Origin of the sequence: Enterobacter sp. 198, assembly GCF_009025585.1 — a bacterium.
Taxonomy (GTDB): Bacteria; Pseudomonadota; Gammaproteobacteria; order Enterobacterales; family Enterobacteriaceae; genus Enterobacter; species Enterobacter ludwigii.
This window is the reverse complement of record NZ_WCIM01000032.1, coordinates 315-49674: the sequence shown is the minus strand read 5'-3', so window position 1 is coordinate 49674 and position 49360 is coordinate 315. Positions and strand designations below refer to the sequence as shown.

Annotated in this window: 34 protein-coding genes; 9 read left to right on the top strand and 25 right to left on the bottom strand. The window is 53.3% G+C overall.

Going from position 1 to position 49360, the window contains the following annotated elements:
• Positions 1-225 precede the first annotated feature (225 nt).
• Positions 226-1464 (top strand): IS110 family transposase, encoded by a 1239-nt coding sequence (locus F8561_RS22475; RefSeq protein ID WP_012291449.1) that lies wholly within the window; start codon positions 226-228, stop codon positions 1462-1464.
• Between the two features lie 175 nt (positions 1465-1639).
• Here F8561_RS22475 and F8561_RS22470 read toward each other — a convergent pair whose 3' ends face one another.
• From F8561_RS22470 to F8561_RS22445, 6 genes are all read right to left on the bottom strand, one after another.
• Positions 1640-3238: a glycoside hydrolase family 43 protein gene (locus F8561_RS22470; RefSeq protein WP_151887974.1), complete on the bottom strand. Its 1599-nt coding sequence runs from the start codon at positions 3236-3238 to the stop codon at positions 1640-1642.
• Complete coding sequence (locus tag F8561_RS22465) at positions 3235-4596, bottom strand: glycoside-pentoside-hexuronide (GPH):cation symporter (RefSeq protein ID WP_020885083.1); 1362 nt, start codon at positions 4594-4596, stop codon at positions 3235-3237. Before F8561_RS22465 ends, F8561_RS22470 begins: the two co-directional genes overlap by 4 nt.
• Before the next feature lie 219 nt (positions 4597-4815).
• The gene (locus F8561_RS22460) at positions 4816-5715 is read right to left on the bottom strand and encodes a helix-turn-helix transcriptional regulator (RefSeq protein WP_151887973.1); all 900 of its coding nucleotides are present in this window, start codon (positions 5713-5715) and stop codon (positions 4816-4818) included.
• 447 nt (positions 5716-6162) lie between these two features.
• Entirely contained in the window at positions 6163-6921 is a 759-nt protein-coding gene (locus tag F8561_RS22455; RefSeq protein ID WP_047366338.1) for a pirin family protein, read from the bottom strand.
• Between the two features lie 84 nt (positions 6922-7005).
• The gene (locus F8561_RS22450) at positions 7006-7887 is read right to left on the bottom strand and encodes an SDR family oxidoreductase (protein WP_020885086.1); all 882 of its coding nucleotides are present in this window, start codon (positions 7885-7887) and stop codon (positions 7006-7008) included.
• A gap of 69 nt (positions 7888-7956) precedes the next feature.
• On the bottom strand, positions 7957-8529 hold the full coding sequence (locus F8561_RS22445) for an isochorismatase family protein (RefSeq protein ID WP_151887972.1): 573 nt from the start codon (positions 8527-8529) through the stop codon (positions 7957-7959).
• Between the two features lie 214 nt (positions 8530-8743).
• On the opposite strand from F8561_RS22445, the gene F8561_RS22440 reads away from it, so the two are divergent.
• The gene (locus F8561_RS22440; protein ID WP_151887971.1) at positions 8744-9622 is read left to right on the top strand and encodes a LysR family transcriptional regulator; all 879 of its coding nucleotides are present in this window, start codon (positions 8744-8746) and stop codon (positions 9620-9622) included.
• A 222-nt stretch (positions 9623-9844) separates the two neighbouring features.
• Here the strand turns inward: F8561_RS22440 and F8561_RS22435 are convergent, their stop codons facing one another.
• A complete protein-coding gene (locus F8561_RS22435; RefSeq protein ID WP_151887970.1) occupies positions 9845-10372 on the bottom strand; it encodes a DUF924 family protein in 528 nt (175 codons plus the stop codon).
• Positions 10373-10980: 608 nt separating this feature from the next.
• Here F8561_RS22435 and F8561_RS22430 point away from each other — a divergent pair.
• Complete coding sequence (locus F8561_RS22430; protein ID WP_025204747.1) at positions 10981-11292, top strand: hypothetical protein; 312 nt, start codon at positions 10981-10983, stop codon at positions 11290-11292.
• A gap of 150 nt (positions 11293-11442) precedes the next feature.
• On the opposite strand, the gene F8561_RS22425 is transcribed toward F8561_RS22430, so the two are convergent.
• The 4 genes from F8561_RS22425 to F8561_RS22410 form a co-directional block, all read right to left on the bottom strand.
• Complete coding sequence (locus F8561_RS22425) at positions 11443-12186, bottom strand: SDR family oxidoreductase (protein ID WP_151887969.1); 744 nt, start codon at positions 12184-12186, stop codon at positions 11443-11445.
• A 171-nt stretch (positions 12187-12357) separates the two neighbouring features.
• Complete coding sequence (locus F8561_RS22420) at positions 12358-12840, bottom strand: glutathione peroxidase (protein ID WP_151887968.1); 483 nt, start codon at positions 12838-12840, stop codon at positions 12358-12360.
• 117 nt (positions 12841-12957) lie between these two features.
• Complete coding sequence (locus tag F8561_RS22415; protein ID WP_014168994.1) at positions 12958-13257, bottom strand: AzlD family protein; 300 nt, start codon at positions 13255-13257, stop codon at positions 12958-12960.
• Positions 13250-14005 (bottom strand): AzlC family ABC transporter permease, encoded by a 756-nt coding sequence (locus tag F8561_RS22410; protein WP_032677597.1) that lies wholly within the window; start codon positions 14003-14005, stop codon positions 13250-13252. The genes F8561_RS22415 and F8561_RS22410 overlap by 8 nt, the downstream gene beginning before the upstream one ends.
• 102 nt (positions 14006-14107) lie before the next feature.
• On the opposite strand from F8561_RS22410, the gene F8561_RS22405 reads away from it, so the two are divergent.
• Both F8561_RS22405 and F8561_RS22400 read left to right on the top strand, forming a co-directional pair.
• The gene (locus F8561_RS22405; protein ID WP_025204751.1) at positions 14108-15487 is read left to right on the top strand and encodes a PLP-dependent aminotransferase family protein; all 1380 of its coding nucleotides are present in this window, start codon (positions 14108-14110) and stop codon (positions 15485-15487) included.
• A gap of 329 nt (positions 15488-15816) precedes the next feature.
• Entirely contained in the window at positions 15817-16293 is a 477-nt protein-coding gene (locus tag F8561_RS22400) for an RrF2 family transcriptional regulator (protein WP_020885097.1), read from the top strand.
• Positions 16294-16362: 69 nt separating this feature from the next.
• Here F8561_RS22400 and oqxB read toward each other — a convergent pair whose 3' ends face one another.
• Positions 16363-19515: a multidrug efflux RND transporter permease subunit OqxB gene (oqxB, locus tag F8561_RS22395; RefSeq protein WP_020885098.1), complete on the bottom strand. Its 3153-nt coding sequence runs from the start codon at positions 19513-19515 to the stop codon at positions 16363-16365.
• A 23-nt stretch (positions 19516-19538) separates the two neighbouring features.
• Positions 19539-20714, bottom strand: coding sequence for an efflux RND transporter periplasmic adaptor subunit (locus F8561_RS22390; RefSeq protein ID WP_014168988.1), 1176 nt, complete (start codon positions 20712-20714; stop codon positions 19539-19541).
• 332 nt (positions 20715-21046) lie between these two features.
• Between F8561_RS22390 and F8561_RS22385 the strand changes: the two genes are divergently transcribed.
• On the top strand, positions 21047-21397 hold the full coding sequence (locus F8561_RS22385; protein WP_032679651.1) for a helix-turn-helix domain-containing protein: 351 nt from the start codon (positions 21047-21049) through the stop codon (positions 21395-21397).
• 73 nt (positions 21398-21470) lie between these two features.
• Here F8561_RS22385 and F8561_RS22380 read toward each other — a convergent pair whose 3' ends face one another.
• Positions 21471-22304 carry an oxidoreductase gene (locus F8561_RS22380; protein ID WP_151887967.1) on the bottom strand — a complete coding sequence of 278 codons (834 nt, stop codon included), beginning with the start codon at positions 22302-22304 and terminating at the stop codon, positions 21471-21473.
• Positions 22305-22407: 103 nt separating this feature from the next.
• Between F8561_RS22380 and F8561_RS22375 the strand changes: the two genes are divergently transcribed.
• Complete coding sequence (locus tag F8561_RS22375) at positions 22408-23328, top strand: AraC family transcriptional regulator (protein ID WP_151887966.1); 921 nt, start codon at positions 22408-22410, stop codon at positions 23326-23328.
• Between the two features lie 70 nt (positions 23329-23398).
• Here F8561_RS22375 and F8561_RS22370 read toward each other — a convergent pair whose 3' ends face one another.
• The 3 genes from F8561_RS22370 to F8561_RS22360 form a co-directional block, all read right to left on the bottom strand.
• A complete protein-coding gene (locus tag F8561_RS22370) occupies positions 23399-23794 on the bottom strand; it encodes a YidB family protein (protein ID WP_020885102.1) in 396 nt (131 codons plus the stop codon).
• A 44-nt stretch (positions 23795-23838) separates the two neighbouring features.
• Positions 23839-24288: a peptidoglycan-binding protein LysM gene (gene lysM, locus F8561_RS22365; protein ID WP_020885103.1), complete on the bottom strand. Its 450-nt coding sequence runs from the start codon at positions 24286-24288 to the stop codon at positions 23839-23841.
• Positions 24289-24489: 201 nt separating this feature from the next.
• Positions 24490-28038 (bottom strand): response regulator, encoded by a 3549-nt coding sequence (locus F8561_RS22360; RefSeq protein WP_151887965.1) that lies wholly within the window; start codon positions 28036-28038, stop codon positions 24490-24492.
• Positions 28039-28264: 226 nt separating this feature from the next.
• Here F8561_RS22360 and F8561_RS22355 point away from each other — a divergent pair, with 226 nt between their 5' ends.
• The gene (locus F8561_RS22355) at positions 28265-28615 is read left to right on the top strand and encodes a Biofilm associated protein A (RefSeq protein WP_134178892.1); all 351 of its coding nucleotides are present in this window, start codon (positions 28265-28267) and stop codon (positions 28613-28615) included.
• 66 nt (positions 28616-28681) lie between these two features.
• On the opposite strand, the gene F8561_RS22350 is transcribed toward F8561_RS22355, so the two are convergent.
• Entirely contained in the window at positions 28682-29956 is a 1275-nt protein-coding gene (locus F8561_RS22350) for a tetratricopeptide repeat protein (protein WP_025204756.1), read from the bottom strand.
• Positions 29957-30437: 481 nt separating this feature from the next.
• On the opposite strand from F8561_RS22350, the gene F8561_RS22345 reads away from it, so the two are divergent.
• On the top strand, positions 30438-33392 hold the full coding sequence (locus F8561_RS22345) for a transporter substrate-binding domain-containing protein (RefSeq protein WP_151887964.1): 2955 nt from the start codon (positions 30438-30440) through the stop codon (positions 33390-33392).
• A 57-nt stretch (positions 33393-33449) separates the two neighbouring features.
• On the opposite strand, the gene F8561_RS22340 is transcribed toward F8561_RS22345, so the two are convergent.
• The 7 genes from F8561_RS22340 to F8561_RS22310 form a co-directional block, all read right to left on the bottom strand.
• Positions 33450-34148 carry a response regulator transcription factor gene (locus F8561_RS22340; protein ID WP_050737430.1) on the bottom strand — a complete coding sequence of 233 codons (699 nt, stop codon included), beginning with the start codon at positions 34146-34148 and terminating at the stop codon, positions 33450-33452.
• Between the two features lie 47 nt (positions 34149-34195).
• Positions 34196-35695, bottom strand: a complete 1500-nt coding sequence (locus F8561_RS22335; RefSeq protein WP_151887963.1) for a TolC family protein — start codon at positions 35693-35695, stop codon at positions 34196-34198.
• 6 nt (positions 35696-35701) lie between these two features.
• A complete protein-coding gene (locus F8561_RS22330) occupies positions 35702-36937 on the bottom strand; it encodes an HlyD family type I secretion periplasmic adaptor subunit (RefSeq protein WP_020885110.1) in 1236 nt (411 codons plus the stop codon).
• Positions 36934-39216, bottom strand: a complete 2283-nt coding sequence (locus tag F8561_RS22325) for a type I secretion system permease/ATPase (protein ID WP_044865901.1) — start codon at positions 39214-39216, stop codon at positions 36934-36936. Before F8561_RS22325 ends, F8561_RS22330 begins: the two co-directional genes overlap by 4 nt.
• Before the next feature lie 216 nt (positions 39217-39432).
• Positions 39433-40341 carry an OmpA family protein gene (locus tag F8561_RS22320; protein WP_047744052.1) on the bottom strand — a complete coding sequence of 303 codons (909 nt, stop codon included), beginning with the start codon at positions 40339-40341 and terminating at the stop codon, positions 39433-39435.
• A gap of 46 nt (positions 40342-40387) precedes the next feature.
• Positions 40388-45406 carry an Ig-like domain-containing protein gene (locus F8561_RS22315; RefSeq protein WP_151887962.1) on the bottom strand — a complete coding sequence of 1673 codons (5019 nt, stop codon included), beginning with the start codon at positions 45404-45406 and terminating at the stop codon, positions 40388-40390.
• Between the two features lie 116 nt (positions 45407-45522).
• Positions 45523-49360 (bottom strand): Ig-like domain-containing protein (locus F8561_RS22310; protein ID WP_226778116.1); only part of this gene is annotated, 3838 nt, incomplete at its 5' end.

Sequence of the window (49360 nt, the reverse complement as noted above, 5' to 3'; positions counted from 1 at the left end):
TATAGTCATTCGCACCCTGAGAATTACACTTTGAAGTGATTCAGGGTATGCGCTTACTGGTTACGAATATTGAGCGAGAATCATGCGATGATCGCCGCTTTTCTTTCGAGCCAGTAGGTGCTCCACGTTCGCTAACGAATACTCAGGGCATGCAGATAACTGCTGGCTATATTTCTTTCGAAGAGCGTGGAATGCATACCAATCCCCGATAAAAAGGAGTTGGTGATGACTGAGACTAATCAATTTGCTGCGCACGTTGGTCTGGACTGGGCAGATAAAAAGCACGATGTCTGTGTTCAGTTTAAAAACGGTGAACGCACATTCCATGTGATTGAACATACGCCGGAAGCGCTTGATGTCTGGCTTACCGAGTTACACCAGAAGGTAAAAGGCAGGATCGCTATCGCCGTTGAGCTGAAGAAAGGTCCCGTGGTGTATGCTCTTCAGAAATATCCATTTATCACCGTTTTCCCCGTCCACGCTTTGTCTCTGGCTCGTTACCGGCAAGCCTTCTCGCCCAGCGGTGCTAAAGATGACCCGCAGGATGCCGAGCTGGCATTAGAGTTAATGCTGCGTTATCCCCAAAAGATAAAAGCCATTGAACCCGACAATGCCGATATCCGGTTACTCCAGCAACTGGTTGAGCAGCGTCGTCAGTTGGTTGAAGATAAGCGCCGTTTTGTGAACCGGCTAATCAACACACTCAAACAGTATTATCCTCAGCCCCTGGAGTGGTTCTCACATCGGGGTAGCTTGCTATTGTGTGAACTGATTATGCGATGGCCCAGTCTGCAACAACTAAAACGAGCCAGGCGAGACACGATCCGCAACTTTCTCAATGCCAAAGGTGGCCGCGCAATGGCCCTTACCGAGCAGCGTGTTGTGAGTATTGATAACGCCATTCCGTTGACGACAGACCCGAGTGTTATAGAGGCTAATGCTTTGATGGCAACAGCACTGGCGACACAAATTAAAGTCGTGAGTGAAATCATCAAAACCTATGACGAACGAATCGAAACGCTGTTTGACACATTGCCAGATTCGGGGCTGTTCAAATCACTTCCGGGCATGGGGCCGTGTTTGGGACCACGAATGCTTGCTGCACTTGGTGATAACCGTGACCGGTTTAACAGCGCTGAAGAAATTCAAAACTACGCAGGTATTGCACCGGTGACAGAACGAAGTGGCCAGAAATCCTGGGTTCACTGGCGATGGCAGTGTGCCAAGTTCGTCCGGCAAACCTTTGTTGAATGGGCTGCCAAGACGGTTAACTCATCATACTGGGCCAGACTTTATTATCGGGGACTGCGAGAAAAAGGAAAATCTCACCAGTCTGCAATCCGGGCTCTGGCCTTCAAATGGATAAGGATCATTTACCGCTGCTGGAAGACCAAGACCCAGTACGATGAAGCGAAGTATTTGCTGGCACTGGAAGCGCGAAAGTCGCCCTTACTGAAGCCATAAAAAAGCTTGTCGAATGTCTCAGGGCGTGAAGCGGACTTCAATAGCCGCAAATTAAGGGCTTTATGTGGATGTCCGAAGCACTTTTGAAGTGCCCGCCTGTAAGCATCTGTTCAGAGCCGCTCAGGGCACTATCTTAATGAAGCTGTTCGCGGGCTTATAGAATGTAGCGGGAACATCAACTGAGAGGCTCATAGAGAAAATAATCGAAATCAGCATGTACATTTTCACCGGTAAAATCCTGACAGCAGAGTCCCACAAAGGTGCCGGTAAAACGTTCATATCCTCTCTCTTTATAGTATTCATCTGATAACTTGCTGTACTCGACATAATCTCCGACGCTATGCCAGTTCTGTTCATCGAGAGAATAATAGTAAAAGGCGGCGTCATACCTGACATCAACCCGAAGATAAACAGGTAGCTCACTTTCAATGTCGATGCCCGGACCGGCAGGGTGTGAAAAAGTATTGAGATCGTTAATCAGCAGATTAACGGTCCGCTTCCCGTTTTCGCCGACAGAGACATACAGATAAATATAACCGGCAGTATCATATATCGTTGTTAATCCAGCCATCTGCTGAAATGATCGCGGGTTGAAGTCAAGACAGGTCTGCGCCCTGTAAGCAAAATCAGTCTGGCGTCTTGCAATAAGGCTCTGTGTATGAAGAGAACTGAGTGATTCTTTTCCGTAAAGCCGCAGCCAGCCTTTTCTGGCCGTCAATGTACACACCGACTCCGGCAAAGGAACACGAAGAGTATGGTAATGAAGAGCAAGGTTCGGCGAATCGAAGTCGTCACGTGAAGCGGTTTCAGGCCAGGGTCGCTCCGTCAGCCGGGTATGAACAATCATTTCTGGCGTGTTCTTTTCGTTGCTTAGCCGCAGCCAGCCGTCTTCGCTCCAGTACACTTTCTGAATAGCTGTTTCACGGCCCATAGGGCTTCTTCCCCGTGAAGGAAGAGGCCTGCCGCATAGGTGCACCATAAACCATTCATCTGAAGCCGTTCTGATAAGGTCTGCATGGCCGGTACGCTGCAGTGGCAAACGGCAGTCATAGCGTGCAGTCAGCATCTGTCCGCCGGGATCCGTTTCGTAGGGGCCTTCAAGCCTGCGAGCTCGCGCCATCGTGACGCCATGATTGTAGAACGTCCCGCCTTCAGCGGTCATTAGATAATACCAGCCTCCATGCTCATAAATATGAGGTCCCTCGGTCGTCCCCAGGCGGCTGCCCGCATAAATCTTCAGCGTTTCGCCGGTGACTTTCTGCTCCTTTTCATCGTACTGCTGAAGAATAATGCCGTTCCATCTGGGGAAACCCGCTTTACCGCCATCCCGATAGCTCATCTCCATACTGACCAGCCATTTGGTTCCGTCCTTTTTATGGAACAGAGAGGGATCAATTCCCCTGCTGTTAACGTATACCGGTTCAGACCATTCCCCCTCAATATCATGCGTGGTGACGATATAATTATGAGTATCCCAGAAGCGACCGCTGAGGCTTTTAACGTCGGTATAGACCAGATAAAAAATACCCTTATCCTCGCTCAGACACGGTGCAAAAATCCCGCCTGAATCGGGGTTGCCTTTCATATCCAGCTGGCTCAGCCTGTTGAGTGGACAGGAAATAAGTTTCCAGTTTTTTAAATCAAATGACTTATAAATGCAGATCCCCGGAAACCACTGAAACGTGGAAGTAGCGATATAAAAGGCTCCGTTTGCCTCAATAATCGACGGGTCCGGATTAAACCCTGGCAGTAAAGGGTTATGTATTGTGCTCATCGACTCTCCCCTGTTGTCAGCGCTGACGGCTCCGATTTACTTTCACTGGTTACGGGATCGGTGTGCGGTTTATAACCGCGCAGAATATAAATCAGACTCAGTATGAGCAGTGCTGGGATCACGGTAAAAAGCAGCCGTATACTCAGCACGGCGGCGTCGCTCTGCACTCCTTCACCGCCGGTATAATCACCCAGCGTCAGAAGGAAACCTGTCAGTGCGCCGCCGAGGGCAATACCGACCTTGATAGCAAACAGATTGGTCGAGAAAACCAGCCCGCTGAATGATTTGCTTAATTTACTTTCGATACTGTCGATGATGTCACTCAGGAAGCTCCACTGAAGTGGTGTCGCCGTCGAGTTAATAAAATGAACAATACCGGTGATGGTGAAAATGACGAGTATATGTTTTGCGGGGATAAAGAAAAGCAGGATCATGATACCCGCCTGCATGGCCATCGCCATTTTATATGCGAACAGCCTGTCCAGCTTTCCAAAAAGTCTGGTCGTACACATAGAGCCGAGAAATTTTGCCCCAAGTATGATGGTGAGCATGATGCTGACCAGTTCAGGACGGTGCATGTAATAAGTGACGAAGTACATGGCACCGCCGGTCTTGAGGATGCCTGCCGTGAGGTTAACAACGTTGAGAATAAAGATGCTTCGCCAGTTGGCATCATTCGCGAGCTGACGCAATTCGCCGAATACGCTGCTAAATTTCTGCGAGCGATCAACTGGCCGGGTGTATCTCTCACGCGTCATGAAAAAGCACAGGTAGAACATGACCGTACTGATAATGCCCATCAGCATCATTGCGAAAAAATAGCCGTGTTGAAGGCTGCCATTTCCCAGAATGCGGGTCAGGGGAAGAGCAACGGCAGAGACAATCAGCCCACCCAGCGCGGCGAACGCAAACCGGAAAGACTGCATGGAGACCCTTTCAAGCGGATCGCGTGAAAGGTTGTTTATCATTGCGCAGTAAGGGACATTGACCAGCGTATATAGCAGCGACAAAGCCGTATATGAAACATAGGCGTAAATAATTTTACCGGTCTCACCCGTTTCCGGCGTAAAGAATGTCAGTGCACCCAGCACACCGAAAGGCAGGGAAAACCACAGCAGATAGGGCCTGAACTGGCCATGCCGGGTTGATGTATGATCCGCCAGAAAACCGATATAAACATCAAAAAAAGCATCCACTATCCTGACAACAAGAAACATCGTGCCCATGTGAAAGGCACTGAGTCCATAAACATCCGTGTAAAAATAGGCCATAAACAGCATGATGGTCTGCCAGATTATGTTTGACGCCCCGTCCCCAAGGCCGTAACCCAGCTTTTCTCTGAATGTGAGTGCAGACATGTTGATACCTTCTGATATTCAGGGGATGCGTACGGGCATACCCGTCTGTTGAGATATCAAAATTAAGCCTCTCAGCGCAGACCTGATAGAGAGAAACAGGTAGAAAATATAATTTTTATGCTGTTCAGGTGAACGCCCGATCACTTTTCTGGAAATTAACGTCAGAAGCGCAAGAACAGAAATATTTCTGCCAGAGCAGAGGCGGAAAATGCAGCCTATTTACATTTCCGGTTCATGAAACGGATCATGCCGGGTGGATAACTGTTTTGTAGATCGGCTGGCAGCACGAAAAGCCCCGGGCGTGACGCCCATCGTCTTTCTGAACCGGAAACAGAAATAGGCGCTGTCCGTAAATTCACACTGATGTGCAATTTCAGTGACGGAAAGGCGGGTGTTACGCAGCAGCTCCGCTGCGCGGGCCACCATCTTGCGGACAAGGTAGTCTTTAAAGCTGACATGCATTATTTTTTTAAACGTGCGCGAAAAATGCGCTGGAGAAAGCCGACAGCGTTCAGCTGCCTGTGTTAGTGACAGGGTGAAATCCCTGTCACGCTCAATCTGCACAACGAAATCAATGATATTACTGAAGGTATTATGTTGCTCACGGCGCACGGAGAGGGTTTCGGTGAATCGGGCCTGAGAAAGGACCGTGTTAAGGAGCAACAGCATGACTGGGTCGATCTCATTTTGCGTGCAAAGCTGCTGATGCTGCTCCGTCAGCCATTCGAATAAGAACTGAATCCGGGCAACGGCAGAAGCGTCAGGTTGCATGATAAACCCCGTATTCTGTTTGCATGTCGGTAGGGGGAATTTCAGGCGATAAATGGCGGCATCGTTATACTGCAAAAGATAACGTTCATGATCGGACGTGTAAGCCAGTTCCATATCATGAAGTGTCATTGAGGATACGAAAACCAGAGTTCCGTCTGTGACCGGGAACTTTTCACTGCCGATACAAAAGTAACCCGAAGCGCGTCTGAACCACATGATTTCGTGCTCAAGATGAACGTGCGGTCGGATATAAACGCCCTTTTCGGGTACACCCTCGCCGGCACGTAACAAATAATCCGTGCCAGCCATTGTTTCTATACGTTCAAAATAATGGTCTGAGTTTGACATTGTTCTCAGGCGTTCTCCGGATGCTAATCGTTATTGCCAGACACGCTGTTCAGATTACTTCAGATTTGTTGTTAACCAGTATATGTCCCGCATCTGGAACATTTATATAACAAAGGGGCGAAAAGGCCACACCATAAATGGCCTTCAGGGAGGAAACAGGAAGCCTGCTGTGTAGCGGATATGAAACGGTATCAGGCCGCTTTCCCGCGTACAGGGCTTGTTTTTGGTTAACAGACTGAACAGGCTGCGGTTGATCTTGACTGGCAGGCCCTCCGCTCATCGGGGTCAGTAAGAATCGGATTCATGAGGCTATGATCACCGTATTTATTGTCAAATAAATATGCTTAAACGATGCATTGCCTCTCCTGCCCCGATAATGCTCCAGGAAAAAGATCCCAGTCATATCGTATTCGCGATTACAGCTGCTGCCATTTATCGAAAAAAATTCTAAGAGTGAGACAGGATATTTCCGCTGAACATACCGCCCTTGAAGACGCTGGCGGCAATATCCGTTGTAAACAGAACAACGTCACTTTGTGCTGTCGCCATGAGGGTGAATTTTTCAGAACTGACGAGCAGACTCTCTCCCGGATGCAAAATGACATCCTCTATGTTCACCTGACCTGCAAAAACATATATCAGTCTGGAGATATTTTCTGCCGGAGTGACCGGAAGCGGCAGAGAGGTGTTCGCTTCCAGTCGTGCATCCTGAATCCATACGCTGCTGCGAATAACCAGGGGCGCATTGTCCGGGCCAGCAATATTACGCCATTGGTTCAGACTGAATGCGGTATCAAAATCGTGAAACTGTACACATGGTTTTAAATCAGGTGTAACTGGACGCAAAAATATCTGTAGTCCTTCAAGTTTCCCACCCTGGTTCAGGACCTGTTCTTCATGCTGAAATGTATGCCCTGCTCCCATCAGCATAAGACGTGTAGGGCTTATTTCCTCACTGTTTCCTTCAGTATCCAGATGCCTGACCAGTCCGCTGCGCAAATAAGTCAGGATCTCATCATCCTTATGCGAGTGCATCGGGATAACTGTTCCCGGAGAAACTGCCGCATGGTCTATTCTGCCAATCCCACCAATCCCGCTGTCACCTTTATTTAGTACAAGGCCTGGCCAGAGAATATCGATACCAAAGCCGCCTGCCTGGTGTCCCCGCTTACGGGTCTTGTCTATTTTTATAATCTCTTTCATCATTTTCTCAGCAACGGGCAGGTATGCCTGCCCTGATGTTTTTAATATGCAGCATCATCAGCCACAATCTATTTTTGGGACCAATGGTTATGCCTGTGCGTTCCAGCTCTGAACTGTTTCACGAACGAAATCGCGATAATTGCGCAACGGTCTGCCCAGCATACCGGTGAGGATGTCACGTGAAGACTCTCCCGGGATCATCCCGTATTTCTGAAAACCCCGGAACATCATCTTGATGTCGCGGGTTAAAACAGCCGGAGCAAACTGCTGCATCATTTCTTCAAACTTCTTCAGGTCGTCACCAGCATAAATAACGTCCTTGCCTGTTGCTTCGCTCCAGATAGTGGCGGCCTCCATCCCGGTGATCAGATCTGGACCCACAACATCGATAATGCATCGTGGTAACGGAACCTGAGACTGTTCCCGACGGAGCAGTTCAAGAGCGGCCACTTCAGCAATGTCGCGGGCATCAACCATTGCTGCCCCGCGGTTACCCAGAGGCTGAGAATAAGTCCCGTACTGCATAATGGCCTCTCTCAGGGTTAACTCATTCTGGAAGAAATAGGCCGGCCGCAGGATGGTTGCCGATAGACCCCGATCCTCAATGGCCTTTTCCACATTGTATTTAGCTGTGAAATGCGGAACGTCACTGAACAGTATGCCATTGAAAACAGAGAAATATACGATGCGCTGGATACCTGCATCAGCAGCCAGATCGAGGGTGGTCAACGCCTGAGTCAGTTCATCCGGCACCACGGCGTTAAGCAGAAATAGCGTTGTTACGCCTTTCAGTGCTTCCCGCATGCTCTCGAGATCGGTCATATCACCAGTAACTGTCTGCACACCTGCAGGAAAATCCGTTTTTTTACCTGCACGTATAAGCGCACGGACATCCGCACCTTTCGCGGTCAAAATTTCAATAATATGGGAACCGATTGTTCCGGTACTGCCTGTTACAAGAATGGTCATTTATGTCTCTCTGTCAGAGTTTGAAGTGATGAAACGGGGCGTATCTCGGGCCTGATGTTTAGCGGAAAATTAACTTATGAGCATAGGTGCCAGTTGCGCTCCCGCCTCCGTTGCCCAGCTTCCTGCCAGTTCAGCTATGAGCTGGTTCGTCGTGGTCAGAGTAACGCCAGACTTCTCCATGCGGCGAAGCGCAATATCATCAGCCATCTTCGTCGGAGAACCGCCAGCATCAGCCACAACCTGCACGTCAAAACCCTGGCTCACCAGCGTCAGGGCGGGGTAGACGGTACAGACGTCGTTAGTGACTCCTGCAATAATGATTTTCTTACGGCCAGTGGCCTTTACGGCGTTGGCGAAATTTTCATCGTCCATTGCATTAACGATCCCCAGGCGCTTGATACGGTTTTCAAATGCAGATGGCTGAATCTCTTTCAGTTCTGGCAGCAACGGTCCCTGGGCATGTTCTTCCATGCTTGATGTCAGAATGACCGGCAGGTTTAGAATTGCCGCGGCTTTTGCCAGAATCAGCGCGTTACGTTTCATTTCGTCAAAAGTGGTCGAGGTTACCCATCCCATGGTGCCTGTCTGATGGTCTATGAGCAGTAAGGCGGAATTGTCATTCGTAAATCTTTCAAATTTCATCGTATTACTCCTGCATGGTGATATTCGATTTAAACCGATCCCGCGAACTGGCCGTCTGGAGATATAACCGGGGCCAGTACAGCCTTTTCAATTCGGGAGATTCCGCTTGCTTAGGAAAACAATCCTTAAGCGCAGTCTTCAGAGCATGCATTAAACAAAGAAAAGGATAAATGGGGTAAAATAGAAAACATTATTCCATTGGTGGAGCAATTGAATGGTGATGCTGAATGACATTGCGCTTTTCGTTGAGGTCGTTAAATTTCGCAGTTTCAGAGGGGCGGCGGAATCACTCGGCATGCCTAATTCAACACTTTCCCGGCGTATCAGCCTGCTTGAGAAAGAGATCGGACTGCGTCTTTTACATCGCACCACGCGTAAGATGGAACTCACGGAGGCGGGGCTTATTTACTATGAACGTTGCCGAAGAATTGTGGATGAAGCACGACTGGCACACGAACAGCTGGGTGAGATGCTCGCACAGCCTAGCGGGGTATTACGTGCCTCATTACCCGTTGATTTCGCTAGGGTTTATCTTGCACCGATCATTGCTGAGTTTTCTGAGCATTATGCCGGAATCAGTTTTGAGTTTGATTTCACACCGCGTCAGGTGGATTTGATTTCAGAGCCTTATGATGTGGCCATCAGGCTGGGGGAGCCTGCAGATTCAACTCTTATCGCCAGAAGGATAGCCCAACTACCGCGCTTTCTTTACGCCTCCCGGGAGTACATCAGTAAAAACGGCGCTCCTCAAAATCCTGCAGAGCTTGTCCTGCACGAGTGCCTTCGCATGAGTACAGACAGTTCCCCTCAATGGGAGCTGTTACGTGAACAAGAAAGAGTAAAGGTGCCAGTGCAGGGACGATTCCTGATGAACAGCATGGGTATGATCAAAAAGTTTACCGTAATGAATATGGGGATAAGTCTTTTATCAGCGGGACTGGTTCAGGAAGAAGTCAGCAAAGGGATTCTGGTCAATATTTTACCAAAGTGGCAGGCCTCAGCAATTTCTGTTTATGCCGTAACTGAAACCCGGCTATTGCCGGCAAAAACGCAGCGTTTTATTGACTTCCTCCGTGAAAAACTGAGTGAATAAATTCTTTCGCTGTACTTATATTCCGGCCACACAGGAACCCGTGAGAAACATATTTTGATGAAAACATCACTCGGTTTTAAATATCCTGATCAGAGCGATTAAAAAACCCTATCCGGAATAAATTTCATTCCTGTGGAAGAGGTGCATGTAACTTCTTATCAGGACTCAACACTATGTCATTTCACACAAGCCTGATAACGACGGCGCACTGGCTAATCGGGTCTAATTCTCACTAAGGTAGGTCTTTTCAGCCGTCGTTGATGTCCTCCCAAGAAGACGATTACGGTGTGGATAACGACCAAACTGAAGGATGATGGACCGATGTTCCTGTTCATGCTGCATGAAGGAAGGGTCTCCGAGCTCATTAAAAAGAAGAGTGGCTTTATCGTGGATTGCAGCTGATTCTGAATGCATCCAGGGCATAAGCAAAAATGCCCGTTGCATAACGCTGAGCTGATGCCATTCTGGTTTGAGAATTGCTTCCTGAGACAGGATCAGCGCCATGCCATCCTGTGCCCATGCGTGCGCGTTTTCCCTGTTTAGATTTCTGGAAAACTGGTCCAGTACAATAATCTCTGCCAGACGCCCGAGTATGTTCTCTCTCCAATGGGAGAGCTCTCCCCGGCATGCCATTTGCCAGCAGGTCGTGAAGCGGTCACTGATTATGGCGTCAAAGTTATCGTCCCGTTCAAACCATTTTGTCTGACTCTGTTCACTGAACCAGAAGTCCAGTACCGTTCTGTAATTCATGTCGGCTCCATAGCTATGCATTCGAAGCGAGATAAGCGGATAAGCAGGTCAGTTAAAAAACGCGGAGAGGGGTACATCACTGATACACATGAGAACGCAGCGATAACTCCATCACAAACCACTTTGTGAACTTCGGTACCGGAGTCGGCTGCAAAGATCTTATCCCTCAGATACACGGACATGTCACGCCTGGACAGGCAAAGCGTCTGGTTATAGTAGGTTTCCATTTCGATAAAAATATCAGCCAAATCATCATATTCGTCTGGTCTGCAGATGGAGATGTTCATATATGGCCCTTGAGCAAAATATAATGATTTATCATAGCGTAAGGAAAACCGAATTGAGGGAGCTATCTCAACAAAGAGCGCTGCAGCGCTTCCCTCCTCAGAGCACTGATGTTTGCCGCTAGCGGTACACAGCGGCTGGATGCAACTGTGAGCGAAAAACGGAAGTGACCTAAATTTATCGTGGTCATGAGATTCAGTCTGAAGCAAGGTGAAGAATGTCCGATAAATCGATGTGTGAGATAACGCTCTTCGTTAATCACACCATGAGGTGCTTTCTGATGATATGGTTATACCCTCACCGTCCCTAAAGAGAGAACACTAATGATTGTAAGGACCTGGCATGGATGTGTTCCGCTTGAACATGCGGAAGGTTTTGCAAAACACCTTGAAAAAACAGGGGTAGAGCATTCCAGGAGCATATCGGGGAACAAAGGCGCGTTCGTTCGCAGAGAAACGCAGGGAAGTTGGGAGCATTTCTTTCTGGCAACTTACTGGCAGGATCTGCAGTCAGTGAAGGCATTTGCTGGAGAAAACTATCATGTGGCGGTCACTTACCCGGATGATGAAGAATTTAAGCTACTTTCTGACCCTTACGTTTTCCAGCATGTTGTTGAGGCAATTTCACCCCTTTAATGTCAACTTCCGGATATCCTGTCGGTATCCCTGAATTGTCATAACCCCCATATTGACTCAACGCATCCACTTAGGGCACAGAGCAGCCTGTTTCATCTGGTATCAACTTGCTGCTCTGTGCGAAAACCGTGCTATTTAACATCACCCGATTTAGACCCTATCACTCAGGTCTTCGCGGGTTGGACCTTGAAAGTAGAGGCAACTTATATGGCAACTACGCGGTTGAACCAACACAAAACGAATCGATTCCCAGACCGATCGCCCGTTCAAGAGCCGCTCTCCCATTCTGCATTGGCTATTAACACTCGAATCTAACCCTGTAAGTTCGAAATCAGGAGGGTACAGTCCGGTAACCCGAATATTTTCTTCGGACAATTGCTGAGCGAGTTTTGTTGTAAATCCGCTGAGCCCATGTTTGCTGGCGAAAAAAGCGGGGTGCGCAATTGAATCCGTGAAATTCGGGATCCCGCAGGAAGAGATAATTGAGACGATATCAGCACTGTCTGAACGTCTTAATCCAGGCAGCAGAGCCTGCGTCAGAAGAATCGACGCTGTCAGGCCGGAACTGACGGTATTAATAATGTCGGTATCAGGCTGGTCGTCTAACGTTCCTGACAACCACTGGGCAGCATTGAGAATTAAAATATCTATGGGCTTGTCTGAAGTTAATAGCTGTGAAGAAAACGCAGAAAGGGATTCAGGCCGGGTTAAATCACAGATATACCCTTTTGCCATACCGCCTTCAGCAGTGATAAGACTGCAGGTTTGTTGAATATCATCAGCCCGCCGCGCGCAAAATTCTACCTCAACGCCTTCCCGCGCCAGCCATACGCACAGCGCCTGACCAAATCCCCTGCCCCCACCCGTAATAACCGCTCTTTTGCCTCTCAGCATCTCCATACGTCCTTTCATTAATGGGTATGTTTATGGAGATATAGCATGAGGAGAGGGAGTGACATCTTTCCGTGAGTGCTATTTTAGATGCGGTCATGGCGTCTGCGATGCGCGATAAACGCCCCTGCAATGAATCCCCCCCCTGAGTTCAGGCCATCATGACCACAATACTTAGCTTGCAAGCGCAGCAAGGATTGCGGCTTCCATTTTCTCGGGGGTGGTGATCGGCGCAAAACGCTTGAGCGGTTTACCGTCGCGTCCGATCAGGAACTTGGTGAAGTTCCATTTGATTCGTCCCCCCAGCACGCCGGGCAATTCGTTTTTCAGATAGCGAAACACCGGATGCGCTGCGGCTCCGTTGACCTCGATCTTCTCGAATATCGGGAAGCTCACACCGTAATGAATGTGACAGGTCCTGGCAATGTCGTCGGCATCGCCGGGCTCCTGTTTACCGAACTGGTTGCAGGGGAACCCAAGCACCACCAGCCCCTGAGCGGCGTATTTCTTATAAAGCGCCTCAAGGTCGCCGTATTGTGGCGTGAAGCCACATTGGCTGGCGGTATTCACGACCAACACCACCTTGCCAGCGAAGTCGAGCATAGCGACAGGCTGTCCATCCAGACGGGTGGCTGTCAGTTGATAAAACGTGGTCATAGCGGGATCCTCAACGCAGAACCTGTTCGACGCCAACATTACCACGTCGCGCACAGCGGCGGGGAAAGGGACGTAAGAAGTCGGTTCTGTTTCTGGTTGCGCGGCAGGTCTGGAAACTTACCCTAAATAATAGCGAAGTATAAAGGCAAACATCACGCCGGAGATCACCGTCACCGGCATTGAAAAGCGCATTGCAACAACCAACGTTAACCCTAACGCGATCAGATCTGCAGGATTTCCGGAGGCAAAAAAAGGCGCAATGAAAGCCAGCATGACACAACCGGGAGACGATTTAAGTACCGTCATCGCCCTGGGCGTAAGCACCCGGTTTCGTAATATAAGATAAGCGGTCACACGCGTTGCATACGTGGTGAGTGCCATTAATACGATGGCGATGAAGGTCTGATAATCAGGCATCCTCTCCCCCTAAAAATGCGGCAACGGCTAATCCTGCTAAAGGGCCAGCAATGACGTACCACAGGCCGGCAATAAAGTGACATACCGCCACGGAGACGACCAGACTGATTATCCAGGGCACGGCTTTACGAATGCCATTCCACATGCCCCTGACCAGCACAAGAAAGACCGCCGGAAAGGCCATATCAAAACCATACTGGTGAACATCGCCCAGCACCGGGCCAATTAACGCGCCGAGTGCGGTACAGAAAACCCACATCGTATAGAAAGATAAAGAGACCGCCATATAATACGGCATGCTGAACAGCGGCGCCGTTTTGTTATTTCTGGAATGCGCGTCATTATAACTGAGTGCCCAACTCTCATCCGTCATAAAAAAAAGCGCAGGTAAAACCTTTCGTTTTGGAAAACGAGAAAGTAAGGGAACCAGCGTCGCCCCCATTAAAATATGACGACTGTTTACCAGTAATGTTACGGCCATAATAAGTAAAAAAGGTGGCGGCGACGTCCAGATTTGTATGGCGGCAAATTCAGACCCGCCGGCAAAATTTAATCCTGTCATCAAGGGAACGTCGAGAGGCGTGAGCCCCTTATGGCTTGCCTGCGCACCCAACACCAGCGCAAACGGGATCACGCCCAGTAATACGGGTAACCCATCTTTCAGGCCACGAAGGATTTCTTTTTTCTTCGTTTCACTCTTATCCAGTAACGGTCTGGCAGAACTGACATCCACACGTTGTTCACTCATGCGTTTCGCTCATTTCAACTATTTCAAATACTGGCGCCAGAATAAAAGATGTGACACTATCAGTAAATATAAATAGTGTCACATTACACTTATGGTAACCTCATGCGCGAACGTTCTCCGTGGCAACCCCGTCTTGCAGAAGGCAATTCCTCCCCTACCGATCGGCTGGTCCAGGCGTTGTCAGACGATATTCTTTCAGGCCTGCTGAGGCTCGGCGCGCGCCTTCCGGCACATCGTGAACTGGCAGATACGCTCGGTATCGCGGTGGGTACTGTAACGAAAGCCTATGGGATCCTGGAGAGACGGGGTCTGGTTCGAAGCGTTAAGGGCAGCGGAATGTTTGTCGCGCTGGCCAATTCCAGAAGCCGAACCTTTATCGACCTGTCGCAAAACACCCCGCCGGCAGCGCTGACCTCCCGGTCACTGAGTAAGACACTCACCACCCTCGCCCGGCGTCCTGACATGGATATGTTTAACACTTACGCCCCGGCAACGGGCCATGATGAACACCGGCGGCTTCTTGCGCAGTGGTTCAGTCGTCTGGGTGTCCCGGCAGATTACCAGCGTCTCATCTTAACGAACGGTGCTCAGCATGCGCTCTCTGTAGCGTTGTCTACGGTCTGTGAACCTTTTGGCCGACTGTACGTTGAGGCTCAAACCTATTCAGGGCTGATTCAGCTGTCGCATTTACTGAAGCTCACATTAGTGGGGATCCCGATGGATGACGAAGGCATGGATGTCTCTGTTCTGGAAAAGATCCTCGATGAAAATGCGGAAAAAGGCGGTGCTGTCTATGTCACGCCGCTCTTACAAAGTCCGTCCACACGCATTATGAGCCTGGCCCGCCGCCAGGAACTGGTTCGGGTTTGTCGGGAAAGGGGCATAAAGATTATTGAGGATGATGTTTATCGGCTGATGAGCACGACAGAATTGCCACAGATTGCCAAAATAGCCCCCGATATCACCTTATATGTGAATAGCTTATCTAAGATCCTTAATCCAGCATTGCGGATTGGCGGGCTGCTGGTACCAGAGGCGCTGTATTCACGAGCAGAATCCATGCTGAGGGCAACGGCGATGATGGTCTCTCCGCTAAGCAGTTCCATCATGGAGCAATGGCTGATTGATGGCACAGCAGAAACCGTCACCCTCGCAATTGAACACGAAACCCGGCGTCGCTACCAACTCGCTATCGACATTTTAGGGGAGCACGTTTATCGCTCGGGGCTGCCCAGCTTTCATCTCTGGTTACCGTTTTCACGCGATGACGCGCACTCTTTCTACAATGCAGCGCTGGCGACAGGCATCAAAGTGACAGCACCGGCCTCGACTGAAGTGGGTCAACAGTCGGATCAGTACGGCGTCAGGTTATGTATTGGCGGAACGGAGTTCAGCCAGTTAAAACAAGCACTCTTGAAACTCAACGAGATTGCCGGGCAACTCAAACAGAAACCAGACCCGTTCCCGCTTTTTAATGTATGAATGACAGGATAGGTCTGACTCCTTTTCTTCTGACGAGGGTAATGTCATTCCCTTTATGTGCTCAAAAAATCAGCGGCGATTCGATCAGCATTTTTTCATAATATTTTTATCAGTCGCCATGATGAAATAGACGATGCTTATACAATCGGTAAAGCGTATGGATGGGTCTTATGCTGCCATTCGACGCGAAGCGTAAACGCTTTTTTACGGGCCAGGTCAGGCGTTGTCTGCTTCAAAAAAATTGCCGTATTTGTTATATTGTTACTTATTGATTATTCACCTCTGCGGTGCCAAAAAGAACAAGATTCACCGCAACCCAGGACAATGAAATGTTAGATTACCGCTTCCCGACAGCTTTGCAGATGGTTCTCAGCGTAGCGATGGCGGAGCAATCGGGTGAACGTTCGACGAGTGCGATTCTGGCCTACGGACTGGAAGCAAATCCGAGCTTTATCCGCAAGTTAATGGTTCCGCTTACGCGTGACGGCATTATCGTCTCAACCCTTGGCCGTAACGGTTCTATTCATCTTGGTCGTCCGGCGGATAAGATCACCCTGCGTGATATCTATGTTTCTGTCATAGAAGATAAAAAGCTGTGGGCGTCGCGTCCTGACGTACCGGCTCGCTGCGTCGTCAGCGCCAACGCGTGCTGGTACTTCAAATCTATCGCCGATGAAGCGGAGCAGGCTTCGTTAGAGGTTCTGGCTCAACATACCGTGGCCAGCGCGCTGGAAAAGGTCAAAAAAGCCGATACCAGCGGGTGCGATCCGGTGCCTGAAATTGAAGGCCTGCATAAAAAAGCGTAGTCATGCTCTTCCTGATACGAAAAAAAACCGCCTTAACGAGAAGGCGGTTTTTTTGTGCCCTGTAAAAACCTAGGCAGGTAAAACGTCGTTGACCGGTTTGCCGCGCGTAACGAATTTACGCAGCGTCACGTAAAACACCGGCGTCAGGAATAGACCAAACAGCGTCACGCCCAGCATCCCGGAGAACACCGTGATCCCGGTGACACCGCGCACTTCTGCGCCTGCGCCGTGGCCGAGGATCAGCGGAATCGTCCCGGCAATAAAGGCGATGGAGGTCATCACAATCGGGCGTAAACGCAGGCGGCACGCTTCCAACGCCGCTTCCATAATCCCTTTCCCCTGAAGCTCCAGCTCGCGCGCAAACTCAACGATAAGAATCGCGTTTTTACATGCCAGCCCCATGAGTACCACCAGCCCCACCTGCACGAAGACGTTGTTATCGCCCCCGGTCAGCCAGACGCCAAACAGCGCGGACAACATCGTCATCGGAACGATCAGGATAACCGCCAGCGGCAGGGTCCAGCTTTCATACAGTGCGGCCAGCACCAGGAAAGCCAGCAGCACCGCGACCGGGAAGACAATCAGCGCCGTGTTGCCCTGAGTGGCCTGCTGGAAGCTCAGATCCGTCCATTCAATATTCATCCCGTTCGGCAGGATCTGCTTAGACATTCCGTCCAGTTGCGTCATCGCCTGTGCCGAAGAGAGAATGCGCGGATCGGCATCGCCAATCAGATCCGCCGCCGGATAACCGTTATAACGGATCACCGGATCCGGCCCGTAGGTGGTGCTGATATTCACCATACTGCCGATTGGCACCATTTCGCCCTGATTATTACGGGTGCGCAAATTCGCAATGTCTTCCACGCTGTCACGGAACGGCCCGTCGGCCTGCGCCATCACGCGCCAGGTACGCCCGAACTGGTTAAAATCGTTCACATAAGACGATCCCAGGTAGGTTTGCAGCGTACCGAACAGATCGGTCAGCGACACGCCCTGCGCTTTCGCCTTATCTCGATCAACCTGCACATCCAGCTGCGGAACGTTAGCCTGGTAGGTTGAGATCGGGAAATGCATCCCCGGCGTCTGCATAATCGCACCGGACATGGTGTTCACCGCGTTTTGCAGCGCACCATAGCCCAGACCGCCGCGATCCTGGATGTACAGCGAATAACCCGACCCCTGCCCCAGCCCTAAAATCGGCGGTGGCAAAATGGAGAAACCAAAGCCCTGCTGAATTTGAGCGATTTTGGCATTGATCTCAGCGTTAATTTCCGCCGCCGTGTGTTTACGCTGATCGAACGGTTTCAGACCAAAGAAGACCGTCCCGGTATTCGGCGTGTTGGTGAACTGCAGCGCATTAAGCCCAGGAAAAGCGACCGCATAATCCACGCCTTCGGTATTCATCCCGATTTCGCTCATTTTACGGATCACCGCATCGGTGCGGGCCAGTGAAGAACCTTCCGGCATTTTCACGCCGCCAATTAAATACAGCTTATCCTGGGTCGGTATAAACCCGCCGGGGACCGCTTTAAACATGACGCCAGCCGCACACAGCAGCAGCACATATACAACAAACACCGCGCCACGACGTCCGAGCGTTTTCCCCACCAGCCCCTGATAACCGTTTGAGCTACGGTGGAAAAAGCGGTTAAACGGACGGAACAGCCAGCCGAACAGACGATCGATAAGCCGGGTCGGGAAGTCTTTCGGGGCACCGTGCGGTTTTAACAGCAGCGCTGCCAGTGCCGGCGAGAGCGTCAGCGAGTTGATGGCGGAAATCACCGTCGAAATCGCGATAGTCACCGCAAACTGTTTGTAGAACTGGCCAGTTACTCCGGAGAGGAACGCCATCGGTACAAACACCGCGCACAGCACCAGCGCAATCGCGATAATCGGCCCCGAAACTTCACGCATCGCCTGATGCGCCGCCTGAAGCGGAGAAAGCCCCTCTTCGATATTTCGCTCGACGTTTTCCACCACCACGATGGCGTCATCCACGACGATACCGATAGCCAGCACCAGCCCGAACAAACTCAGGGTATTCAGTGAGAAGCCAAGCAGGTAGAGAATGCTGAACGTCCCCACAACCGATACCGGCACCGCGATCAGCGGAATAATCGACGCGCGCCAGGTCTGCAGGAACAGGATCACCACCAGTACTACCAGCACCACCGCTTCCAGCAAGGTCTGTACAACCGCGCGAATGGAATCGCGAACGAAAACCGTCGGGTCGTACGGTGCTGCCCATTTCATATCTTCCGGGAAACGCGTGGCCAGTTCGTTCATTTTCGCGCGCACGGCGTTAGACAAATCGATGGCGTTCGCACCCGGGGACTGGAAGATACCAATCCCGACCGCGTCTTTGTTGTTGAGCTGGGAACGCAGCGCATAGCTGCCAGAGCCCATTTCAATACGCGCCACGTCGCGCAGGCGTACCAGCGAGCCGTCTTGCGCCGTTTTCAGAATAATATTGCCAAACTCTTCTTCCGTGTGCAGACGCCCCTGGGCGTTAATGGAGATCAGGAAATCGCTCTCTTTCGGCAGCGGCTCGGCGCCAAGCTGTCCGGCAGAAACCTGAACGTTTTGCTCCTGCATCGCCGTCACGACATCCGAGGCCGTCAACCCGCGGGCTGCCACCTTGTCGGGATCCAGCCAGATGCGCATCGCGTATTCGCCAGAGCCAAAAATCTGAATCTGACCCACGCCCGGCAGACGCGCCAGTTCGTCCTTCACTTTAAGCGTGGCGTAGTTACGCATATACAGTGAATCGTACTTGCCGCCCGGCGAAAACAGATGCACCACCAGCGTCAGCGTCGGTGATTGTTTCTGGGTGGTAATACCCAGACGTCGTACATCTTCCGGCAGACGCGCCTCGGCCTGTGACACGCGGTTTTGCACCTGAACCTGCGCCTGATCCGGGTCGGTACCCGGGCGGAACGTCACGGTGGTTACCAGTACGCCGTCAGAGCCTGCAACGGATTTCATGTACATCATGTTTTCAACGCCGTTGATAGCTTCTTCCAGCGGCGTCGCCACGGTTTCTGCAATCACTTTCGGGTTGGCACCCGGATACTCCGCGCGCACCTGCACGCTTGGCGGTACGACGTCAGGATATTCGCTCACCGGCAACAGCGGGATAGCGATTAATCCTGTGATGAAAATCAGAATCGACAGTACTGCGGCAAAAATCGGCCTGTCGATAAAAAAGCGGGAAAAGTCCATATGTCGGATTCTCGGGTAAGGGATCAGTTAAGCGCGGCGCTGGCGGTCATCGGAACGGTTTTCGCGTTAACCGGCATACCCGGCATAAACACTTTTTGTAAACCGTCGACGATGACTTTATCGCCAGGGTTCAGCCCCTGCTGCACGATACGTAAACCGGCGGCCAGACGTCCCGGCGTGATATCGCGGCGCTGCGCTTTACCTTCTTTATCAACGATATAAACGTATTTGCGATCCTGATCGGTCAGCACCGCTTTATCGTCGACAAGCGTGGCTTTGAATTCAGCGCTGCCCGGCAGGCGTACGCGGGCAAACAGTCCTGGCGTGAACTGACGCTGCGCATTATCCAGCAGCGCGCGCATACGGATGGTGCCGGTGCTCGGCGTTAACTGATTATCAAGAAAATCCACCTTGCCCTGATGGGGATAACCCTCCTCCCCCACCAGACCAATCTCAACCGGGAGTGCCAGATGATTACTGGACGCGCCCTGCCCGCTGCGGGCAAGATTTTGATAGTGAAGGTAGGTTGCTTCATCCACGTCAAAGTAGACGTAAACCGTTTTCAGGGAGACCAGCGTGGTGAGGACGCTGGCACTGTCACCCGCTGTGACCAGATTACCGCTGGTGATCAGCGCGCGGCTGGCGCGGCCATCAATAGGCGCGGTCACTTTGGTGAAATCCAGGTTAAGTTGTGCCGCGTCAACAGCCGCCTGCGCGGCGCGAATGTCGGCCTGCGCCTGAGCGGCGGCCGAACGGCGCTGCTCCCACTCTTCACGGGAGACGACGTTGGTATTGACGAGTTTATCGGTACGGTTAGCCTCACTGCGCGCCAGGCTGGCCTGCGTTTTGGCTCTCGTTAAGGTGGCCTGCGCCTGTTCCAGCGCAGCGCGATAGGTTCTGTCATCGATAGTGAACAGCACCTCGCCCTTTTTCACTTCCTGGCCGTCGGTGTAATTCACTTTATCAATGTAGCCGGAGACACGGGGGCGCAGCTGAACGCTTTCCACCGCTTCAATCCGGCCGTTAAAGCTATCCCACTGACTGATGGATTTCACTACCACGTCAGCGGCGCTCACAGCGGGCGCTTGTGGGACGGCATTTTGTGCCACGCCGTCATCGCATCCGACAAGCAGCATGGAGAGGAACATCGCTCCCAGCGCCGTCAGATGAACGTTAACCCAGGGTTTTTGCAGGCTCATTATTTTTATTCCGGTAATGGTAGCCGCCGGGCAAGACGCTGCGGGAGACGCGGCGCCACTTCCTTTGTCCGGACTGGCTTGAGACTATTTGTGTCGTTCATCGCCACAAAACTGTAACAGTTGCGAATACACTATCGCGGCGATTGTAGGAAGGCGTCAGATTTAGTGCAAGAATAATTAATACACTTTATGTGCTATTTGGCTCAGGGGCAAAAGGCGCGTTTTCGGCAAGGATTTAAATGCAACAATAAAACTTGCATTTAATGTCAGAGCGAGTCATCTTTAAATGCAACAGACAAAAATGCTTTTTAAAACGCGGCGTGGGGGAAACCATGAACACTGACGCATTTATTCATGATCTACTCGACTGGATCGACAACAACCTTGAAAGCCGCCTGGACATTAACACCGTTTCCAGGCGCGCCGGCTACTCGAAATGGCATCTCCAGCGGATCTTCAAGGAACATACCGGGTATCCGCTGGCCGAGTATATTCGTGCACAAAAGCTGCAAAAATCGGTCGAGCGCTTAACCCACAGCGATGAACCGATCCTGAACGTGGCGATCGCGCTGGGCTTTGACTCCCAGCAGTCCTTCAACCGCAGCTTTAAGCGTCAGTATGGCCAGGCCCCCGGGGCATGGCGTCGCAATACCGTCTGCCCTGAACGCCAGCAATCAACCTAGTGTCGCGGCTTTCGCCGCGACCGGTACTGGCCGGTGGCAAACCGGCCTGTAATCATGTTCCCGTGTTCACCGCTCAGCCGTCCGTTGAACGTGTTAACGCTTCCCAGCGATCGATTTCCTCACCTAAACGCGCGAGCTTTTCCCGCACTAAACTCAAAGCATCACTGCCAAGCAATAAATGCGTCGGCGGGTTCTGGCTCTCAATGATAGCCAGCATGGCGCGCGCCGCTTTTACGGGGTCGCCGAGTTGCTGACCACTTTTTTCCTGACGAGCCTGGCGGACAGGTTCGAATAACGCGTCATAGTCCGGGATGCTGCGCGCGCTGCGTACCATCGAGCGTCCTGCCCAGTCGGTGCGAAACGAGCCCGGTGCCACCGCAGTGACATGTATGTTGAACGAAGCAAGCTCTTTGCTCAGCGTATCTGATATGCCTTCGAGCGCAAATTTACTGCCGCAGTAATAGCTGATGCCGGGCAGAGTGATGAAACCGCCCATCGAGGTGATATTAATAATATGGCCGTGACGACGCTGGCGCATGCCCGGCAGCACGGCTTTGATCATCGCAACGGCGCCAAACACATTCACCTCAAACTGGCGGCGCATGTCTGCGAGCGAGGACTCTTCCAGTATGCCTTCGTGACCGTAACCGGCATTGTTCACAAGGACATCAATCGGGCCGACGGCAGACACACTCTGCGTAACCACTTCATCAATGTGCGCATAGTCCGTGACATCAAGCAGGCAGCCGAATGCCCGCTGCGTATCGAGTGCCTCGAATGCCTGCTTTGCTTCGGGGGTGCGCACGGTCCCCACGACCCGATGGCCTGCGGCGAGGGCTTCCTCCGCCAGAGCACGACCAAAGCCGCTGCTAACGCCGGTGATTAAGATTGTTTTTGCAGATGCCATAAATAACTCCCATGAACAGTGAAGGTTGCATGGTATTCTCTGCTCTGCCGTATTTTTAGGCCGTATTTTCTCTTTTTATTGCCTGATTTTATGAGGTGCAGTGATGTCCGGGATGATTACCTTAGTAAAAGCACTGGCGGTGCAGGAGGGGTACAACCTGACGGCGTTGCCTGATGTGCGAATTTTGCGTGCCGACCGCCCGCTTGCGCGAACGCCCGTGCTTTACGATCCGGGGATTGTGATTGTCTGCCAGGGCAGCAAACGCGGCTTTTTCGGTCAGCAGACCTATCTGTATGATGAACAGCACTATCTGGCCGTGTCGGTTCCGGTGCCGTTTGTGATGGAAACCGACGCATCGGCAGAACACCCCTTGCTGGCGATATATCTGCATCTGGATTTTCAGCTTGCCGCTGAACTGATGTTGCAAATTGAGCAGCATCACGCCCCTCATCCTCCCACTGCGCCACAAAGCACGATGTCGAGCCCGATGGACGACGCGGTAAAAACGGCCGTGCTGCGCCTGCTTGAAGTACTGAACAATCCGCTTGAGGCGGCGATCCTCGGCCCGGCGCGGGTGCGAGAGCTCTATTTCCGCGTCCTGACGGGGGCCCAGGGCAAGGCCATGCGCGCCGCGCTGGCCTTACAGGGGCAGTTCGGCAAAATTGGCAAAGTGCTGCAGCACATCCATGCCGCCTACGCTGAGCCGTTAACGCTTAATCAACTGGCGATGGAGGCCGGAATGAGTGTGCCGACCTTTCACACCCATTTCAAAGCGATAACCCGTATGCCGCCGATGCAATATGTGAAATCGGTGCGCCTGCACCAGGCAAGGATGTTGATGGTGCGTCAGCATATTACCACCGCCGCCGCGAGCTACGCCGTCGGTTATGAAAGTCCGTCGCAGTTTAATCGTGAATTCAAACGGCTGTTTGGTTTGCCACCCGCAGAGGAAATAAAACGCATGCAGCGTAATTTCGCCGTTCCGCCTGTGCAGCAGGCATCGATATTTGTCTCTTCCCATTAAGCCTGATACTACATACCAGGCCTGAATACAGGCCTGGTATGTACACGGCGTCATGACGCTGCGGATTGTACTAACTCAGGAACTTACCTTTGAGCAGATTAAGTCCCGCAGACATCAGGTCGCCCTGGGCCGGGGCTTCGCCCTGCGGTGAAAGACCGTCGACGATTTTAGGCAGGTATTCAGCAATCAGCGTCGACGCGGTTTGAGAATCCACGCCCAGTTTTGCGCCGAGATCCTGCAGCGCAGGCGATCCAAACACCGATGTGATCTGTTCGCTGTTCACCGACTGATTACTCTGCTGGCTAAGCCACGACTCGACAACGCCGCCCAGGCCGCCATTGCGGAATTTTTCGAGGATCCCCTGAATGCCGCCCTGCTGCTCAATCCAGGTCATGATCGCCTGGAGTTGCTCCGTCTTACCGCCCTGCCCGCCGGCCAGGCTGCCGATTTGATCTAATAATCCCATCACAGACTCCCTACAAACATCGCTAACACGTCCTGATTGACGGCTTACTTAGCCGGGATAATCAGTACCTGACCCGGGTAGATTTTGTCGGGATGCGTCAGCATCGGTTTATTGGCTTCAAAAATACGCTGATACTCATTGGCAGAGCCATACATCGCTTTTGAGATGGCGCTCAGGGTATCGCCGGATTTCACCGTGTAATAGCGGCTTTCCACCCCGCTTTGGGTGACGGTCACGCTATCATTGACCTGACCAATCCCGGTGACGTTACCTACCGCCACCAGAATTTTTTCTTTATCTTCCTGGGAGCCCACGTCGCCGGTCACCGTCGCCGTACCGTCGTCCGCGACATTAATGTTGACCTTTTCGGCACCAGGCAGGTTAAGACTATCAATATGTTTTTTCAGCTTGTCGGCCTGATCTTCCTTGCTACCGCCGGATACGGCATCCCAGATTTTCTCGCCCGCTTCTTTCACAAAACTTAATAATCCCATCTTCCACACCTCCATAACTGTTTCATGGTGAACATTTTCATTGGAGCCCGTTGCAGGATGTACGATGCGGTGTCTCCGCTCTGGCTGAAAAATCCGGAAACAGCACAACCTGCCACATGAAGTATATCCAATCAGCGTCAGGGTGCAGGATATTTGCCCTGGTATCGCCGTTATGCCGCAACATTCCCTCTTGCTGACGTCTCACGCCTGGCGTTCCAGCCACGCGTTAAACCGTTCCATCTCTTCCAGCACACGACTGACCAACGGTTCAATGGATTCCCAGCCTTGTTCGTTGTTGCAGGCGAGTTCCAGCGCCTCACAGGCCTCTTTCAGCGAGGTAAAATTCATCAACCGCGCACCGCCGTTAATCCGGTGCGCCATGCGGCCAACCTTGTCGCGCTCTCGCTGTTCAAGTCGCTGTTTAAGGTGTTCGGCGTCGTCATGATTCACGGCGATCATTTCGAGCTGAAGCTGGCGTGTTTTATCGTCAACGGTGGCGTCCGTCTTTCCGGCACTGGCGAAATACCGCTCCAGCATCTCCTGCAATTTTTGCGGCGTTAGCGGTTTTTCCAGATATTCATCCATCCCGGCATTAATACAGCTTGCGGCCGCTTCTGTGCCGCTCATGGCCGTCAGGCCAAAAATGGGGATCGCCTTACGCCCTTCCCGTCGTTCATGCTCACGGATCTGCCGGGTCAGTTCGTAACCATCCATAACCGGCATAGTACAGTCAGTAATAATGGCGGCATAACGCGCTGGCTGCGCTTTCCACATTGCCAGCGCCTCTTCTCCTTGCGTGGCCAAAGAGACGCGGTGTCCCCATGATTCGAGTCGCTGCTGTAAGGTCTGACGCGCGGGAGGATAATCATCCACAACCAGGATGTGCAGACTGGCTACGCTGTCCGGTGCCGGATGATGCAGGGCTATTTTCGCTGAGGGTGTCGCATTAAAGAGGAAACTCACCACACATCCTTCGTGCGGCTCGCTCTCAATGCGCACCTCCGCCCCGGCAGCGCGCGCCATATGCAGACAGGCGGGCAAACTAAAGCCGGTATCGGTCCACTCAGATTTAAGCGTCACCTTGTTCGCGCGTTCGATGATTTGTGCCTGGGTTCCTTCAGAAATCCCCGGCCCCCCATCGCACACCTCAATCACCAGCCGGACGCTTTCAACCTGTGGGTCACGGGTTCCCTCATACACCTCGATATCAATGGCATCGCCGTCAGCATGCTTGATGGCATTGCGCAGGAGGCTCGACAGAATGCGGATAATTAACAGCGGATCGGTATCGTAGCGTTGCGCTGAAAGCTCGATCAGTACGTTCAGGCTCATGCCTTTCGCTTCTGCCTGCTGACGATAGAGGGCGACCGTGCTGTCAATCAGCTGCGGCAGGTTCGTGCTGCGCGTTAAGCCGAGCAGTTGCGGGTTATCGGCACGGAAAACATCGAACATGTCGCCAATTAACGAAAGCAGATTAAGGGAGGACTCCCAGATGAGGTTCAGATTCTCGTTGCGTTCATGGCGCTCGTCCAGCGCCTGAAGTTCCAGTTCCAGAAGACCCGTAATCACGTTAAGCGGTGTGCGAACCTCATGCCCCATGCTCAGCATAAAGGCATTTTTACTGGCAATCGCCTGCTCAAGATTACTTTTTGTTTCAGAGAGTTGAGCAATCAACAGCTCTTTTTCGGTGATATCCAGCCAGCCGCCAATTAACCCGCCAATCTCGCCCTGCCCGTCATGCCACGGCACGACCCACCCCTGCAAGTATCGTGGCTGCTCACCCACCTGAAACCTGGCGGACCATTTCTGCGGTTGACCATCCTGCAATGCCTGGCGATAGCGGGCTTCGATCGCCGCCAGCTCTGAAGGCTCAACCGTATTGATGGCGGTGATCGGCAGACCTTTCAGATCCTGCCCTGACAGGCCAATAGTATCGCTCCAGGCCTGGTTATAACGCAGTAAATTCCCCTGACGATCGCGGACATAGAGCGCAACAGGAGAGGCGTCTATCAGTGATTGGGTAAATTTCAGCTGCTCAGCCAGCTTCTGCTGCCAGACGTTGCCGCGGCGTAATGCACGGCGCAAATACTGGATCCACAGCCAGCAGCCCACCACGACCAGAAAGAGCAATATGCCCCACAGCAGGGAGTTCACGAACGTGCTTTTATTCCAGGTTTCACTGTTTTCTATCGCCGCCTGACGCCAGTCACCCGCCATTTGCATCAGTGCCCGTGGCTGCATATCGGCCAGCGCTTTGTTCAGGATATTGATCGGCTGGCTGCTGTCCGTTTGCGCCGACAACACCAGATCGACGGGCGTCACAGGAAGGGTCACCGCCAGATGAAAACGGGTTGGATGGTGGAGAGTCACGAGATAACTGGCAATAAACTGCGGTGCAATCACCCCACGGACTTCTCCACGTTTTAAGCGTTCAAGGGCGTCGTCCATATGCGGAACGTTCACCAGCTTAATGGTGGGATACCAGGTGTCCAGCCAGGGCAACAGCGGGTCATTCGCCTGAATGGCAATTTTCTCGCCTTTCAACTGTGAGAAATCACTGGGGCGCTTGATGCCCTGATCCATCACCACCACGGCGGGCGTGGTAAGCAGCGGAGGCGTTTTCGCTGCACCGCTTTTGGTCTGCTGCGGCGTATCGATAACCTGTTCAACAAACAGTGCGTCAGGGTGAGCGCGCTTCATTGCCAGAAGTTCAGCATCGCTTTCAATGCTGAGGAAGGAAAAGCGAATGCCGTACTGGTCGTTAAACTGGTTAAGCAGATCGACCACCAGCCCCTGAGGTTCACCTTCGCTGACAAACATGACAGGCCTTTGACGGCGGTCAATAATGACCTGAATTTGCCCGTGCTCGCGTAGCCAGCTTTCCTCCTCGGGATCTAACCCCAGTGGATTGGCGGTGATCACAAAGCTCCGGTTCAGGCCCCAGCTGGTCGCAATGCGTAAACGGCTGGCTAACGAGATATGTTTAAATACGGTATCGATGGATTCCGCCAGCAGCGGTAGCTGTCGGTCGATACCAAAACTCATGTTCAGATTAGGTATCGTCGGGCTGAACGTCCAGCTCAGGTCTCTGACCTGATGGTATTGCGTAAGATATTCCGCACTGGCCCGGTTAATCCACAGCGCATCGATTTGCTTAAAGGCCAGCGCGCTGACGGCGGTGTTATACCACGACTGGAAGCGCAGGGTGCTGTCCGGATACTGGCGGCGAAGCGCTTCACTGGCCTGGCTTCCTGAGACGACGCCAATCACTTTATTTCGCAGATCGACAGGCGTTTCACCCTGTGATTTTGGGGTCATCAAAACCGCTTTATCCAGCAGCCAGGGCGGTGAGGCTTGCAGGTCCGGGCTTGGCCACAGTTCCGGATTCCAGATAGCCACCATCTGTATTTCCTGGCGCTTCAGCGCGAGTAACGCTTCACTGCTGTTTTCGTAGTAATGCAGCTTAATTTTTACCTTCAGGCTGTCTTCCAGCATTGCCAGGTAATCAGCGGCAATGCCGCCAAAGACGCCATGGCCCATCCCTTCGCTTAACGGCGGTTGCTCCTGCCCCCAAACCCCCACATGCAGCGTGGAATGGCTGTCCAGCCAGCGTTGCGCCGCCTCACTGAACTGGACATGCGGCGCGTTAACCTGAACGCGACGCTGCAGTTCCAGTGGCTGGGCGTGCAGTTGCCCTACACAACACACGGTAAGAAGCAGGCTCAATAGCCGGGCTGATAAAAAACGCATCGTACGAGTCGTTCCCTGAATAAAACATGCTGGAAAATAAAATTATATCGATGACCCGGCTTACCCTGAGTAAGCTTTGTCTTGTTCTGCGCAGATACCTCAGTGGCAGACAAGATCCCGACAGTATAAGACCGGACTTATTGTCGCGCCTGTTCCGTCCCGGTAAAAATTTCTCCTCCACTTTACCAGGAAAGTACTTTTTTACGTTTGAACAGGTTAATCCGTGATGAACAACAATATTGATAATCGCGATATCGCGCCAGAGGCCCTCACGGATGGGGACCGCGATACGCCATTTCCGGTGGTGCTGGAAATAACGCTCGACGACGTTTTAATTCAGAATGAAGCGCGTCTTTTTGCCGACGATAACAGCCAGCAACTGATGATAAAAGGTGATGCAGGGGATGAAATTAACCTCTCGGACCTTCTTCCCGAAGGCGCGGAAATGGGTGAATGGACGAAAGCCCGGGGCTCAGTAACTGTCGATGGCGTGCAATATGCCGTATATCAGCATTCAGGTATGGAAACGGAACTGCTGGTTCAGGTCGGTATGCAGGTCGCCCTCAATAATATGTAAATGCAGGCGTCCTGCGGTCCTGGCGACACGCGGGACGCTGCGTTTCCGGGAGTCCCGCAATCTGTCTCAGCTCCCCTGACGATCGTCGTCGTTCACTATCTCGACCTTAACGTCTCCCTGACGAAATCCCTCGGCAAGAAAAAAAGGCATCGGCAGTTTCCACTGCCCCTGCTGCACGGGTGCCGTATACCGCCAGGCATTACCGTCCATTTTCAGCAGCACAGCCTGCTTTTCCCCGTCTTGTTTATGGCTTGGCCCGGCCATGATCGTAAACCCGGCATTGCTCCCGACGTGGAAGTGTTCTGCCTTCCAGCGAACAGGAGGATGCGCCGGCCAGGGTTCGGCATGATGAAAACCAAAAATAGCATCATGGCTAAGCAGACTTTGCCGCACGGTGGACCACAGCACTGCCTTCAGGAAATACTGGTCAGTGAAGCGCGCATTGCCCCGGTACTGCACGACAAACTCACGCATCATTCTTGCAACGTTCGGGAAGATGCCGCCACATCCAGCCCACATCCCGGCGAGTAACAACTCGGTATGCGTGAAATAATCACGCATATGGTGAAAGTACCAGGGCGAACGTAGCCACGCCTCGACACAAACCTGCTCGCGTTCGGAGAGCAACGAGTCGGCATCACGAACTAAAAACCGCTCAACCGTCGGGTCGTCCATCACCAGAAAACGCCATAACGTGGGATAGATGGTTTTTTCGTGGCTCATATCGACCAGTTGAGCACCGCCCGCCTGCAGACGTTGCCAGACGTGCTGCGGCACAGAATTATCCAGATACACACGGCAGCACCAGCCAGGAAACAGCGAGTTTGCGGCTTCAATGTTTTTAATCAGCGTTTCGCAATAGCGCGGCCGATCGCCGAACAGGCTGAAGGCGATAATATTTTTTTCGCGCTGCGTGGCATCAAAAGGACGCGGCGGCGTTGAGGGAAGCGGCCAGCATTTGCCGTGACCAAAGCGTTGATCCGACAGCGTCAACGACTCAAGGCCATAGGTGCGCATCTCCTGGGTTTTGCCCATGTGCCCACACAGTTCAGCAAAACCATCCAGCCAGGTTTCAGAGGCTTCATGACGCTGCGGCGACTGGTATATTTTACGATACACTTTATACGCCTGATCGTACTTTCCCTGACGCATCAGGCTTAGCGCATAGTCACTTTGCACTGACATATTTTTGGGCAATACGGCCAGGGCTTTTTCACAGCAGCGCGAGGCGCTGGCGTAATCCCCGTCAGCCATAGACTGGCGATAAATCTCCGCCAGGGAATGTAACTGCTGGCTTATTGCGGCGTGGTTAACAGGTCGACGTTGAGGTACCGGGCGCATAAAAATCCGCTCAATTATTTAATCAGAAAAATTAAGCCGATTTTTTCATTGTTACGGGTGGCTCACGATAAGACCCGTCTTGATATTCCCTGAAGAGAGTACAGCCCCGGTACTGGCAGGTAAAAAGCGATTTCCGCCTCTTATTCAATTTCACTTAAGCTGAGTATTTTACAGCAACTTAATTAATACCATCACCGTTTATAATGAGATGTTATTTCATTAAAAAAAATAACCAAGTCAGGTCTTATCACCCTTTATCGTCTGTTTCATCATACTGCGCACACATAAATGAGGATGACATCGGTATAATTCGACCCCGGTATTACTGAGGTCAGGCATGAAGGATGCCTTTTCATCGGCTATACAGTAAGTTATGGGCTAGCCCGTACAGGTTGTTTATGATGTTTCATTCACAGCACACCCGATGTCCGGGGAAGATATTCCCAGGCTCACTTCGTCTTCAGGAGTCAGTTAAAGAGATATGCGTCACTATTTTCGCCTTTTTGTGCTGCTGGTTTTACTCTCGCTTTCAATGCCTTCAGCGATAGGCGATGAATATAAGATCCTGATGAGAACACCGGTCCAGGGATTACAGCGTTTATCTCTTACCGCCGATCAAGCCGCGTTTATTAAACAACAACGACAACTGAACGTGGGCGTGACCCATTATGATGCCCCACCGTTTGGCATGCGTAACATTCGCAATGAGTATGAAGGTTTGAGCGCGGATTATACGGGACTGGTCGCCTGGCAACTTAACCTACCGGTTAAGATAAAAGTGTTTAGCTCCTCTGAAGAGGCGTGGCAGGCGCTGGCACGTGGCGATATTGACCTGATCCCGTCCGTAGCCGCCTTCCCGGATAACGATGCCTTTGCCTTTTCTTTACCCTATGCCAGCGATAAACCGGTGCTGGGGCTCAACGATAGCGATACCGCCCCTCTGGCAGAGGATCTGCGTGATACCGACGTCGCAATGCCGAGAGACTATTTGCCCCTGTCACAGGCTCAGGCCGCCTACCCTAACGCCCGTTTTCGCCTGTTCGACAGTTATCAGGAAGCGTTGAGCGCGGTGGCGTTTGGTCAGTCGCGGGTTTACCTGGGCAACAGTTACTCGCTCAGCCGCAACTACCTGAACAATATTCATGTTGAGCGATTCTCACGCCTGACCAGCCGTGAAGTGGGGTTTGCCGTCAGCCAAAAAAAACCACAACTGCTCACACTGATTAATGCCGCAATCAAGGCCGTGCCAGAAGATGAAAAGCAGGAGCTTTACCGTCTCTGGCAGCCCGATCGGATTGATCTCGCACAGGGGTCGAAATCTCTTCTCTTTACCGAGCAAGAGAAAGCGTGGATCAAGAAACATCCCATCGTTAACGTTCTGATCTACAGCCAGGACAATGCAGCCCCGGTCTCATTTATTGATAATAAAGGTGTGCTGCGCGGTATTGCCGCCGATCTGTTTTCCGTTGTGTCGCTCAGAACCGGTTTACAGTTTCGTTTTGAAACGGGCAGCACCACCGAGGAACTGATTCAACAGGTGAACGAGTCAAGCGCGGATATGCTCGCCTCAATCACCCCCAGTGAAGCGCGTAAAAATAAAATTCTTTTCACCCGCCCCTATCTGCGGAGCGCCTTTTCCCTGGCAACAGCGACAAATCGTAACGACATTCATATGCTGGCAGACCTGCGTGGAAAACGGCTGGCGATGGTAAAAAACATTGGTGTGGAAAGTATGGTGCGCCAGCGTTACCCGGAAATTGAAATTGTTCACGTGGGCAATGAATCACAGCTGCTTTCCACCGTACTTGAGGGAAAAGCGGATGCCGCAGTGGGTATTCTGATCATGAGTGACTATCAAATCTTCACCAACTTTCAGGACAAACTCAAAGTGGTGTCGATTGTGGGTGACGCCCCTGTCTGGATCTCTTTCGGGGTCGGGCTGTCCAATCCGGAACTTCAGGGGATTTTAGATAAAATATTGCTGAGTATTCCCCCTGTTGAGCTGGAAAATCTGGCCAACCGCTGGCGGCCCAACGAACTGGTGGTTGTCGACAGCTTCTGGTATCGCTATCGGGAAGTGTTGATTGCCACTGCCGTCTTTAGCGCCGTCTTAATTATTCTGGCCCTGGGTTGGGCACTCTACCTGCGTCGACAGATCGCGCGTAAAGCGGCACTTCGTCGTCAGATGAACACCCAGCTTGTGCAATTACGCGAGGTCATCACCGAGCGTGAAGCGCTGCTGGTTGAACTTAAGGAAGCCAAAGACAGGGCCGAGGATTCTAACCGCGCAAAATCCGTCTTCCTGTCGACCATGAGTCATGAAATCCGCACGCCGATGAATGCCATTATTGGCATGCTGGATATCGTGCTGAAAAAAGGACGCCGTGGTGAGCAAGATATTCAGGCGCTCGAGGTGGCGTATGAATCGGCAGAAGGACTGGTGGGATTAATTGGCGATATTCTGGATATTTCCCGTATTGAGGGGGGGCATCTCGATTTCAATCCTGAAGCCACGAACCTCGCTACGCTGATTAACAATATGATGCGGGTTTTCCAGGGCGTGGCCATTGAGAAAAATATCGAGCTCACTCGCGCGTTCCCGACGGAACCCATAATCGATGTCTGTGCCGACCCCTTACGCATCAAGCAGGTTCTGTCGAACCTGTTAAGTAATGCCATTAAGTTTACCGACGTCGGCGGCGTATCACTGACGCTGCAGCAGGCTGAAGACCCGGTAAATGACAGCGTTCACTACATCATTGACGTCAAGGACAGCGGCGTGGGGATCGATGCCAGCCAGCAGGCAGCCTTGTTCAGGCCCTTTAGTCAGGCAGACAACCGCCGCGCAGGAACGGGGCTGGGCCTTTATATCAGCCGGACCATCTGCGAAAGCATGGGCGGCACGCTTATGCTGACCAGTGAGAAAAACGTGGGCACCACGGTGAGAGCAACCTTTACACTGCCGAAAGTAAAAACGGCGGCGGCCGTGGATGTCCAGCAGCACGAAGACGAAGACAAAATTCCGGCCCTGAAGATCCTGGTCGTGGACGATAACCCTGCCAACCGGATCCTGCTGGCTAAACAGTTGGCCTGGTTAGGACAGCATGCGTATCTTGCGTCAGAGGGAAATGAGGCACTGGCTATCTGGGAAAAAACAGATTTCGACGTGATCATTACCGACTGCAACATGCCCGGCATGAATGGTTATCAGCTTACTCACATAATCCGCACGCGCGAACAGGAACAGCACAGGGCCGCGGCCTGGATTATCGGCTTTACCGCCAATGCCATGCATGAGATCACGGCGCGTTGTTTACAGGCTGGTATGAATGATTGCCTGTTTAAGCCCTGCTCAATCAATCATCTTGCGGCTGCACTGCGAAATATTCATCCCATTGAGCACAAAGCATCGGACGATACCGTCTCACTGAAATAAAAAAGGAGCCTGTAAAAGGCTCCTGATAATGTCTCGAATGAATCGGTTGTAATGGGATTAAAGCAGTTGGTCGTGCCAAAGAAACAGTTCAGAGTCCGTTTTCACGCCCAGCTTTTTCATGGCCGATTTCTTCTGACCGCTGACCGTCTTACGACTACGATTGAATTTCTCTGAAATCTGCAGGACAGACATTCCACCGGTAAAGAGTCGCAGCACCTCAAGCTCCTTAGGAGACAGCTGATCCAGGCGGCCAATGCCCTCAATCACCTGCGGCGCGTTGTCACCCTCTGAACCCGATTTCGTGTCTGCACAAGGCTCGGAAATCAGGTAGAACTCTTTCTCCATGCTTTCTGAGAGGGAGATACGCCCCGCCGCGACCTGGCGCGCCGCATTCACCACTTCCGATAAATCACGGCTTTTACCGACATGCCCGCGCACGCCGATTTTTAACGCCATGCGCACAATCGCCGTGTTTTCCAGCGTGGAGGAAAGCAGAATTTTCAGCCACGGGAAGGTGCTCATGAGCTGTTTGATCATCGGTAAACCGTCGATCTCTTCATCACCAAGCAAATAGTCAAGAACCAACACATCAACACGGTTGTTGCGTAAAAAATTCATGAGTTCGATACGAGTGGCAAAGCTGCCTTTTAGTTCGAAATCAGGCTCCTGGCTAAATATAATTTCCATCCCCTTACGGACAATCGGGTGATCGTCGAGTAAAGCGACGTATATTTTTTTACCTGAAAACGGGTTCATACATATTCTCTTTTATGCCTGCAGTGTGAGCCATCTTTAAAAAAGACTTAATTATTATTCCGTAACCATAACAATAAAGTACCGGAACTGGCATAGCTACGAAAAATAGCGGAATAGCCATCAAAACGGTTAGTCACTTCCGCGACCTGATTGCCGTAAAAATCACTTTCTGCACTCAACACATCTAACAGAGTACGTCGACCGAGGTGATACCACTGATCGAAGAAATCATGACGAATACGATCGGATTCAATCGATAAGTTATGATACAACTCCGCGCGCTCCAGCATGCTATGGGCATCCTGATCGGCAGCACGTACCCGGTTATCCAGATCGCGGGATTGCTGTTCAATGGCCTCTCTGCTGGCATCTGCACGGCGTGCGGCAGAAAGCTCAGCGGCCCGCTGTGAACCGCCCCGGAAAATCGGCCAGCTTAAGTTTACATTGGTTTCCCACGCCTGTTCACGTCCCAGTTCATCGCGCCCGGTACTTTTGCCAACGTTCCACGTCACCGTTGGGTAGGCGGCAGAGCGCGCCGCTTCTGCATCCGCCAGTGCTGATGCGGTCTCTGCCTGCGCCTGTCGAATGGTAGGATGGCTTTCAATGGCGGATAACTGCTTGTTCAGCTCCCCTGGCTTCAGGTTCCACACCGCTGCAGTTGGCAGAGGAACGGGCGTATCCCCCAGCAGGCGGTTGAGGATGATTTCCGTATCACGCGCGCGCGATATGGCCGTATCTAAAGAAGATTGCGCCTGTAAAAATCGCCCTCTGGCCTGCGTCAGTTCACTGCGACGCCCCTGGTCAACCTTCACAATGCCGTCCAGCATTTCGACCAGTTCATTCATACGCGCCACGTACTTTTGGCTGAGAACAATGATCTGGCGCTGCTTACTCAACTCAATGAGTGCACTACTGACCTGCCAGGCAATGTTTTCCGCCTGTGCGCCCGTATTCTCTTTCGCGGCCAGATGCAGCGCTTCACGGCTTTTAATGGTGTTGCTGGTACGACCAAAATCGAGCAATGTGGTTGCGACATTCACGGTCACCGCCGGACGACTGTCGCTGTAGCCCCGTTCTCCGCCACCGAACTGGACGCTTTTTGAACGCGTCCCGACATCCACCTGCGGCCAGCGTTGCCCTTTCGCTTCATCAACGTTGGCCTGTGCCGCCTCGGTATTGAACTGCGCGCCACGAACCTCAGGGCTCATACCCAGTGCAGTATTGACCGCATCATTAAAGAGCAGACGGATTTCATTCTCGCCAGGCGCACGGGCGGTCTGCTGGTCAACGTTTGTCGCGTTGCTTTTCGCAAACGCGGTGTGGGTTGTGCTAGTAGCATGGTTATCCACCGCGCTTTTCTGCGCCACCCGTGGCGCGAGAGGTGCAGGCGGGGTGGAGGCCATCACCATGCCGGATTTTGCCTGCGGAGCGACAGGTTGAAAGGCTAATAAGCCCTCGCTACTGGCGACACTTTTCCCTGAAATCAGGCAAGAGAGTACCGTCAGCGTCGCCGCCAGGCGACGCTGTACTGGAGAATACTTTTTCATCGTAAATTAACGCTCCCGGAAGGCTTCTTTCGCTTTGAAAATAGGTTTCAGCAGGTAATCGAGAATGGTTTTTTCGCCCGTACGAATTTCCACGGTCGCAATCATGCCGGGAATAATCGGCAGGGCTTTATCCCCTGCTTTGAGGGTACTGCTGTCGGTTAAGACCATCACCCGGTAATACGTATCATCAGGACGGCCCGCCGCAGCTTTAGCGTCATCTTTTAACGTATCCGGACTGACGAGAGACACTTGCCCCTTCAGGCCGCCGTAGATTGCAAAATCGTAAGCGGTGATTTTCACCATGGCAGGCAAACCTGCATGCAGGAAGGCCACGTCAGACGGTTTGATCTTCCCTTCCACCAGCAGCTGATCTTCCAGCGGCACGATCTCCATGATGTGTTCACCAGGCTGAATAACCCCGCCAATAGTGGTAACCCGCACATTTTTGACCGTGCCTTTTACCAGAGCGGTAATGGTTGTGCGGTTCACAATATCTTCGCGACCGGTCAGACTCTCTTCAGCCTGCACCAGATCCAGCTCCTGACGGATCAGGTCGGCGTTGGCATCCGCCTGATAGCGGTTGCGGCGCTCAACAATCTGCGATTGCAGGTCGTTTGCCTGACGGCGCATGCGCAGCAACTCTACTTCGGAAAGCAGGCCGCGTGCCGCCAGCGGCTCAGACATGGCAATTTCGTTTTGCGCCAGACGATAGCTCTTCTCAAGCGAAGCCACGCCCTCTTCCAGCGCTTGCTTACGGCTGTTGTAAGCGCGGGTTTCCAGCTCGACCTCAGAAGGATACTTTTTCACGCGGTCGCTAAAGGTCAGCGGCAGACCATACGCTTCTGCACGCAGGCGGTTAACGGTCGCTTCCAGTGCCACCACCTTGCGCAGCGTCTCCTGATAACTCGATTGCGCACGCGTCGGGTCGATTTTCAGCAATACCTGCCCCGGTTCAACGATATCGCCCTCACGGACGTTCAACTCTTCGAGTATCCCGCCCTCGAGGCTCTGGATAATCTGTTCGCGACTTTTTGAGACGATCTTCGCATCACCCTTGGTGATCTCTTCCACTTTGGCGAAATGCGCCCAGGTTAAGAAGCCGATGAACACCGCCAGGATGAGCCATAACACCAGTCGCGATTTTGGCGTGGTCTGGGAGAACAGCGCCTCCTGGATATCGCTCATCCAGGCGGCATCACGCGCTGAGAGCGGTTTATTTTTCTTCTGTTTTAGAAATTTCATGCGCTGGCCTCCGCCTGCTCTTTTACTGGCACAGCTTGCGCTGGCGTACTGTCGTTAGCGGGCGTCTGCTCAGGTTGCGCTTTTGGCGTGCCGTTGAGCGCAGCCAGAATCTGCTGTTTTGGACCATCCGCGACGATTTTGCCGTCCTCAATAATCACCATTCTGTCCACCAGCGCCAGCAGCGACGGGCGATGGGTGACAACAACCAGCGTGTGTCCGGCAGTCGCGATTTTCAGGTGTTGCAGGAACAGGGCTTCGGTCTGCGCATCCATCGCGCTGGTCGGTTCATCCAGCAGCAGCAGGTTAGGACGCGCCAACAGCGTTCGCGCCAGGGAAACCAGCTGACGCTGGCCGCCGGACAAACTGTTGCCCTGCTCGCCAACGGGCATATGAATGCCACGCGGGTGGCGCGCGGCAATGTGGTCCAGCCCGGTTAAACGCAGTACCTTAAGAAACTCATCAGACGACGCATTCTGACGGCCAATCATGATGTTTTCGCGCAATGTGCCGTAAAACAGACGTGCATCCTGCCCCACAAACCCTACGTTGTTTCGCCAGTCAGACGGCTCAATTTGATTCACGTCCAGACCGCTACTGAAAATCTGCCCTTTCACCGGCGTGTAAAGGCGGGCAATGATGCGCAGCAGCGTGGATTTACCGCTGCCGATTTTCCCGACGATCGCCACACGCTCGCCCGGTTTTATCGTCAGATTCACGCCTTTGAGGATATCCGGGTTTGGCTGCATGGGCGGCGCCGGATAAGAGAAGGTAATGCCTTTAAGCTCGATATCACCGTTCAACTCAGGCTGTTTGATGTAGTCAATCTCACTGCTGCGATCGGTTGGGTTCTCCATCAGCTTGTTCAGCGAAGTCAGCGCAGCTTTGGCCTGCTGATAACGCACGGCTAAACCGACGACCTGGCTTAACGGCGCGGTCACACGGCCGGCCAGCATGACCGTACCGATTAACGCGCCCTGCGTCAGGGTGCCGGCATCAATCAGGTACACGCCGGTGACAATCAGCATGACCGTCTGCAGCTGTTGCAGGAAACTCACCGAGTTCATCGCCAGCGTAGAGTAGTGCTTAGACGCCGCCGAGCTGGACGATTGCATGGCGCTGAACTTTTGCCAGCGGCTCTGCATCCAGGACTCGCCCCCCACGGATTTCAGCGTTTCCATCCCTTCGATGGATTCAATCAGGACGCCCTGCTTCAGCGATGCTTCCTGCAGGCTGGCTTTCATCACTTTGGCCAGCGGCCACTGAATGGCCATACTGACCAGCAGGATCATTGGCAGCATCAGCAGCGGGACAATCGCCAGCGGGCCGCCGATGGCGAAGATAATGCCAATAAACAGCAGAACGAACGGCAGGTCGGCAATGGTTGCAAGCGTCGCGGATGAGACAAAATCACGCACGGATTCGAATTCGCGCAGCTGGTTGGCAAAAGAGCCAGAAGAGGCGGGCTTATGCTCCATTTTCACCGCCAGCGCCTGACGAAACAGCACGCTGCCGACAATCAGATCCGCTTTTTTTCCTGCGGTATCCAGCAGGTGAGCACGCACGCTACGGGTTACGGCTTCAAAAATCATTGCCACCAGCACGCCAATCGCCAGCGACCAGAGCGTGGTAAACGCCTGGTTAGGGATCACGCGGTCATAAACGTTCATGGTAAAGAACACGGTGGCCAGCGCGAGCACGTTCACCAGCACCGACGCCAGCGCGGCGCTACGATAGTAACGACGGTAGCGCCACAGCGTACTGAACAGCCAGTGGCCTTTCGGCTGCGGCGGCGCGATATCGCTAACCCGACTGTCAATACGCGCAGTCGGTTTAGCCGCGATCGCGTAGCCAACATACAGCTCGTTAAGCGCTTCATGATTCAGTTCAACCGGCTCGTCAGAGACATCCGGCATGACCAGGGAATAGAACAGATCCCATTTGTCTTCGGCATTTTTACGACGCTCGCGTCCCAGCAGCACCATCCCGCCAGCACCCTTACGCAGCAAAATCATCGGGAAGATCTGCTCCGGCAGTTCTGCGCTATTACGCTTGATGAGCCCTCCGGTCACACCGGCATTTTTGAGCGCATCAAGCGCTAAAGAGGGAGTGAGGAGTTGTTCGACAGGCAGACCCGCCAGCAAAACATCATCGCTTTTACCGAGACCATAATGCTCACACACCCAGGCAATACTTCTGAGCAGGGAATCATCACTTTGTCGGTTATCGCGAGCGGCGGCAAGCAGCTGTTCCTCCTGAAAATTTGCAGTTGAGGATTCCATATTTCGCGTTTTTCCTGATTGATTATTTATATTTAAATCAATGAATTAAATTGATTTATTGGTTTAAATTAAGAATATTCTGTCACGCGGAACAGTCTTAAATTAATGAGACCTGTCTCAATGGAACGGGTTATTTTTTGTCACGAAACAGGTTTGATGAGGGATACACGAGGGAAAAGAGAATGCCCTCCCATTGCGGGAAGGCAGGACGCAAGATTATTTTTGCTCAGGTGCAGTCACGTTCTGATCGCCGCTTACACGCACAACAACGCGGCGGTTTGGCGCATAGCAGGAAACCAACTCACGCTTGCCGGACGCGGCACAGTCATTAACAACCGGCTCGTTACTGCCGACGCTGGACGCCACCATCAAACGCGCCGGAAGGCCATTTTCTGCCAGCATCGTACGTACCGTCTGCGCGCGCTTCAGCCCCAGCGCGTAGTTGCTACGATCGCTGCCGATAGCATCCGTATGGCCAATCACCTGAATTTGTTTCAGCTCGACGTTTTCACGTTTTATTGTCGCCACCAGGTCTTTCACCGCCTGGCGGCCCTGAGCGGAAACGCCCTTTTCCCCGGACTGTCCAAAGCGGAACATAATATCGCCAGACAGGGTGTAATCTTTGTACTGAGGCGCGGCCAGAGTCTTACAGGCTTCCACGCTGGATGCGCGAGAAAGCACATGGGTCTGCTCGCGCAGCCCCGATAAATCCTTCTCCGCCTGCTCGCGCGTACGGGCTTCCGGCACGGCATTCATCGTGTGGCTGACGCGCACGAAATAGGTTTGTCCGCCGTTCATTTCGACGTTGTAACCCTGTTCTTTGCCACGATACTGCGGTGCATCGTTCTGGTATGCGCCGAGATTATGCTTGCCCGGTGCCAGACAAAAAACGGTATAACCGCCAGGCAGCAGTGCATCGTGGAATTCATTATCCACATAAATATGTGCCGCCCCGCCGGTGCTGTTACTGGCGTCACGGTAGTAAACAATTTGCGCCTGAGTCTGAGCGACGGGTGCAACAGGCTGATACGCCTTGCCAAAATTCTCCGCAGCGGTGGCGGTGTGCATGAAAAATGCGGAGGAGGTAAACAGCGCCGCAAATAAAGAGGTCTTGAAAAAAGTCATAAATCCTCCAGAGGCCTCCCCGAAAGGAGGCCTGGAAAAGTTTAAGTTAGTGATTATTCACGTTGACGGTTACGCCAGCTTGTACCAGCAACTCGACATCCTGGCTTTCCATGTGGAATACCTGGTACTCGACGCCTGATACCTTCACGTTACCGGCGTTGGTCCAGTTGCCCGGGTCGCTGTTGTCAGGCAGCAGATCGCTCAGGTTTACCACGTCGCCTTTATTACCCTGCACCATCAGCTGTTTATTGCCATCGGTGATAAACAGGTCTTTTTCAGCATGGGTCAGCACGTCGTGCAGACTGATATTCAGCTTGTCCTGCTTGCTGTTGGTAATATCAATCGTCTTGTGCTGGAGATTATCCAGGTTAATCTCACGATCGTTCAGGGTGCTGACAACACTGGCGTTATCGTCATGCTGCTCTTCAGCGTTCATCATCATGCTTCTGGATGCTGAGCGCGGTGTGTTCACTGTCCAGCGGACATCATCAATCCAGTACTGATCGGTATTGATGGTGTTACCGCCACCCGACAAACCACTGCTTGCACCACGCCCCATACTGAACACGATATTTCCAATCTCACGTCCCGACGGGGCATTAACAGAGAAGGTTGACTCACCAACTGGCAGATATCCTGAAGAGATCACTTTCCCTGCCGTGTCGTAAACGGTGTATGTTGACTTCACAACGCTAGACTGGACGGAATCGTTCGCACCAGAAAGTTTCATGCTGACAGCATTTACCCCGTCAAAATGCATGGTGATGTCGCCAGTCATTGCTAATACACGACTGGTGGATGAAACGCCCCACTGATAAATCGCCGCACCATAACCAGGGTAATATTTATCGTTTAACGTAAATTTCAGACCACTTGGCAGTGTGACCAGACCCTTTCCAAAGTTCTGGAACGGTACAGTGTTAAAATCTTCGAACCCGCTCGATTTCGGAGAAACCACTGTCAGGCTGCGTGAAACACCCGCACTCTGGTTCCCTGCTTTATCGATAGAGAACACGCTAAACGTGTGGTTCCCCAACGGCAGTGCAGACGGCGTTAAGCTCCAGCTGCCGTTAGCGGCGGCGGTAACACTGTACGTAGAACCGTTCACCGCGATGTACACTGTGCTACCTGCTTCAGCGGTACCGTTCAGCGTCGGCGTGTTGTCATCCGTTGAACCCGCGTTGGCCACGTTGCCCGTTACCGGACCGACGTTATCCGTTACGCTGGTGATCACCGGCGCGGCGTTGACGGTATCTACAGTGATCCCAAATTTCGACGAGGTAGCCGAACGGTTTCCGGCCCTGTCGATTGAATAAGCCTGGAATTCATACAGCTTGTTGTAGTTGGTCGTCACTGGGTATGACCATGCGCCATTCGCAGCCGCAACCGCCGAGCCATAAGTCCCACCAGTTGCCGGGTCGATGATATACACCACGCTGCCCGCTTCCGCTGTCCCGCGTAAATCCAGGCCACGGTCGTTGGTTACGCCACCGTTGCCCACCAGGCCGTTATAGACACCGCCCTGAACATCGTCGAAAGAGCCGAGGATAACCGGTGCGTTGTTCACCGTATCCACGTTGATCGAATAGGTCTCAGATTTACCCGACACGTTACCCAGATCGTCTTTCGCAATGGTGTAGAACATATGCGGACGACCGGCAGCCGTGTCAGCAACCGCATGCTCCCAGGTCCAGTTACCTTTCGCATCAGTTTTCACCGTATCCAGCACCGCGTTGTTATACGCGTTGTAGATATACACGACGCTGTTTGGCTCAGCGGTTCCGCGCAGCTGCATATTGCCGTCGTTGCTCAGCCCACCGTCTGGCACCAGGCCGTTATAGATGCCGCCTTCCACGTCATCGTACGCCCCCAGAATGATCGGAACTGCAGCGCGGGTATCCACTTCCAGACCGTAGTGGTTGGATTCGCCAGAGACGTTGCCCGCCGCATCCTGTGACGTCACGTAGAAGTCATGTTTCGCATCTGCCAGCGCAGGCGATGTCCACGTCCAGTTACCGTCCGCATCGGCATACACCGAAGCGATTGGCGTTTTGCTGTCCGGGCCATAGATTTTCACCAGGCTGTTTTTCTCAGCCGTACCGCGCAGTTCTGGCGTGGTGTCGCGTGAACGGCCGCCATCCGCAATCAGCGTACCCGCATCGTCATACATGCCGGTAATGGTCGGTGCCGTTGGTGCGTCAGTATCAATCGTCAGATCCCACGGCGCGGTTGGTGCGCTTTTGACACCGGTCGGGCTCTGGAAGACCGCGCTCAGAGACAGCTCGGCGCCGTTGTTCTGCGGTGGCAGCGTGTAGTTCCAGGTGCCGTCATTGCCTACGGTCACAGAATTAACAAGCGTGGTGCCGTCGTAAATGAACACGGTGTCGCCCGCACGGCCAGTACCGTGCAGCGTTGGCGTGGTGTCATCGGTCACCGCCGGGTTCGCCAGGTCGCCCTGCACCAGGCCTACATCGTCAGCGATGCGATCCAGCGTCCCTGTCGGAATGCTGGTGTCCAGCGTCAGCTCAAACGGTGCGGTAGGCGCACTGTCACCCGTTCCCGGATCTTCCGTCGCGGTGATCTGATATGTCCCATCCGTGCTCAGCGCAGGGGTGATGGTCAGCTGCCAGCTACCGGTTACCGCATCCGCACGTACGCTATCGATATAATTGCCGTCAACGTACACCTTCACCAGTGCGCCCGGCGTCGCGCGGCCCACAACCGTTGGGGTCGTGTCATCGGTGTGGCTGCCGCTGCCCAGATTGCCGGTATTGGCACCTTCATCATCCACGACGTGGCTGATGGATACGCCGTTACCGCTGGTGTCCACGATGAAGTGGATCGGGTCAGACGCAGGGCCGACGTTACCCGCTTTGTCTTCAATCGAGACTTTCCAGGTGTAGTCGCCGTCCGCCAGCGCAGGAGCCGGAGTGTAGCTCCAGTTACCGCTGCCATCGACAGGAACGCGCACGGTAGTGCCATTACCGAGATCGATAATAGCGGTACCGCCCGCTTCACCTTTACCACGGTAGGTTGGGGTGTTGTCATCGGTGGTGTCGTTGTTACCAATCAGACCTGGCGTACCGAAGTCGTCCCACAGTTCCACGTCAGCCGCTTCGCCTGGTGCGACGGAGTCCACAATAATGACCCACTCGCCGGTCTCCGGGCTGCGGTTGCCGGTCACATCTTCTGCGACCGCGCGGAAGCGGTGCTCGCCCTGCGCCAGCGCCGAATCAAACTCAATGGTCCAGCGTCCACCGGTGACCACCGCGCTGCCGATAGGGTTCGGGTTCGCGCCGTCGTACAGATAGACGGTGGTGCCGTCCTGCGCGGTACCGGTAATAACCGGACGATCGTCATTCGTAATGCCACCGTTCTGTACCGTGCCGACGTGTGATTCGACATCGTCAATCACATCGGTGATTGCCGGAGCCGTTGGAATACCGCCCGCCAGCAGGTCAAAGGAGAACGCATCAGAAGGATCCGAACGCAGACCCGCTTTGTCTTCGGCGACCACTTTCACGTCATAATGACCGTTCGCCAGCCCCAGCGGCGGTGTCCAGGTCCAGGTACCTTCATCGGTGGCGCGAACGGAAGCAACTTCACGGCCATTGACGATGATGTACACCAGGCTGTTCTCTTCGGCAGAACCCGCAAAGGTCGGGGTGCTGTCGTCAGTGATATCGCCGTTTTGCAGATAACCTGTTTGCTGACCCGCGTCGTCAAAGACGGTGTCGATAGTCGGTTTGGTCGGCGGCGTGGTGTCGACGATAAACTCGATTGGATCGGACGGTTCGCTGGTGTTACCCGCGGGATCGGTGATGACCACCACGGCTTCATGCTCGCCTTCTGCCAGTGGGTTTTCGGGTGTGACTTCCCATTTACCGTCTTCACCCACGATCGCGGTACCTACCACTTCATCGTCGATGATCAGTTCTACGGTTTCACCCGGCACAGCGCCTTCGCCGCTGAATACCGGCTGGGTATCATCGGTCACATCGCCGTTATTAATTGGGCCGATAACCGGACCCTGATCGTCTTCAACGTCACCAATGATCGGTTTCACTGGCGCTTCGGTGTCAATCACCAGCTTCCAGGGATCGGTTGGCGCACTTTCAACGCCCGTTGGGCCACGGAATACCACACTCACATCCAGCGCGGCACCGTTCGTTTGTTCAGGCAGGGTATATTCCCAGCGGCCATCAGTGCCCACGGTTACAGAGCTAATAATGTCGCTGCCATTACGTACGAAAACAATGTCACCTGGGCGGCCCGTACCGTGCAGGGTTGGCGTGGTGTCATCCGTCACCGCCGGATTCGGCAGGTCACCCTGATAACGACCAACGTCATCCGATACGCGATCGAACGTCCCGGTCGGAACTACGGTATCGATGGTCAGCAGGAATGGACGTGTCGGAGGTGGAATTTCACCAGGACCGCTGTATTCCCCTGCCGTAATTTCATAGGTTTTACCCGACTCCAGCGCAGGGTTGATCTCAATGGCCCACGCACCGGTCGTTGGGTCGGCAGTCATCGAACCCACCGCTTCCCCGTCAACATACAGCGTCACCAGAGAGCCAGGCGTTGCCGTCCCCACGATAACCGGGTTAAGGTCATCCGTGCTGCTACCGCTGGCCAGCGGGTTGGTCAACGTGCCGGTATTATCTTCCGCGTGGCTGATGGATACCGCATTACCCACGGTGTCGACGATAAAGGTCACTGGCGCGGTGGCTTCACCACGGTTACCCGCAGCATCTTCCAGCGCCACAGACCAGCTATAGGTTCCGTCCGCCAGCGCAGGGGCAGGCGTCCAGCTCCAGTTACCTTCTGCATTGACGGGAACGCGAACGCTCTGCCCGTCACCGAGGTCGATCACAGCCGTCATGCCCGGCTCACCCTTACCGCTAATAGTCGGGGTGTTATCTTCGCTGATATCGTTATTGTTAATTTCACGCGGGAACTGGTAATCGTTCCACAGTAAAACGTCGGTCGGCAGCGGCGGCAGTGTCGCCATAGCAGCGATGTTTGGCTCAGTATTGTTGTTAGAAGCGATGGTCTTTTTCATACTCAATATCCAACTATATTCTGTTTATGTTCGGGAAAATCCCTGGATTAAAAAAACGGCTAAACGTTTTTACTTTCCGGAGGCGCCTTAAAGTCGCCTCCGTTTCCTGATATCAATTAGTGGTTTTGCAGCGTGACCGTCACTCCCATCTGAACGAGGATTTCGGTATTCAGGCTTTCCATCTGGAAGGACTGATACTCCACTCCGCCAACGTTAACCGTGCCACCGTTTGTCCAGTTGCCCGGGTCTATATCGTTTGGCAACAGGTCGCTGAGATTGACCCGATCGCCTGCATCGCCCTTCACCATCAACTGGTTGAAGTCGTTATCGTGGAACAGGTTCTGTGTGGCGTTTTCCAGCACATCGCCCGCGCTCAGCGTCAGGGTGTTGTTGCCTGTTCCCGTAATATCGAACACTTCCATTGACTGGATTTTGTTGGTCAGCGCGCTCATATCGAGATGCTGATCCGCACCCAACAACTTCAGCGTGTCCGTCCCTTCTCCCCCCTGGATCACCGCGTCGGTCAGGCTGGCCACGTCACTCACCTGATAGAGGTTGTCCGCCGCGTCGCCATACCAGACATCGCCCTGGTTATCCGCCAGGAATTCACCCGGCGTGACGGTTTTCGCCGTGCCGCTCACCACCAGGTTATCGATACTGAAACCAAATCCGGTGCTGCCCGGCTGCTCCTGATGGTGAATTTCCATCCGGTAAACCGGCGTATCCTCCTGGCCTGTGAACGACACATGGACGTTACGGTTGCTGATCGGCGCGTTCACAGGCTGAGAACCAATCACATTGCCGTTGATGTCATAGAACGTCACCACCGTAGACGGACCCGCAAATCTCGGGTTGAAATCGAAATCGACGGTTTTGGCGCCATACTGGAAGTCGACAAACATGCTGGCTTCCATCCCGCCATCTGCTGATGAACTGAACAGGTACAAGCTGCTTGTGCTTCCCGCCCCGATGGTCTGTCTGTCGAATTCGTAGTCAGCCGTACTGGTATCCGTCGTGTGTGAGAAACGCATTCCGTGCACCCACTGGCCCGCATTGATCGCCGTAAACTCATCAGCTGATTCAAAGTTGTTGGTGCTGGTGAAGTCGCTGGTACGGTAGTCCGAGCTGTTACCCGCCGCGTCCACAATGGCTGCCCCGACCGGAATATCGGTAAAACCGCCCGGTGGCAGGCTCAGCGTCACATTACCGTTCGCGATATCCGCTGCCGTCAGCGTGTGCGTGACAGAGACATCTCCGACCTTCACCAGAACCGAATCACCCGCCGTCACGTTGCTGCCCGGCAGCGTGACGGTGACATCGTTACCGCTCCGCACCACGTCGGTCGGGGCGTCCGGTGCAACCTGATCCACCACCACGTTCTGTGACGACTCGGTGTAGTTACCTGCCGCATCAACAACACGGGTCAAAATGGTCCAGTCAGCGCTGTGGCCCTGCGTGTCCACATAGGCCCACTTATCGCCGTCGACCAGCGCTTCCTGCCAGGTCGCGCCGCCATCAACGGAGACAAGGACTTTGTCGCCCGCGTCCAGCGCAGCCGAGAGATGGCCAGTGACCAGGCTGCCAGGGCCGCTGTTATTGGTGATGAAGTCCGCCTCGCTCACGCCGGAGTCTTTGCTCAGGCCGTCAGCCACCGCACTGGCCGTTGGCGCTTCGGTATCAATGGTGATTTTCCACGAATCACTCGGTGCGCTTCTGACGCCCGTTGGGCTCTGGAACACCACGTTCATATCCAGCTCTGTACCGTTATTCTGCGGCGGTAACGTGTAGTTCCAGTTGCCGCCAGGGCCAACGGTGACGGAGTCAATCAGAGTCGTGCCGTCGTAAATAAACACGACGTCGCCCGCCACACCGGTACCGCGCAGAGTCGGGGTGGTATCGTCGGTCACAGACGGGTTCGCCAGGTCGCCCTGAACCAGGCCGACATCATCCGCTATACCGTCCAGGGTGCCGGTCGGAATGCGGGTATCGAGCGTCAGTTCAAACGGTGCGGTTTGTGGACCGTCACCGGTGCCGGTGTTTTCACTGGCGGTGATCTGATATGTGCGATCCGCCGACAGCGCCGGGTTGACGGTGTACTGCCATTGACCCGTGGTCGGATCGGCCACCACGCTGTCAACCAGGTTTCCGTCAACGTAGACTTTCACAATGGCACCAGGCGTAGCGTGGCCCACAACGGTTGGCGTCGTGTCATCAGTGTGGCTGCCGCTGGCCAGGTTGCCCTGAATGCCACCTTCATCATCCACAACGTGGCTAATCGAAATCCCGTTTCCGCTGGTATCCACGATGAAGTGGATAGGGTCGGATGCAGGTCCGACGTTGCCGGCCTTGTCTTCAATTGAGACTTGCCAGGTGTAGTCGCCGTCAGCCAGTGCAGGTGCCGGGGTGTAGCTCCAGTTGCCGCTGCCATCAACCGGTACACGCACGGTGGTGCCATCGCCCAGGTCGATAATCGCCGTACCGCCCGCTTCACCTTTACCCCGGTAGGTCGGGGTGTTGTCATCGGTCGTACCGTTGTCGGCAATAATCCCCGGCGTGCCGAAGTCGTCCCACAGTTCAACGTCTGTCGCCTCGCCCGGTGCGACGGAATCAATGTTGATGACCCACTCGCCCGTTTCCGGGCTACGGTTGCCGGTAGCATCTTCCGCTACCGCACGGAAGCGGTGCTCGCCCTGCGCCAGCGGCGTACTAAATTCAATTTTCCACTGTCCACCCGTTACCACTGCACTGCCGATCGGGTCCGGGTTCGCGCCGTCGTACAGGTAAACGGTGGTACCGTCCTGACCGGTCCCCACGAGAGTTGGGCGGTCGTCGTTGGTGGTACCGTTTTGCTGTACGGTGCCGGTGTGAGACTCAACATCGTCAATCACATCGGTAATTGCCGGCGCTGTAGGGACTCCGCCCACCTGCACGTTAAAGTTAAAGTCCTCAGACGACTCAGAGCGCAGGCCAGCCTGATCCTCCGCAACAACGCGGATGTTATACGGACCGTTAGCCAACCCCGGAGACGGTTCCCAGGTCCAGGAGCCGGTTTCAGTGGCGCGCACGGAATCCACCACTTTCTCGTTGACGATGATGTAAACGAGGCTATTTTCTTCAGCCGTACCGCTGAAGGTTGGCGTGTTGTCATCGGTGGTTTCACCTGCCGCCAGGTTGCCGGTTCTGTCGCCAACGTTATCGAAAACGGTATCGATGGTCGGTTGTGCCGGTGGCGTGGTGTCAACGATAAAGCCGATCGGATCCGACGGTTCGCTGGCGTTGCCTGCCGGATCGGTAATGACCACCACCGCTTCATGTTCGCCTTCCGGCAGCGGTTTTTCTGGCGTCACTTCCCAGTTGCCGTCTTCACCCACAATCGCAGTGCCCACCACTTCATCGTCGATAATCAGTTCAACGGTTTCGCCAGGCACGGCACCGCCGCCGCTGAATACCGGCTGAGTATCATCGGTGACATCGCCATCGTTAATCGGGCCAGTGATCGGGCCGACGTCATCTTCCACGTCACCGATCACCGGTTTTTCCGGCGCAGTCAGGTCGACGATAAAGCCGATCGGATCGGACGGCTCGCTGGCGTTGCCTGCCGGATCGGTGATCACCACCACCGCSTYGTGCTGGCCTTCAGCCAGTGGRTTTTCCGGCGTCACTGCCCATTTACCGTCTGCMCCCACYACCGCGGTACCCACGACTTTATCGTCGATGATCAGCTCAACGGTGTCGCCCGGCGTGCCGTTTTCACCGCGGAATACAGGCAGCGTGTCGTCAGTGGTGTCACCGTCATTGATTGGGCCAACCACCGGACCGACGTCATCTTCCACCTCACCAATCACCGGTTTTTCCGGCGGGGTGAGATCGACGACAAAATCAATAGGATCGGACGGTTCGCTGGCGTTGCCTGCCGGATCGGTAATGACCACCACCGCTTCATGTTCGCCTTCC

What these genes read in the sequence shown, in the direction of transcription:
- F8561_RS22430 (WP_025204747.1), top strand. Translation starts at nt 10,981, where the DNA reads ATGATTGTAAGGACCTGGCATGGATGTGTTCCGCTTGAACATGCGGAA.
- F8561_RS22380 (WP_151887967.1), bottom strand. Translation starts at nt 22,304, where the DNA reads ATGGCATCTGCAAAAACAATCTTAATCACCGGCGTTAGCAGCGGCTTT.
- F8561_RS22435 (WP_151887970.1), bottom strand. Translation starts at nt 10,372, where the DNA reads ATGAATTACAGAACGGTACTGGACTTCTGGTTCAGTGAACAGAGTCAG.
- F8561_RS22465 (WP_020885083.1), bottom strand. Translation starts at nt 4,596, where the DNA reads ATGTCTGCACTCACATTCAGAGAAAAGCTGGGTTACGGCCTTGGGGAC.
- F8561_RS22370 (WP_020885102.1), bottom strand. Translation starts at nt 23,794, where the DNA reads ATGGGATTATTAGATCAAATCGGCAGCCTGGCCGGCGGGCAGGGCGGT.
- F8561_RS22345 (WP_151887964.1), top strand. Translation starts at nt 30,438, where the DNA reads ATGCGTCACTATTTTCGCCTTTTTGTGCTGCTGGTTTTACTCTCGCTT.
- F8561_RS22475 (WP_012291449.1), top strand. Translation starts at nt 226, where the DNA reads ATGACTGAGACTAATCAATTTGCTGCGCACGTTGGTCTGGACTGGGCA.
- F8561_RS22455 (WP_047366338.1), bottom strand. Translation starts at nt 6,921, where the DNA reads ATGATGAAAGAGATTATAAAAATAGACAAGACCCGTAAGCGGGGACAC.
- F8561_RS22325 (WP_044865901.1), bottom strand. Translation starts at nt 39,216, where the DNA reads ATGGAATCCTCAACTGCAAATTTTCAGGAGGAACAGCTGCTTGCCGCC.
- F8561_RS22405 (WP_025204751.1), top strand. Translation starts at nt 14,108, where the DNA reads ATGCGCGAACGTTCTCCGTGGCAACCCCGTCTTGCAGAAGGCAATTCC.
- F8561_RS22440 (WP_151887971.1), top strand. Translation starts at nt 8,744, where the DNA reads ATGGTGATGCTGAATGACATTGCGCTTTTCGTTGAGGTCGTTAAATTT.
- oqxB (WP_020885098.1), bottom strand. Translation starts at nt 19,515, where the DNA reads ATGGACTTTTCCCGCTTTTTTATCGACAGGCCGATTTTTGCCGCAGTA.
- F8561_RS22340 (WP_050737430.1), bottom strand. Translation starts at nt 34,148, where the DNA reads ATGAACCCGTTTTCAGGTAAAAAAATATACGTCGCTTTACTCGACGAT.
- F8561_RS22330 (WP_020885110.1), bottom strand. Translation starts at nt 36,937, where the DNA reads ATGAAATTTCTAAAACAGAAGAAAAATAAACCGCTCTCAGCGCGTGAT.
- F8561_RS22425 (WP_151887969.1), bottom strand. Translation starts at nt 12,186, where the DNA reads ATGCTGAGAGGCAAAAGAGCGGTTATTACGGGTGGGGGCAGGGGATTT.
- F8561_RS22385 (WP_032679651.1), top strand. Translation starts at nt 21,047, where the DNA reads ATGAACACTGACGCATTTATTCATGATCTACTCGACTGGATCGACAAC.
- F8561_RS22360 (WP_151887965.1), bottom strand. Translation starts at nt 28,038, where the DNA reads ATGCGTTTTTTATCAGCCCGGCTATTGAGCCTGCTTCTTACCGTGTGT.
- F8561_RS22320 (WP_047744052.1), bottom strand. Translation starts at nt 40,341, where the DNA reads ATGACTTTTTTCAAGACCTCTTTATTTGCGGCGCTGTTTACCTCCTCC.
- F8561_RS22445 (WP_151887972.1), bottom strand. Translation starts at nt 8,529, where the DNA reads ATGAAATTTGAAAGATTTACGAATGACAATTCCGCCTTACTGCTCATA.
- F8561_RS22450 (WP_020885086.1), bottom strand. Translation starts at nt 7,887, where the DNA reads ATGACCATTCTTGTAACAGGCAGTACCGGAACAATCGGTTCCCATATT.
- F8561_RS22375 (WP_151887966.1), top strand. Translation starts at nt 22,408, where the DNA reads ATGTCCGGGATGATTACCTTAGTAAAAGCACTGGCGGTGCAGGAGGGG.
- F8561_RS22410 (WP_032677597.1), bottom strand. Translation starts at nt 14,005, where the DNA reads ATGAGTGAACAACGTGTGGATGTCAGTTCTGCCAGACCGTTACTGGAT.
- F8561_RS22355 (WP_134178892.1), top strand. Translation starts at nt 28,265, where the DNA reads ATGAACAACAATATTGATAATCGCGATATCGCGCCAGAGGCCCTCACG.
- F8561_RS22400 (WP_020885097.1), top strand. Translation starts at nt 15,817, where the DNA reads ATGTTAGATTACCGCTTCCCGACAGCTTTGCAGATGGTTCTCAGCGTA.
- F8561_RS22350 (WP_025204756.1), bottom strand. Translation starts at nt 29,956, where the DNA reads ATGCGCCCGGTACCTCAACGTCGACCTGTTAACCACGCCGCAATAAGC.
- F8561_RS22470 (WP_151887974.1), bottom strand. Translation starts at nt 3,238, where the DNA reads ATGAGCACAATACATAACCCTTTACTGCCAGGGTTTAATCCGGACCCG.
- F8561_RS22315 (WP_151887962.1), bottom strand. Translation starts at nt 45,406, where the DNA reads ATGAAAAAGACCATCGCTTCTAACAACAATACTGAGCCAAACATCGCT.
- F8561_RS22335 (WP_151887963.1), bottom strand. Translation starts at nt 35,695, where the DNA reads ATGAAAAAGTATTCTCCAGTACAGCGTCGCCTGGCGGCGACGCTGACG.
- F8561_RS22420 (WP_151887968.1), bottom strand. Translation starts at nt 12,840, where the DNA reads ATGACCACGTTTTATCAACTGACAGCCACCCGTCTGGATGGACAGCCT.
- lysM (WP_020885103.1), bottom strand. Translation starts at nt 24,288, where the DNA reads ATGGGATTATTAAGTTTTGTGAAAGAAGCGGGCGAGAAAATCTGGGAT.
- F8561_RS22390 (WP_014168988.1), bottom strand. Translation starts at nt 20,714, where the DNA reads ATGAGCCTGCAAAAACCCTGGGTTAACGTTCATCTGACGGCGCTGGGA.
- F8561_RS22460 (WP_151887973.1), bottom strand. Translation starts at nt 5,715, where the DNA reads ATGTCAAACTCAGACCATTATTTTGAACGTATAGAAACAATGGCTGGC.
- F8561_RS22415 (WP_014168994.1), bottom strand. Translation starts at nt 13,257, where the DNA reads ATGCCTGATTATCAGACCTTCATCGCCATCGTATTAATGGCACTCACC.